The 56,708-nt window shown below is 65.7% G+C and carries 54 protein-coding genes, 1 tRNA gene and 1 pseudogene (1 of these 56 running past the window's edge); 28 read left to right on the top strand and 28 right to left on the bottom strand.

What is annotated here, in order from left to right:
- Positions 1-113, top strand: a pseudogene (locus DPV79_RS43895) (IS30 family transposase); the annotation flags it as partial.
- A 115-nt stretch (positions 114-228) separates the two neighbouring features.
- On the opposite strand, the gene DPV79_RS31315 reads toward DPV79_RS43895, so the two are convergent.
- The gene (locus tag DPV79_RS31315) at positions 229-1,341 is read right to left on the bottom strand and encodes a DUF262 domain-containing protein (RefSeq protein ID WP_060051935.1); all 1,113 of its coding nucleotides are present in this window, start codon (positions 1,339-1,341) and stop codon (positions 229-231) included.
- A 272-nt stretch (positions 1,342-1,613) separates the two neighbouring features.
- Here DPV79_RS31315 and DPV79_RS31320 point away from each other — a divergent pair.
- Positions 1,614-1,688, top strand: a tRNA-Gly gene (locus tag DPV79_RS31320).
- A 133-nt stretch (positions 1,689-1,821) separates the two neighbouring features.
- Entirely contained in the window at positions 1,822-2,589 is a 768-nt protein-coding gene (trmB, locus tag DPV79_RS31325; RefSeq protein WP_113047278.1) for a tRNA (guanosine(46)-N7)-methyltransferase TrmB, read from the top strand.
- Between the two features lie 110 nt (positions 2,590-2,699).
- Here the strand turns inward: trmB and DPV79_RS31330 are convergent, their stop codons facing one another.
- From DPV79_RS31330 to DPV79_RS31340, 3 genes are all read right to left on the bottom strand, one after another.
- Positions 2,700-3,530, bottom strand: a complete 831-nt coding sequence (locus DPV79_RS31330) for an undecaprenyl-diphosphate phosphatase (protein WP_113047279.1) — start codon at positions 3,528-3,530, stop codon at positions 2,700-2,702.
- Between the two features lie 81 nt (positions 3,531-3,611).
- Positions 3,612-4,193, bottom strand: coding sequence for a DUF1439 domain-containing protein (locus DPV79_RS31335; protein WP_021157056.1), 582 nt, complete (start codon positions 4,191-4,193; stop codon positions 3,612-3,614).
- The gene (locus tag DPV79_RS31340) at positions 4,190-4,507 is read right to left on the bottom strand and encodes a YkgJ family cysteine cluster protein (protein ID WP_034195806.1); all 318 of its coding nucleotides are present in this window, start codon (positions 4,505-4,507) and stop codon (positions 4,190-4,192) included. Before DPV79_RS31340 ends, DPV79_RS31335 begins: the two co-directional genes overlap by 4 nt.
- A 171-nt stretch (positions 4,508-4,678) precedes the next feature.
- On the opposite strand from DPV79_RS31340, the gene hemN reads away from it, so the two are divergent.
- The 18 genes from hemN to ureG all read left to right on the top strand — a co-directional run bounded on the left by hemN (position 4,679) and on the right by ureG (position 21,454).
- Positions 4,679-6,070, top strand: coding sequence for an oxygen-independent coproporphyrinogen III oxidase (gene hemN / locus DPV79_RS31345; protein WP_059485279.1), 1,392 nt, complete (start codon positions 4,679-4,681; stop codon positions 6,068-6,070).
- Between the two features lie 81 nt (positions 6,071-6,151).
- A complete protein-coding gene (locus tag DPV79_RS31350) occupies positions 6,152-6,409 on the top strand; it encodes a hypothetical protein (RefSeq protein WP_060174668.1) in 258 nt (85 codons plus the stop codon).
- A 104-nt stretch (positions 6,410-6,513) separates the two neighbouring features.
- A complete protein-coding gene (locus tag DPV79_RS31355; RefSeq protein WP_021157052.1) occupies positions 6,514-7,170 on the top strand; it encodes a protein-L-isoaspartate O-methyltransferase family protein in 657 nt (218 codons plus the stop codon).
- A 14-nt stretch (positions 7,171-7,184) separates the two neighbouring features.
- Positions 7,185-7,508 carry a rhodanese-like domain-containing protein gene (locus DPV79_RS31360; protein WP_011351193.1) on the top strand — a complete coding sequence of 108 codons (324 nt, stop codon included), beginning with the start codon at positions 7,185-7,187 and terminating at the stop codon, positions 7,506-7,508.
- 431 nt (positions 7,509-7,939) lie between these two features.
- Positions 7,940-9,247: an urea ABC transporter substrate-binding protein gene (gene urtA, locus DPV79_RS31365; protein ID WP_113047280.1), complete on the top strand. Its 1,308-nt coding sequence runs from the start codon at positions 7,940-7,942 to the stop codon at positions 9,245-9,247.
- Positions 9,248-9,386: 139 nt separating this feature from the next.
- Positions 9,387-11,006, top strand: a complete 1,620-nt coding sequence (gene urtB / locus DPV79_RS31370) for an urea ABC transporter permease subunit UrtB (protein ID WP_059498389.1) — start codon at positions 9,387-9,389, stop codon at positions 11,004-11,006.
- A 1-nt stretch (position 11,007) separates the two neighbouring features.
- Complete coding sequence (gene urtC, locus DPV79_RS31375) at positions 11,008-12,195, top strand: urea ABC transporter permease subunit UrtC (protein WP_021161913.1); 1,188 nt, start codon at positions 11,008-11,010, stop codon at positions 12,193-12,195.
- The gene (gene urtD / locus DPV79_RS31380; protein ID WP_021161914.1) at positions 12,192-13,049 is read left to right on the top strand and encodes an urea ABC transporter ATP-binding protein UrtD; all 858 of its coding nucleotides are present in this window, start codon (positions 12,192-12,194) and stop codon (positions 13,047-13,049) included. Before urtC ends, urtD begins: the two co-directional genes overlap by 4 nt.
- Before the next feature lie 4 nt (positions 13,050-13,053).
- A complete protein-coding gene (gene urtE / locus DPV79_RS31385; RefSeq protein ID WP_059590314.1) occupies positions 13,054-13,746 on the top strand; it encodes an urea ABC transporter ATP-binding subunit UrtE in 693 nt (230 codons plus the stop codon).
- Between the two features lie 266 nt (positions 13,747-14,012).
- On the top strand, positions 14,013-14,744 hold the full coding sequence (locus DPV79_RS31390; protein ID WP_060058344.1) for a type IV toxin-antitoxin system AbiEi family antitoxin domain-containing protein: 732 nt from the start codon (positions 14,013-14,015) through the stop codon (positions 14,742-14,744).
- On the top strand, positions 14,744-15,736 hold the full coding sequence (locus DPV79_RS31395) for a nucleotidyl transferase AbiEii/AbiGii toxin family protein (protein WP_113047281.1): 993 nt from the start codon (positions 14,744-14,746) through the stop codon (positions 15,734-15,736). The genes DPV79_RS31390 and DPV79_RS31395 overlap by 1 nt, the downstream gene beginning before the upstream one ends.
- A 223-nt stretch (positions 15,737-15,959) precedes the next feature.
- Positions 15,960-16,835 carry an urease accessory protein UreD gene (locus tag DPV79_RS31400; protein WP_113047282.1) on the top strand — a complete coding sequence of 292 codons (876 nt, stop codon included), beginning with the start codon at positions 15,960-15,962 and terminating at the stop codon, positions 16,833-16,835.
- A gap of 236 nt (positions 16,836-17,071) precedes the next feature.
- Complete coding sequence (locus tag DPV79_RS31405; RefSeq protein ID WP_006491064.1) at positions 17,072-17,374, top strand: urease subunit gamma; 303 nt, start codon at positions 17,072-17,074, stop codon at positions 17,372-17,374.
- An 8-nt stretch (positions 17,375-17,382) separates the two neighbouring features.
- Complete coding sequence (locus DPV79_RS31410) at positions 17,383-17,688, top strand: urease subunit beta (RefSeq protein WP_021161917.1); 306 nt, start codon at positions 17,383-17,385, stop codon at positions 17,686-17,688.
- Positions 17,689-17,716: 28 nt separating this feature from the next.
- Positions 17,717-19,423 carry an urease subunit alpha gene (gene ureC / locus DPV79_RS31415; protein ID WP_113047283.1) on the top strand — a complete coding sequence of 569 codons (1,707 nt, stop codon included), beginning with the start codon at positions 17,717-17,719 and terminating at the stop codon, positions 19,421-19,423.
- A 24-nt stretch (positions 19,424-19,447) separates the two neighbouring features.
- On the top strand, positions 19,448-20,125 hold the full coding sequence (ureE, locus tag DPV79_RS31420; RefSeq protein ID WP_113047284.1) for an urease accessory protein UreE: 678 nt from the start codon (positions 19,448-19,450) through the stop codon (positions 20,123-20,125).
- Positions 20,112-20,792 (top strand): urease accessory protein UreF, encoded by a 681-nt coding sequence (locus DPV79_RS31425; protein ID WP_042976674.1) that lies wholly within the window; start codon positions 20,112-20,114, stop codon positions 20,790-20,792. The genes ureE and DPV79_RS31425 overlap by 14 nt, the downstream gene beginning before the upstream one ends.
- A gap of 14 nt (positions 20,793-20,806) precedes the next feature.
- Positions 20,807-21,454: an urease accessory protein UreG gene (gene ureG / locus DPV79_RS31430; RefSeq protein ID WP_059685657.1), complete on the top strand. Its 648-nt coding sequence runs from the start codon at positions 20,807-20,809 to the stop codon at positions 21,452-21,454.
- A gap of 63 nt (positions 21,455-21,517) precedes the next feature.
- Here ureG and waaA read toward each other — a convergent pair whose 3' ends face one another.
- The 4 genes from waaA to DPV79_RS31450 all read right to left on the bottom strand — a co-directional run bounded on the left by waaA (position 21,518) and on the right by DPV79_RS31450 (position 26,441).
- Positions 21,518-22,876 (bottom strand): lipid IV(A) 3-deoxy-D-manno-octulosonic acid transferase, encoded by a 1,359-nt coding sequence (gene waaA, locus DPV79_RS31435; RefSeq protein ID WP_113047285.1) that lies wholly within the window; start codon positions 22,874-22,876, stop codon positions 21,518-21,520.
- Between the two features lie 37 nt (positions 22,877-22,913).
- Positions 22,914-23,798 carry a Kdo hydroxylase KdoO gene (kdoO, locus tag DPV79_RS31440; protein WP_021161704.1) on the bottom strand — a complete coding sequence of 295 codons (885 nt, stop codon included), beginning with the start codon at positions 23,796-23,798 and terminating at the stop codon, positions 22,914-22,916.
- A 77-nt stretch (positions 23,799-23,875) separates the two neighbouring features.
- Positions 23,876-24,871 (bottom strand): lipopolysaccharide heptosyltransferase I, encoded by a 996-nt coding sequence (gene waaC, locus DPV79_RS31445; RefSeq protein WP_113047286.1) that lies wholly within the window; start codon positions 24,869-24,871, stop codon positions 23,876-23,878.
- 175 nt (positions 24,872-25,046) lie between these two features.
- Complete coding sequence (locus DPV79_RS31450) at positions 25,047-26,441, bottom strand: phosphomannomutase/phosphoglucomutase (RefSeq protein WP_021161706.1); 1,395 nt, start codon at positions 26,439-26,441, stop codon at positions 25,047-25,049.
- A 263-nt stretch (positions 26,442-26,704) separates the two neighbouring features.
- Here DPV79_RS31450 and DPV79_RS31460 point away from each other — a divergent pair, with 263 nt between their 5' ends.
- The 5 genes from DPV79_RS31460 to DPV79_RS31480 are packed head-to-tail and all read left to right on the top strand — an operon-like array spanning position 26,705 to position 32,142.
- The gene (locus DPV79_RS31460) at positions 26,705-27,961 is read left to right on the top strand and encodes a lipopolysaccharide biosynthesis protein (protein ID WP_059590324.1); all 1,257 of its coding nucleotides are present in this window, start codon (positions 26,705-26,707) and stop codon (positions 27,959-27,961) included.
- Positions 27,958-28,782 (top strand): glycosyltransferase, encoded by an 825-nt coding sequence (locus DPV79_RS31465; protein WP_021161709.1) that lies wholly within the window; start codon positions 27,958-27,960, stop codon positions 28,780-28,782. Before DPV79_RS31460 ends, DPV79_RS31465 begins: the two co-directional genes overlap by 4 nt.
- 51 nt (positions 28,783-28,833) lie before the next feature.
- Positions 28,834-29,970: a glycosyltransferase family 4 protein gene (locus tag DPV79_RS31470; RefSeq protein WP_060073764.1), complete on the top strand. Its 1,137-nt coding sequence runs from the start codon at positions 28,834-28,836 to the stop codon at positions 29,968-29,970.
- 15 nt (positions 29,971-29,985) lie between these two features.
- On the top strand, positions 29,986-31,008 hold the full coding sequence (galE, locus tag DPV79_RS31475) for a UDP-glucose 4-epimerase GalE (RefSeq protein ID WP_021161711.1): 1,023 nt from the start codon (positions 29,986-29,988) through the stop codon (positions 31,006-31,008).
- 27 nt (positions 31,009-31,035) lie between these two features.
- Positions 31,036-32,142, top strand: a complete 1,107-nt coding sequence (locus tag DPV79_RS31480) for an MraY family glycosyltransferase (RefSeq protein ID WP_021161712.1) — start codon at positions 31,036-31,038, stop codon at positions 32,140-32,142.
- A 95-nt stretch (positions 32,143-32,237) separates the two neighbouring features.
- Here the strand turns inward: DPV79_RS31480 and DPV79_RS31485 are convergent, their stop codons facing one another.
- Genes DPV79_RS31485 through DPV79_RS31500 form a run of 4 tightly spaced genes read right to left on the bottom strand, consistent with a single transcriptional unit; the run spans position 32,238 to position 36,969 of the window.
- Positions 32,238-34,112, bottom strand: a complete 1,875-nt coding sequence (locus DPV79_RS31485) for a polysaccharide biosynthesis protein (protein ID WP_048024247.1) — start codon at positions 34,110-34,112, stop codon at positions 32,238-32,240.
- 12 nt (positions 34,113-34,124) lie between these two features.
- On the bottom strand, positions 34,125-35,141 hold the full coding sequence (locus tag DPV79_RS31490) for an MraY family glycosyltransferase (RefSeq protein WP_048024248.1): 1,017 nt from the start codon (positions 35,139-35,141) through the stop codon (positions 34,125-34,127).
- A gap of 5 nt (positions 35,142-35,146) precedes the next feature.
- Positions 35,147-36,112, bottom strand: a complete 966-nt coding sequence (locus DPV79_RS31495) for a UDP-glucose 4-epimerase family protein (RefSeq protein ID WP_113047287.1) — start codon at positions 36,110-36,112, stop codon at positions 35,147-35,149.
- Positions 36,109-36,969: a glycosyltransferase family 2 protein gene (locus tag DPV79_RS31500; protein WP_113047288.1), complete on the bottom strand. Its 861-nt coding sequence runs from the start codon at positions 36,967-36,969 to the stop codon at positions 36,109-36,111. The genes DPV79_RS31495 and DPV79_RS31500 overlap by 4 nt, the downstream gene beginning before the upstream one ends.
- Positions 36,970-37,225: 256 nt before the next feature.
- Here DPV79_RS31500 and DPV79_RS31505 point away from each other — a divergent pair, with 256 nt between their 5' ends.
- The gene (locus DPV79_RS31505) at positions 37,226-39,589 is read left to right on the top strand and encodes a glycosyltransferase (protein ID WP_165843596.1); all 2,364 of its coding nucleotides are present in this window, start codon (positions 37,226-37,228) and stop codon (positions 39,587-39,589) included.
- Between the two features lie 72 nt (positions 39,590-39,661).
- Here the strand turns inward: DPV79_RS31505 and DPV79_RS31510 are convergent, their stop codons facing one another.
- From DPV79_RS31510 to rfbB, 10 genes are all read right to left on the bottom strand, one after another.
- Positions 39,662-41,632, bottom strand: coding sequence for a glycosyltransferase family 2 protein (locus tag DPV79_RS31510; RefSeq protein WP_113047290.1), 1,971 nt, complete (start codon positions 41,630-41,632; stop codon positions 39,662-39,664).
- Positions 41,622-42,986, bottom strand: a complete 1,365-nt coding sequence (locus DPV79_RS31515) for a glycosyltransferase family 4 protein (protein ID WP_113047291.1) — start codon at positions 42,984-42,986, stop codon at positions 41,622-41,624. The genes DPV79_RS31510 and DPV79_RS31515 overlap by 11 nt, the downstream gene beginning before the upstream one ends.
- Positions 42,987-43,017: 31 nt before the next feature.
- Entirely contained in the window at positions 43,018-44,322 is a 1,305-nt protein-coding gene (locus DPV79_RS31520; protein WP_059685678.1) for a glycosyltransferase family 2 protein, read from the bottom strand.
- Positions 44,309-45,454 carry a DegT/DnrJ/EryC1/StrS family aminotransferase gene (locus DPV79_RS31525; RefSeq protein WP_021161721.1) on the bottom strand — a complete coding sequence of 382 codons (1,146 nt, stop codon included), beginning with the start codon at positions 45,452-45,454 and terminating at the stop codon, positions 44,309-44,311. The genes DPV79_RS31520 and DPV79_RS31525 overlap by 14 nt, the downstream gene beginning before the upstream one ends.
- Positions 45,455-45,531: 77 nt before the next feature.
- Positions 45,532-46,845, bottom strand: coding sequence for an ABC transporter ATP-binding protein (locus tag DPV79_RS31530; RefSeq protein ID WP_021161722.1), 1,314 nt, complete (start codon positions 46,843-46,845; stop codon positions 45,532-45,534).
- Positions 46,835-47,641, bottom strand: coding sequence for an ABC transporter permease (locus tag DPV79_RS31535; RefSeq protein WP_042976531.1), 807 nt, complete (start codon positions 47,639-47,641; stop codon positions 46,835-46,837). The genes DPV79_RS31530 and DPV79_RS31535 overlap by 11 nt, the downstream gene beginning before the upstream one ends.
- Positions 47,642-47,717: 76 nt before the next feature.
- The gene (rfbD, locus tag DPV79_RS31540) at positions 47,718-48,614 is read right to left on the bottom strand and encodes a dTDP-4-dehydrorhamnose reductase (RefSeq protein WP_113047292.1); all 897 of its coding nucleotides are present in this window, start codon (positions 48,612-48,614) and stop codon (positions 47,718-47,720) included.
- The gene (gene rfbC / locus DPV79_RS31545) at positions 48,611-49,159 is read right to left on the bottom strand and encodes a dTDP-4-dehydrorhamnose 3,5-epimerase (RefSeq protein WP_021161725.1); all 549 of its coding nucleotides are present in this window, start codon (positions 49,157-49,159) and stop codon (positions 48,611-48,613) included. The genes rfbD and rfbC overlap by 4 nt, the downstream gene beginning before the upstream one ends.
- The gene (gene rfbA / locus DPV79_RS31550) at positions 49,144-50,037 is read right to left on the bottom strand and encodes a glucose-1-phosphate thymidylyltransferase RfbA (RefSeq protein WP_021161726.1); all 894 of its coding nucleotides are present in this window, start codon (positions 50,035-50,037) and stop codon (positions 49,144-49,146) included. The genes rfbC and rfbA overlap by 16 nt, the downstream gene beginning before the upstream one ends.
- Positions 50,038-50,048: 11 nt before the next feature.
- Positions 50,049-51,110: a dTDP-glucose 4,6-dehydratase gene (rfbB, locus tag DPV79_RS31555; protein WP_113047293.1), complete on the bottom strand. Its 1,062-nt coding sequence runs from the start codon at positions 51,108-51,110 to the stop codon at positions 50,049-50,051.
- Between the two features lie 342 nt (positions 51,111-51,452).
- On the opposite strand from rfbB, the gene DPV79_RS31560 reads away from it, so the two are divergent.
- A complete protein-coding gene (locus DPV79_RS31560; RefSeq protein ID WP_113047294.1) occupies positions 51,453-52,292 on the top strand; it encodes a symmetrical bis(5'-nucleosyl)-tetraphosphatase in 840 nt (279 codons plus the stop codon).
- Between the two features lie 45 nt (positions 52,293-52,337).
- On the opposite strand, the gene DPV79_RS31565 is transcribed toward DPV79_RS31560, so the two are convergent.
- From DPV79_RS31565 to DPV79_RS31590, 6 genes are all read right to left on the bottom strand, one after another.
- A complete protein-coding gene (locus DPV79_RS31565; protein WP_021161729.1) occupies positions 52,338-53,195 on the bottom strand; it encodes a lysophospholipid acyltransferase family protein in 858 nt (285 codons plus the stop codon).
- 19 nt (positions 53,196-53,214) lie between these two features.
- On the bottom strand, positions 53,215-54,504 hold the full coding sequence (locus DPV79_RS31570; protein WP_113047295.1) for a dihydroorotase: 1,290 nt from the start codon (positions 54,502-54,504) through the stop codon (positions 53,215-53,217).
- Positions 54,505-54,565: 61 nt separating this feature from the next.
- Positions 54,566-55,597, bottom strand: coding sequence for an aspartate carbamoyltransferase catalytic subunit (locus tag DPV79_RS31575; RefSeq protein ID WP_006476735.1), 1,032 nt, complete (start codon positions 55,595-55,597; stop codon positions 54,566-54,568).
- A gap of 73 nt (positions 55,598-55,670) precedes the next feature.
- Positions 55,671-56,183, bottom strand: coding sequence for a bifunctional pyr operon transcriptional regulator/uracil phosphoribosyltransferase PyrR (pyrR, locus tag DPV79_RS31580; protein ID WP_048024273.1), 513 nt, complete (start codon positions 56,181-56,183; stop codon positions 55,671-55,673).
- Positions 56,170-56,619, bottom strand: a complete 450-nt coding sequence (gene ruvX / locus DPV79_RS31585; protein WP_059498355.1) for a Holliday junction resolvase RuvX — start codon at positions 56,617-56,619, stop codon at positions 56,170-56,172. Before ruvX ends, pyrR begins: the two co-directional genes overlap by 14 nt.
- Positions 56,616-56,708 carry the 3' portion of a YqgE/AlgH family protein gene (locus tag DPV79_RS31590; RefSeq protein WP_027788202.1) on the bottom strand. It continues 486 nt past the right edge of the window, so 93 of the gene's 579 nt are visible here — the last part of the coding sequence; its start codon lies off the right edge, out of view; the stop codon is at positions 56,616-56,618. Before DPV79_RS31590 ends, ruvX begins: the two co-directional genes overlap by 4 nt.

Consider the following 56,708-nt stretch of genomic DNA (forward strand, 5'->3'; position numbering starts at 1 on the left):
ATATTGCCAAGCTGATGAACGGACGCCCTCGTCAAACCCTCAACTGGAAAACCCCCGAAGAGGCCATGGCGACGGAATTAGCTACCGCCGGGTTGGCTAAACGTTGCACTTGATTCTTGAGACCGCCCTCTTGTACCAAGGCTCTCATATCCGTCAACTCCCTTCGCCGCCATACCAATTCAGCGGCGACCCGATCCACCAAATCGTTAACAGTGCGGATCATAATAATCAGACCGCATTGGAAAAGAGCTTTCGACCAAGAGGAATTAGGCGCGGAAGTCGACGGCTTGCATTAACTCCGGAGGTCGCCCAATCAGTGAAGGCCTTGTTCGACCAGATAGATCTAGCACGCTTGGGAATTTCTTTCTGCTCGCAAAGTGTGCCTTCGGCGATGTTGTATGCCACGCCAAGTGCAACCACCTCGAACATCGACAGAAGGAACCCCCCCTCATGCCTCTTCTTCTTAATACTGTACCGTTTAAACGCCTCGTCTTCGAGAATCTGCGCGAGCACGTCAAATGTATCTTCAAACAATTGCTTTATTTCACCTCGCCTGAATCGTTTATTCTGCGCGACTTCGGAGACACGGTCAGTCAAGAATATACCAACATCACCAATCGACTTGATCTCCACCTCTGGAATACGAGCAAGAATAATAAATCGAAGTGCGAGCTCAACGTCATAAGCTTCTTCAAGGGGGCGATCACTAAGTGCAGTAGTGGCAATAAATGGCTCGTACCTAGGAAGCTCCTTCAACCACTCGAAGAACGATTTGTTAATCATTACCAGGAGACAGTTCCGAACTTCCTGCGGACTGAGTTCGGAACCACCGGTATTAAGACGTTGGAACAGGTCATACTTTGCCGACTCATCACTCTCCTTCAATACGATACTCGCGGCAATCTTCGACCTCTTAATCACCAACTGGAGTTCCTTGGGAAGAGCGTGCCTTGGATTATCTGCACTTTCCCATAAAACACCATTCAATGCTGGAAGATATTTTGTGCCTTCGAGGGCAAGCGGCTCCATCCGTTGACCATCCTCATCTCGAAGGATTCCCATAAATTGAAAAATAGTCGAAAGCCGCTGCAGCCCATCAACGACGTCCCACACTCCGTCTGAGCGCTGACTTACGAATATCTGCGGCAAAGGGATACCAAGAAGAATGGACTCAATCAACCCAGCCTTCTGCGCCGACGTCCATCTGTAAAAGCGTTGGAACTCAGGATGTATATCCAATTCTTCGCGCTCATACATACTTACCCACTCCCCGATCGACATCGGATAGCCGTCGGTCTTAATCTCACGACGCTTTTTATTAATTTGCTCAACCAGTGACATATATAAATCCTTCGCGAAGGTGCTGATACGTGATCATAGCGGATCCGTAACTTTTTCTCATTACGCATGTCCACTCGACCAACTCATAGACATTCCGCCAAGCAGGCGAGCGCTCCGACCGAAATTGGATCGGTAGGCAGTCCGCACGCACGATCACTCATCAAAGCCAGCGACACCACCGCCCCGGCATCGAGCCATGCCAGTTTCGCTGCCACCGCCCCGAACCTCCCGCTTGCCATCCCGACCCGAACCCCTGTAGAATTGCGCGTTCTGCGGGCGTCGTATAATGGCCATTACCTCAGCTTCCCAAGCTGATGACGTGGGTTCGATTCCCATCGCCCGCTCCACTTTCCGGCTGCATCGCAGCCTGCGCAAAAGCCGCCTCGTCGAAGGCGGCTTTTTTGTACCATGTGCCGGTTCACCCTGCGCACTGCTGCGCGCAACGGGCCCTCGCCCGCAACCGAGCCTTTCTCTGTACCGATGATGCACGACGATCCGAACGAAGCCGGCCTGCCGCCGCACGACGACGCCATTCCCGACGAAGCCGCCGAAGGCGCCGACACCGTCAATCCGCTGCACCACCGCCGCATCCGCAGCTTCGTGACGCGCGCCGGCCGCGTGTCGACCGGCCAGCGCCGCGCGCTCGACGAACTCGGCCCGCGCTTCGTGGTGCCGTATGCACCGGACCTGCCCGACTGGAATGCGGTGTTCGGCCGCAGCGCGCCGCGCATCCTCGAGATCGGCTTCGGGATGGGCGCGTCGACCGCGGAAATCGCCGCGAACCGCCCCGGCGACGACTTCCTCGGCGTCGAAGTGCACGAGCCGGGCGTCGGCGCGCTGCTGAAGCTGATCGGCGAGCAGGATCTGCCAAACATCCGCATCATCCAGCACGACGCGGTCGAGGTGCTCGAGCACATGCTTGCGCCGGAAAGTCTCGACGGCGTGCACATCTTCTTCCCCGACCCGTGGCACAAGGCGCGCCACCACAAGCGCCGGCTGATCCAGCCGCCGCTCGTCGCGCATCTCGCGTCGCGCCTGAAGCCCGGCGCATACATTCACTGCGCGACCGACTGGCAGAACTACGCCGAGCAGATGCTGGAAGTGCTCGGCGCGGAACCGACGCTCGAAAACACCGCCGCCGACTACGCCCCGCGCCCCGACTACCGCCCGGTCACGAAGTTCGAACGGCGCGGGCTGCGCCTCGGCCACGGCGTGTGGGACCTGGTGTTCCGCAAGCGCGCAGGCTGAGCCTTCCCGCCGCGGCGGCGCAGGCCGCCCGGATCCGGATAAAAAAAGCCCGATCGGTTATCTGCCGATCGGGCTTTTCTCATTGGAGGCGCGCCCGCCTCCGTGCCGCGTCACGCCCAGTTCAGCCAGCCGCTGTACCCGACCAGCAGCACGAACAGCCCGAACGCGATCCGGTACCACGCGAACACCGTGAAATCGTGCGTCGCGACGTAGCGCAGCAGCCAGCGCACGCACACGAACGCACTGACGAACGCGGCGACGAGGCCAAGCGCGAACAGGCCGAGCGAATCGACGGTGAACGCCTGCCAGTCCTTGACGGTTTCATAGAGTGTCGCGCCGAAGATGATCGGAATCGCGAGGAAGAACGAGAATTCGGTGGCGACGCGCCGGTCGAGACCGAACAGCATCCCGCCGATGATCGTCGAGCCCGAGCGCGACATGCCGGGAATCAGCGCGAAGCACTGCGCGATGCCGACCTTGAGCGCATCGAGCGGGGTCAGCGCGTCGACCGCCACCACACGCGGCGGCTCGCTGCGTTCGCGCTGCCGCGCCTCGGCCCACAGGATGATCGCCCCGCCCACGACGAGCGCGAACGCGACTGGTACCGGCGAGAACAGCACCGCCTTGATCTTCTTCTCGAGCAGGAGGCCGAGTGCGATCGCGGGAATCGTCGCGATCACGACGTTCAGCGTGAAGCGCCGCGCATCGGGCCGGCTGGGCAGCCCGGATACGATGGACGCGATCCGTTGCCGGTATTCCCAGCAGACGGCGAGAATCGCCCCGAACTGGATCACGACGTCGAAAGTCTTCGCGTGCGAATCGTTGAAATTCAGGAAGCTGCCCGCGACGATCAGGTGACCGGTGCTCGACACCGGCAGGAATTCCGTCAGCCCCTCGACGACGCCGAGGATCAAAGCCTTGCAGATCAGGATCCAGTCCATTCGTGGCCCAACTCCGAAATGGTCGAATGAATGGGCCACTCTTCCACGCGCGGCCCCCCTCCGGCCGGGCGCGGTTCGTCGTCACTTTTCGACGATCGCCACGCGTATGCCGTTTGTAAGAATCGTAATTGTACCGGGTTCGTAGTTCACCCCGGCAAATTGCAGCTGTTCGGGCTTGAACGTGTAGATCGGATAGTTGGTCAGCAACTGCGTCGCGAGCAGGCCGGCGGCCGCGCCGACCTGTTGCGCGTACATCTGCGCGTCGCCGTCGAGCGCGAGGCTGTCGACGGCCGGCGACTTCAGCACCACCGAACGGCTCGGTGCGTCGTAAGCAAGCTGGCCCGACACGGTGAACTTGCCGCTGACGGGCGCGCGCAGGAACGGGCTCGCGAAATGCGCATCGAGCTGCACGGCGACGCGGTTCTGGTCGGGCAGCAGGTTGACGGCCGGGTTCGCGAGCGACACGTCGACGACCTGCGCGACCGTCTTCTGGTACGGGAACTTGCGCGCGACGGCCTTCTGCACGTCGCCGCGCGAGAACGTGTAGTGATCGGGGATGAACGGGAAGGTCGACGCGCAAGCGGCGAGCGACAGCGTCACGCCGATGGCGCCGACGGTTGCGGCGAGGAAACGGCGCCGGCCGGGCGCGCAAGGTGCGGTCATGCTGAACACTCTCCTGGTTGCGACGGCCGCGTCGCGGCCTCGAGACGCGTGAGCCACGCGAGCGCGTCGTCGCGCGACGCGCCGCACATGTCCGCGGCAGGCTGCAGCCCGGAACAGCACGCGGGCCGCTCGGGGCGGCCGAAGATCCGGCAGCGCAGGTCGTCGCCGAGCTGCACGCAGCGCACACCGGCCGGCTTGCCGTCGGGCATGCCCGGAATCGGGCTGGAAATCGACGGCGCGATGCAGCACGCGCCGCAGCCCTCGCGGCACGCATGCGGCGGCGGGACATCGGCAGGCGCCGGGCGGACAGGCATTTCGACGGACACTCGGCTCTCTCGAACGAACAACAAAAAACGGTGCGGCAACCGGACGCGGTGCCGGCAGCCCACCCCGCATTGTGCCATCGCCGGCTGCGACGTTATTACACAATGCAGCTCAATCGCGCGTTTATATACTCGAAAGCATCTAAAAAGCGCGAGACCATCATGCGTTCCGGTTCTGCCGACTCAATGTTCCGTCCCGATTTGCTCGCGAAATACGGCGCGAACGGGCCGCGCTATACGTCGTACCCCACCGCGCTGCAGTTCCGCGACGATTTCGACCCGGCCGACTACCAGCGCGCGGCGAGCGACCCCGGCGCCTCGTCGAGCGAGCTGTCGCTGTACTTCCACATCCCGTTCTGCAACACCGCGTGCTTCTACTGCGGCTGCAACAAGATCGCGACCAACAACCGCCGCCGCGCACGCCCGTATCTCGAGCAGCTCAAGCGCGAGATGGCGCTGCAGGCCGCGCTGTTCGATCCCGCACGCCCGGTCACGCAGCTGCACTGGGGCGGCGGCACGCCCACCTTCCTGTCCGACGACGAAACGGCCGAGCTGATGGCGGCCACGCGCGAGCACTTCGCGCTCGCGCCGGATGCCGACGCCGAATTCTCGATCGAGATCGATCCGCGCACGGTCACGCCCGCCACGCTCGTCCACCTGCGCAATATCGGCTTCAACCGGCTGAGCCTCGGCGTGCAGGATTTCGACCCGGCCGTGCAACAGGCGATCAACCGTGTCCAGCCGCGCGCGATGACGGCCGACCTGCTCTCCGCCGCGCGCACGACGGGGTTTCATTCGGTGAGCGTCGACCTGATCTACGGGCTGCCGCACCAGACCGTTGCCGTCTTCGCGCGCACGCTGGAAACGATCATCGAACTCGCGCCCGACCGGCTGTCGGTGTTCGGCTACGCGCACATGCCGCACCTGTTCAAGATGCAGCGGCAGATCGACGATGCGACGCTGCCGCCGCCGGAAACGCGCATCGCGCTGCTCGGCCTCGCGATCGACATGCTGACGTCGGCCGGCTACGTGTACATCGGGATGGATCACTTCGCGCGGCCGTCCGACGAACTCGTGCGCGCGCAGCGCAACGGCACGCTGCAACGCAATTTCCAGGGCTACAGCACGCGCGCGGATACCGACCTCGTCGGTTTCGGCGTGTCGTCGATCGGCAAGGTCGGCGACGTCTACGCGCAGAACGCGAAGGACCTGCCCGCCTACGGCGCCGCGCTCGACGCGGGCCGGCTGCCGATCGCGCGCGGCGTGCGGCTCACGCCCGACGACCGGCTGCGCCGCGACGTGATCACGCAGCTGATGTGCAACCTCGAACTGCCGTTCTCGCATGTCGAGGCCGCACACGGCATCCGCTTCGCCGATCATTTCGCGCGCGAACTCGACGCGCTGCGCCCGTTCGAGCGCGACGGGCTGCTGACGATCGCGGGCGACCGCCTGACGATCCATCCGGCCGGCCGGATGGTCGTGCGCAACATCGCGATGGCGTTCGACGCGTACCTCGGGCAAACGCAGCAGCAGCGGTATTCACGCACGGTCTAGGGGCGGCCGGGCGCCGGCCGGGCGCATGCGGGCGGCCGGTTTGATACAGTGTGGGGCTTACGCCCCGCCAGAATCCGCACGATGCGCACCACCAAAGCGACCCACGCGGTCGAACGCCTGAAGACCCGCTCCGGCAACCCGCATTTCGCGGCCGTCGCAATGGCGGGCGGCCTGTTCTATCTCGTCGACCGCTCGGGCGGCACCGCCGAGAAGCGCTGCGAGCCGCTGCCGCTCGACGCGTTCGTCAAGTTCGTCGACGAATTCGGCCCCAAAAAGCCGCGCAAGGCGAGCAAGCTCGACCTCGCCTTCGAGGCGCAGATCAGGAAGAGCAAGGGGTAAAGGTCTGTTGCAGGCCGCCTGAAGGCTTCGCGGCCGCCCCGTTTGGTACAATCACGAAGTTTCTCTATCCCCGCTGATGGCCGACCAGGCTGCGTGACCACACCATGAATATCGAAAACGCGCGTTTCAACATGATCGAACAACAGATCCGGCCGTGGGACGTGCTGGATCTCGACGTCCTGGGCCTGCTGTCGATCGTCAAGCGTGAAAACTACGTTCCGGCCGAATACCGCGATCTCGCGTTCGCCGACCTCGAACTGCCGCTGCCGGGCGGCACCAGCAAGATGCTGTTTCCGCGCGTCGAAGCGCGCGTGCTGCAGGAGCTGGCCGTCAAGAAGCACGAGAACGTGCTCGTGATCGGCGCCGGTTCGGGCTACCTGGCCGCGCTGTTCGCGCATCGCGCCCGGCACGTGACGGCCGTCGAGATCGATCCGGCCATCGCGAAGTTCGCGGAAGACAACCTGCGCAACGACGGCGTGACCAACGCGGAAGTCGTCCTCGGCGACGGTTCGCGCGGCTGGGCCGGCAAGGCGCCGTACGACGTGATCTGCGTCGCGGGCGGCCTGCCCGTCGTGCCGCAGGAAATGCTCGAGCAACTGAAGGTCGGCGGCCGCCTGTCGGCATTCGTCGGCGGCCGTCCGGTGATGAAGGCGCAGATCATCACGCGCATCGACGACAAGCAGTACCGCGTGGCCGACGTGTTCGAAACCTACATCGACCACCTCGTCAACGCGATCGAGCCGTCGCGCTTCAAGTTCTGAGCAGCGGAGCCTCCATGCAGATCCTGACCGCCGCGATGCTCGCGGAATGGCTCGGCGACAAGGCGCGCCCCGCGCCGGTCGTGCTCGACGTGCGCGAACCGTGGGAAATCGCGACCGCGCACATCGCCGGCAGCGTGTCGATCCCGATGCAGCAGATTCCCGCGCGCAGCGAAGAACTCGACGACGAAGCGGAAATCGTCTGCGTGTGCCATCACGGGATGCGCAGCGCGCAGGTCGCGATGTTCCTCGAGTCGCGCGGCTTCACGAAGCTGTACAACCTGCAAGGCGGGATCGACGCGTGGTCGCGCGACGTCGATCCGTCCGTCCCGCGCTACTGATCCCGCCGGTGGCGCATCGCGCGCCGCCGCACCGGCCGGCACATCGCCGCCGGTCATACCGACCCGCCGAACGGGCGCGCATGGCGCGCCCGTTTTTCTTTCCCGCTCCGGTTCGTCTCGGCGTCGTCTGACCTGCGACGGTACCGCGCCGCCCCACCCCGCTTGGCGTGAAGTCATGGTGCACGACCGTTCCCGCACCGCACGCAGGCACCGGAACGGGGAACCCCAACCGTGCACCATTTCCGCCCGCGACCCTGCACCGCGACGGACCGCGCATGCTGCACGACGCGTCATGTGCCCCGTCCCGACGCCCCGCCCTGCCCCGCGCAGGCACGCCGGGCGTGCATCCGCACGACTGGCACATGCCTTGCGTTATCCGTTGGCCGACGCCGTCAAGGCGCACGCATATCCAACACGTCAAGGGGAACCCGATGAAACGTCGCAGTCTGTTGAAGTTCGGTTCGATGGCCGGCGCGCTTGCGCTCGCGGGCAAGAGCCCGTTCGCGCACGCGGCCGATGCGGGCACCGGCCCGATCAAGGTCGGCATCCTGCACTCGCTGTCGGGCACGATGGCGATCTCGGAGACGTCGCTGAAGGACACCGCGCTGATGACGATCGCCGACATCAACAAGAGCGGCGGCGTGATGGGCCGCAAGCTCGAGCCCGTGGTGGTCGATCCCGCGTCGAACTGGCCGCTGTTCGCCGAGAAGGCGCGCCAGCTGCTCACGCAGGACAAGGTCGCGTGCGTGTTCGGCTGCTGGACGTCGGTGTCGCGCAAGTCGGTGCTGCCGGTGTTCGAGGAGCTGAACGGGCTGCTCTACTACCCGGTGCAGTACGAAGGCGAGGAAATGTCGCGCAACGTGTTCTATACGGGCGCGGCGCCGAACCAGCAGGCGATCCCGGCCGTCGAGTACCTGATGAGCGCGGAAGGCGGCAGCGCGAAGCGCTTCTTCCTGCTCGGCACCGACTACGTGTATCCGCGCACGACCAACAAGATCCTGCGCGCGTTCCTGAAATCGAAGGGCGTGAAGGACGCCGACATTCAGGAGGTCTATACGCCGTTCGGCCACAGCGATTACCAGACCATCGTCGCGAACATCAAGAACTTCTCGCAGGGCGGCAAGACGACCGTGATCTCGACGATCAACGGCGACTCGAACGTGCCGTTCTACAAGGAGCTCGGCAACCAGGGGATCAAGGCGACCGACGTGCCGGTCGTCGCGTTCTCGGTCGGCGAGGAGGAACTGCGCGGGATCGACACGAAGCCGCTCGTCGGCCACCTCGCTGCGTGGAATTACTTCATGTCGGTGAAGAACCCGACCAACACGAAGTTCAAGGACCAGTTCGCCGCCTGGGTGAAGGCGAACAACCTGCCGGGCGGCGCGAAGCGCGTGACCAACGACCCGATGGAGGCGACCTATGTGGGCATCCACATGTGGAAGCAGGCCGTCGAGAAGGCGAAGAGCACCGACGTCGACAAGGTGCGTGTCGCGATGATCGGCCAGACGGTTGCCGCGCCGTCGGGCTTCACGCTCGCGATGGACGGCAACCATCACCTGCACAAGCCGGTGATGATCGGCGAGATCCGCGGCGACGGGCAGTTCAACGTCGTGTGGAAGACGAAGACGGCCGTGCGCGCGCAGCCGTGGAGCCCGTACATCGCGGGTAACCAGGGCAAGCCGGACATCGTCACGTCGATCCCGGCGTTCCTGCGCCGGCAGCGCACGACGCTCGCCTGACGCGACGCGGGGCGTCGCGCACCGGCGCGATGCTCCGCCCGCTTGCAGGCGCCGATGCCCCGGGCGCGCTTGCCGACGCACCGCAAGCGCCCGCGCATCGCCGCCTGCATCCGCCTTCCACGCCCGACAGGATTTCCCGATGCCTACACGCTTTCGCCGAGCCGCCGTCGCGATCGTCGCGTGCGCCGCCCTCGCGGGCGGGCTGCCGCGCGCCGCGTTCGCGCTGACGGCCGCCGATACCGCCGCGCTCGCCGGCGACGACTTCGACGCGAAGACGGCCGCGATCGAACGGCTCGCCGCCGATCCCGATCCGCGCGCCGTCGCGTTGCTCAACGCGCTGTCGAGCGGCGACGCGCTCGCGACCGGCGACGGCCGCCTGCTGATCCAGTCCGGCGACACCGCACACGACGCGCTCTCGCAGGCCGCGACGCCGGCCGGCGACGCGCAGCCCGTGATGCTGAACAACCTGCTGCGCACGAAAATCGCGGGCGCGCTGTCGGGGCTCGCGCTCGCGTCGCCCGACGTCGCCGCGCGCCGCGACGCGATCGATGCGCTGCTGAAGTCGCCCGACCCGGCACTCAAGCCGATGATCGACCGCGCCCGTGCGAAGGAAACCGATCCCGCGCTGAAGCGCCGCCTCGATGCATTGTGGGCGATCGCCGCGCTGCACGACGCCGATCCGGCGAAGCGCCTCGAAGCCGTGCAGGTGGTGGCCGCGCGCAGCGATCTCGACATGATCGAGCAGTTGCGCCCGCTCGTCGCGAAAAACGCCGACGGCAGCTACGCGGAGCCCGACGCGCGTGTGCGCGACGCCGCCCAGCAAGGGCTCGACGCATTGCACTCGCTGCAGCGCCGCGGCGAGATCGCGGGCACGCTGTTCGCGGGGCTGTCGCTCGGCAGCGTGCTGCTGCTCGCCGCACTCGGCCTCGCGATCACGTACGGGCTGATCGGCGTGATCAACATGGCGCACGGCGAATTCCTGATGATCGGTGCGTACGCAACCTATGTCGTGCAGACGCTGATCCAGCGCTACGCACCCGGCGCGTTCGACTGGTATCCGCTCGTCGCCGTGCCGGTGTCGTTCGTGACGGCCGCGCTCGTCGGCATCGTGCTCGAACGGCTCGTGCTGCGGCACCTGTACGGCCGCCCGCTCGAGACCCTGCTCGCCACCTTCGGCGTGAGCCTGATCCTGATCCAGGCGACGCGGATGCTGTTCGGCGCGCAGAACGTGCAGGTCGTGAACCCGTCGTGGATGAGCGGCGGCGTGACGGTGATGCAGAACCTGATCCTGCCGTACAACCGCCTCGTGATCCTCGCGTTTGCGCTCGCGGTGGTATTCGTCGCGTGGGCCGTGCTGACGAAGACGCGCCTTGGCCTGTTCGTGCGCGCGGTCACGCAGAACCGCCGGATGGCCGCGTGCGTCGGCGTGAAGACCGCACGCGTCGACGCGTACGCATTCGCGTTCGGCGCCGGCATCGCGGGCCTCGGCGGCTGCGCGCTGTCGCAGATCGGCAATGTCGGCCCGGATCTCGGCCAGAACTACATCATCGATTCGTTCATGGCCGTCGTGCTCGGCGGTGTCGGGCAGATCGCCGGCACCGTGCTCGGCGGCTTCGGGCTCGGCCTCGTCAGCAAGGCGATCGAGCCGTTCTGGGGCGCCGTGCTCGCGAAGATCGCGGTGCTCGTGATGATCGTGCTGTTCATCCAGAAGCGTCCGCAGGGCATGTTCGCCCCGAAGGGCCGCAGCGCGGAGGCGTGACATGACTTCAATCACCGATTCGTTGTCGAAGCCGCTCGCCGACGCGCCGAAGCCCGCTGCCGCCGCGCGTGCGGAGAACGGTTTCGCGCTCGGCCTGCCGCCCCGCCCCGCGCTGCTGTCGCGCCGCGCGTGGCTCGCGCTGATCGCGCTGTGCATCGCGATCGGCATCGGCGTGCCGCTCGCCGCGCTGGTCGCGCCCGAGTCGAGCGCGTTCCATCTGTCCGCGTATGCGATGACGCTCGCCGGCAAGCTGATGTGCTACGCGATCGCCGCGCTCGCGCTCGATCTCGTGTGGGGCTACTGCGGCATCCTGAGCCTCGGCCACGGCCTCTTCTTCGCGCTCGGCGGTTATGCGATCGGCATGTACCTGATGCGCGAGATCGGCCGCGACGGCAAGTACGGCAGCGACCTGCCCGACTTCATGGTGTTTCTCGACTGGCACCAGCTACCGTGGTACTGGAGCGGCACGCAGCATCTCGCGTGGGCGCTCGCGCTCGTCGTGCTCGTGCCGGCCGTGCTCGCCTGGGTGTTCGGCTTCTTCACGTTCCGCTCGCGCGTGAAAGGCGTGTACCTGTCGATCATCACGCAGGCGCTGACGTTCGCCGCGATGTTGCTGTTCTTTCGCAACGAGACGGGCTTCGGCGGCAACAACGGTTTCACCGACTTCAAGCGCATCGCGGGCTTCGCGATCACGTCGCCCGGCACGCGCACGGTGCTGTTGCTGCTGACGTTCGCGACGCTCGTGCTCGCGTTCATCGCCGCGCGCGCGATCGTCACCAGCAAGCTCGGGCGTGTGGTCACCGCGGTGCGCGACGGCGAAACGCGGCTGATGTTCCTCGGCTACAGCCCGCTCGCGTACAAGCTGTTCGTGTGGACCGTATCGGCCGTGCTGTGCGGCATCGCGGGCGCGTTGTACGTGCCGCAGGTCGGCATCATCAATCCCGGCGAGATGTCGCCCGGCAACTCGATCGAGATGGCGATCTGGGTCGCGGTGGGCGGCCGCGGCACGCTGATCGGGCCGATCGTCGGCGCGTTCGCGGTGAACGGCGCGAAAAGCCTGTTTACCGCCTACTTCGCCGAATACTGGCTGTTCTTCCTCGGCCTGATCTTCGTGCTCGTGCCGCTGCTGCTGCCGCGCGGGATCATGGGCCTCGTCGAAACCGTGCTCGCGAAGGGGAAACGTGCATGAACGGAACGGCCCTCTACCAGTTCACGCCGCCGCCCGAGGACGAGCTGCTCGCCGTCAGCGGCACCGCATCGATGGGGCGCGTGGTGCCGCCGGGCATCGACACGTCGCACGGCACGATCCTCTACCTCGAGGATATCGAGGTGAGCTTCGACGGCTTCCGCGCGCTGAAGAAGCTGTCGCTCGCGATCGACGCGGGCGAGCTGCGCTGCGTGATCGGCCCGAACGGTGCGGGCAAGACGACGATGATGGACGTGATCACCGGCAAGACGCGCCCCGATGCGGGCAAGGTGTTTCTCGGCCAGACCATCGACCTCGCGCGAATGAACGAGCCGGAGATCGCGCGCGCGGGCATCGGCCGCAAGTTCCAGAAGCCGACCGTGTTCGAGCAGCATCCGGTGTGGGAAAACCTCGAACTCGCGATGCAGACCGACAAGGGCTGGCTCGCGTCGCTGCGCGCGCGGCTCGACCGCACCGCGCAGGCGAAGATCGAGGAGACGCTCGCGCTGATCGGGCTCGAAAGCGACGCGTATCGCGCGGCGGGCGAGCTGTCGCACGGGCAGAAGCAGCGGCTCGAGATCGGCATGCTGCTGATGCAGCGCCCTGCGCTGTTGCTGCTCGACGAACCCGCGGCCGGGATGACCGACCACGAGACGATGGAGCTCGCCGAGCTGCTGAACACGCTGCGCGGCACCTGCTCGATGATGGTCGTCGAGCACGACATGGAATTCGTCGCGGCGCTCGCGGGCGAATCGGGCCGCGTGACGGTGATGGCCGAAGGCGCGGTCCTCGCGCAAGGCACCCTCGACCAGGTCAAGCGCGACGACGCGGTGATCGAGTCTTATCTCGGACGTTGATGCGATGCTGAAGATCGAAGCACTGAACCAGTACTACGGCGGCAGCCATATCCTGCGCAACGTGAGCCTCGCCGCCGACGACGGCAAGCTCACCGTGCTGCTCGGCCGCAACGGCGTCGGCAAGAGCACGCTGCTGCGCTGCCTGATGGGCGTCGTTGCCGCGAAAAGCGGCAGCGTGTCGTGGCGCGGCACCGCGCTCGGCGCGATGCCGCCGTATGCGCGCGTCGCGGCCGGGCTCGCGTACGTGCCGCAGGGCCGCGACATCTTTCCGCGGCTCACCGTCGAGGAGAACCTGCTCGTCGGCGCGGCGAGCCGCAAGGCGCCGTCGAAAGTACCCGACCGCATCTACGACCTGTTCCCGGTGCTGAAGGACATGCGCGCGCGGCGCGGCGGCGACCTGTCGGGCGGCCAGCAGCAGCAGCTCGCGATCGGCCGCGCGCTGATGAGCGACCCGCAGTTGCTGATCCTCGACGAGCCGACCGAAGGCATCCAGCCGTCGATCATCCAGGATATCGGGCGCACGCTGCGCCAGCTCGTCGACGAATCGAAGATGACCGTGCTGCTCGTCGAACAGTATTACGATTTCGCGCGCTCGATCGCGGATCGCTACTGGGTGATGAGCCGCGGCGAGATCGTCGCGGGGGGTGATGCGCGGGACATGGAGACGAACGGCGTGCGCGAGTTGATCGCGGTGTGATGGACACCGGCTGGCCATCCTGCTGCCGGCAATCAGGTCTTTTTATTCAGACCCTTATTATTCGAGCGTTGAATATTTTCGGATTATCAAACAAGCGGTGCATTTCTCGCATGCAGTCAACGTGTCGGCCGGATCATGTCCTTCCCGAGGCGTGGCTTGAGGCGTGACTGGATCCGGTGAATCTGGCGCGATAGCGTTATAAAATTGCAGATAATCAAACATACTCTATATATACTGCAATCAGACAACGCTCTGATCACGTCACGATGAGCAATAAAACAGTCCAGCGGTTGATGCAGGAGACCCTGCGCGGTTACCCCATCGATTCTGCAATGCTTCGAAACATGGGCGTGAGCGCGGCTTTGGCGTCACATATGGTCAAGTCCGGCTGGCTGCAACGCCTTTCGAAAGGTACCTACCTGCTGACCGGCGACACGCCCTCTCGGGACGGCATCATCGCGCATCTTGGCCGACGCGTCCCCGGCATCCACGTCGGCGGCAAAACAGCCCTCGCCTGGCAAGGCGTTCGCCACAACATCGCATTCAAAGAGAAAGTCATTCTCTGGGGCCCGAGACCCTATCGCATCCCCTCATGGGTCGCGGAGCACATGCACTACACGTACCAGACCACTGCGTTGTTCGACGAATCGTTGCCCTATTCGTTCGGACTGACGCAGCTTCCCGCCGGGGAACCCGACGTGCTTGTTTCCGTGCCGGAGCGAGCCATACTGGAGCTTGCAAGCGACATCGGAAAGGGACAGTCATTAGAGGAAGCATCCAACCTGGTGATCGGATTGCGCAACCTGCGCGTCAAAACGCTGGACGTACTTCTACATCACTGTACGAGCGTGAAGGTAGTACGACTGGTGCGGGACCTTGGACAAGGTGCGGATTTTCCGTGGGCACGAGAACTCCAGAAGCACGTCAACCGCCTCGGCGAAGGCACGCGATGGTCGAACAAGATGAAAAACGGCAAGCGACTCACACTCAAACCGTGATGAACCAGACCTACGTAGACACCGTCCGGCTGATGCTCTCGATTGCACCGATCGTCTTCGACACGCCGCGCTTCGCGATGAAGGGCGGTACCGCACTCAACCTCTTTCTCCATGACATGCCACGTCTGTCGGTCGATATCGATGTCGTGTTCACCGATCGAGGCCCGAACCGCGAAGAAGCGCTCGATGCGATCGACCAGGAGCTGGATCGAACCCGGAAGCAAATCGAGGCCGAGGGACATGCGACGGAGTTCTCGGCCGCCTCGTCGTCCGGGAAAGCGAAGGGCGACGACGTGAAGCTCGTCGTCATTTCCGGCGCGACCGCCGTCAAGGTCGAGGTCAACTACATATTCCGGGGCACATTACTCGACCCCGTCCGGCGCCTCCTCACGAAGCAAGCCGAGGACACCTTCAGCACCAGCGTCGAAGTCCCGACGCTTCACGACGCGGAGCTCTATGGCAGCAAGCTGGTGGCCGCATTGGACCGCCAGCATCCGCGCGATCTTTTCGACGTGATGCATATGTATGCGCACCACGGGTTGCGCCCGGATATCGTGGATGCGTTCGTGGGCTATCTGTCCGGGCATAACAGGCCGATTCACGAAGTGTTGTTTGGACCGAAGCACTCGATGGCAGAGGCCTACGACTCCGATTTCGTCGGCATGACGGTCGAACCCGTCGACCTGGCGGTGCTCGAAACAACTCAAGAACGGCTCCATCGGGAACTACCCGCATCGCTCACGGAGAATCATCGTCGATTCCTGATATCGCTGGTCCGGGCCGAGCCGGACTGGTCCTTGATGCCATACGCGCATCTGCGCGAGTTGCCGGCCCTGAGATGGAAGCTCATCAACCTCGAGAATCTCAAAAAGAAAAAACCGGAGGTGTTCGCACAGCAGGAGTCGGCGCTCCGCGAGAAATTCGCCGCGCTGGACAGCGAACACGCGTCAGCCGACACGGAGACCGACACCATGCCACCGAGCCAGGCGTAAACGCGCCAGCAGCGTGCCACCATTCTCGCGTCGCTCGGGCCCGTCGCACTGCTCTGACGCTCCACGGCATGGCGCGCCATCGGACATGTACGGCCATGCTTGTCACACAGAAGATTGGGGATTCGACCCAACCCGGCGCTTTCAATGAACGCCGCATCTGCATTATTGTTCCGGTAGCATCCACGTTCTTCGCACCCGCTTCCTCGTTTCCCGTTCGCCGCCGATGTCCGCCCCCGATTCGCATGCCTCGCTGTCCCGCCCCGCCGTCGCCAAGTCGTGGCGCGGCCGCCTCGAACTCGGCTTCGAGCGGCACGGCGCACGCACGACGCTCGCCCACCGGCTGCACGACGGCCCGTTGCGCGTGCAGCGGCCGCTGTATCCGGAAGGCGATGCGATCTGCCACGCGGTGATCGTGCACCCACCGGGCGGCGTCGCGGGCGGCGACCGGCTCGACATCGACATCGCGCTCGGCGACGGCACGCACGCGGTCCTGACAACGCCCGGCGCGACCAAGTGGTACAAGTCGAACGGTCTCGATGCGACGCAGCGCATCGGCATCACGGTCGGCGACCACGCGAAACTCGACTGGCTGCCGCAGAACAACCTGTTCTTCGACGCGGCGCATGCGTCGCTCGCTTTCACGGTGACGCTCGGCACGGGCGCAAGCGCGATCGGCTGGGACGCGACGCAGCTCGGCCGGCAAGCAGCCGGCGAAACCTGGTCGGCCGGCCGCATCGTGTCGAGCGCGGCGCTCGTCGATGCCGACGGTCGGCCGCTGTGGACCGAACGCGCACTGCTCGACGCGCACGATCCGCTGCGCGGTGCGCTGCAGGGCCTCGCCGGCTTTCCCGCCTACGGCACGTTGTGGGCCGCCGGCGCCGCATGCGACGCCGCGCTCGCCGAATCGCTCGCCGCGCGGATGCCGTTCGATGCCATGCTGCGCGCGAGCGCGACCTGCGTGACGCCCGGCGTCGTGCTGGTGCGCGCGCTGTCGACGTCGATGGAAGCGCTGCAACGCCACTTCACCGACTGCTGGCTGCATCTGCGGCCGATCGTGCACGGCGTCGACGCCCGGCCGCTGCGCCTCTGGCAAACCTGAGCCCGGTCGCGCCACGCACCGTTTCGATGCAGCGCCGCGGCCGGCGCTGCACGTTGCCCATGCATCGCGCACCAGGAACGCGCATCGCGCCGCGTTCCATGCACATGGCACGCGCCTTGCTGCTTACATAACCGATACACGGCGCACGCAAAACGGCGCGGTGCTACGATGACCCGCGCGTTCGCCCCGTTGCCCACGCACCGATAAAAATTACGTTTTACTGAACGTTTGCCTTCATGAAACTGACTCCCCGAGAGAAGGACAAGCTGCTGATCTTCACGGCGGCGCTGCTGGCCGAGCGCCGACGCGCACGCGGCCTGAAGCTCAACTATCCGGAGGCAGTCGCCTTCATCACCGCCGCGCTGATGGAAGCCGCGCGCGACGGCAGGACGGTCGCCGAGGTGATGCACTACGGCACGACGCTGCTCACGCGCGACGACGTGATGGACGGCGTGCCGGAGATGATTCCCGACATCCAGGTCGAGGCGACCTTCCCCGACGGCACGAAGCTCGTGACCGTCCATCACCCGATTCCGTGAGGCCCCGCATGATCCCCGGCGAAATCCTCACCGACGACGGCGAACACGAACTGAACGCGGGCCGCGCGACGCTCGCGCTCGTCGTCGCGAACACCGGCGACCGCCCGGTGCAGGTCGGCTCGCACTACCACTTCTTCGAAGTCAACGACGCGCTGTCGTTCGATCGCGCGGCCGCGCGCGGCTTCCGCCTGAACATCGCGGCCGGCACCGCCGTGCGCTTCGAGCCGGGCCAGACGCGCACCGTCGAGCTGGTCGCACTCGCGGGCGATCGTGCCGTCTACGGTTTTCAGGGCAAGGTGATGGGGCCGCTGTAAACCGCGCCCCGCTCTTCAGGAACAGCACATGACATTACGCTTGAGCCGCCGCGCGTACGCGGAAATGTTCGGGCCGACGACGGGCGACCGCGTCCGGCTCGCCGATACCGAACTGCTGATCGAGATCGAACGCGATTACACGACCTACGGCGAGGAAGTGAAATTCGGCGGCGGGAAGGTGATCCGCGACGGCATGGGCCAGTCGCAGCGCGTGGCCGCCGACGTGCCCGACACGATCATCACGAACGCGGTGATCCTCGATCACTGGGGCATCGTGAAGGCCGACATCGCGATCAAGCACGGCCGCATCGCCGCGATCGGCAAGGCCGGCAATCCCGACATCCAGCCGGGCGTGACGATCGCGATCGGCGCGGCCACCGAAGTGATCGCCGGCGAAGGGCTGATCGTGACGGCGGGCGGCATCGACACGCACATCCACTTCATCAGCCCGCAGCAGATCGACGAGGCGCTCGCGTCGGGCGTCACGACGATGCTCGGCGGCGGCACCGGCCCCGCCACCGGCACCAACGCGACGACCTGCACGCCAGGGCCGTGGCACATGGAGCGGATGCTGCAGGCCGCCGACGGCTGGCCGATCAACCTCGGCTTCCTCGGCAAGGGCAACGCGAGCCTGCCCGAGCCGCTCGTCGAGCAGATCGCGGCCGGCGCGATCGGGCTGAAGCTGCACGAGGACTGGGGCACGACGCCCGCCGCGATCGACAACTGCCTGTCGGTCGCCGACGACACCGACACGCAGGTCGCGATCCACACCGACACGCTGAACGAAGGCGGCTTCGTCGAATCGACGGTCGCCGCGTTCAAGGGCCGCACGATCCACACGTATCACACCGAAGGCGCGGGCGGCGGCCACGCGCCCGACATCCTGAAGGTGTGCGGCGAGTCGAACGTGCTGCCGTCGTCGACCAACCCGACGCGCCCGTACACGATCAACACGCTCGACGAGCATCTCGACATGCTGATGGTGTGCCATCACCTCGATCCGTCGATCGCCGAGGATCTCGCGTTCGCCGAATCGCGGATCCGCCGCGAGACGATCGCGGCCGAGGACATCCTGCACGATCTCGGCGCGCTGTCGATGCTGTCGTCGGATTCGCAGGCGATGGGCCGCGTCGGCGAAGTGATCATCCGCACCTGGCAGACCGCGCACAAGATGAAGGTGCAGCGCGGCGCGCTGCCGGAAGACGGCACACGCAACGACAACTTCCGCGCGAAGCGTTACGTCGCGAAGTACACGATCAACCCGGCGCTCACGCACGGCATCGCGCACGAAGTCGGTTCGATCGAACCCGGCAAGTGGGCCGACCTCGTGCTGTGGGAGCCGGCGTTCTTCGGGATCAAGCCGTCGATGATCCTGAAGGGCGGGATGATCGCCATGGCGCAGATGGGCGACCCGAACGCGTCGATCCCGACGCCGCAGCCGGTTCACTATCGCGAGATGTTCGCGACGCGCGGCGGGGCGCTCGCGCGCACGTCACTGACGTTCGTGTCGCAGATGGCGGCCGATGCGGGCATCGCGGAGCGCTACGGCCTCGCGAAGCGGATCGTGCCGGTGCGCAACTGCCGCAACGTGACGAAGGCCGACATGATCCACAACGCATGGCGCCCGTCGATCAGCGTCGATCCCGAAACCTACGACGTGATCGCCGACGGCCAGTTGCTCACCTGCGAGCCGGCCACGGTGCTGCCGATGGCGCAGCGTTATTTCCTGTTCTGATGGCCGGTTTCCGGTTCCTGTTTCATGCGCACTCTCGACAAACGTATCGCCCCGAACGTGAAACTCGCCGCGTCGCTCGTCGCACGCGCGCCGACGCTCACGCTCGCCTATGACGCCCGCTGCAAGAGCCGCCTCGCGGTGACGCTCGACACCGGCGAAGACGTCGCAGTGCTGCTGCCGCGCGGCACGATCCTGCGCGACGGCGACGTGCTCGTCGCCGACGACGGCGCGCTCGTGCGCATCGCCGCGGCCGCCGAAACCGTGCTGCGCGTGCGCGCGGCCGATCCGCTCACGCTGATGCGTGCCGCGTATCACCTCGGCAACCGTCATACGCCGGTCGAGATCGGCGACGGCTACCTGAAGCTCGAGGCCGACCCGGTGCTCGCGGACATGCTGCGCCGGCTCGGCACGCAGGTCGAGGAAACGCAGGCGCCGTTCCAGCCGGAAGCCGGCGCGTACGGCGGCGGACACAAGCACGGGCACGATGCGACGTTCGCCGAGGATTACGCGCTTGCGCAGCAGGTGTTCGGCGAGCATCACGGCCATTCGCACTCGCACTCGCACTCGCACTCGCACTCGCACTCGCACGATCACGATCACGATCACGATCACGATCACGATCACGATCACGATCACGATCACGATCACGATCATCAGCATGGTCCCGGATGCACGCGCGGCCACGGCCATGACCACCACTGAACTCGTCGCGCTGCTGCATCTCGCGTCGCCGGCGCTGCCGATCGGCGCGTACAGCTATTCGCAGGGCCTCGAAGCCGCGCTCGACGCGAACCTGATCCACGACGCCGATTCCGCGCGCGACTGGATCGCCAGCGGCCTGACCGACGTGCTCGCGCACGGCGAGCTGCCGTTCCTCGCGCACCAGCTCGCGCGCTGGCACGCGCACGACACGCACGCGCTCGTCGCGGAAAATGCATGGTTCGTCGCGAGCCGCGAATCGGCGGAACTGCGCCGCGAGACCGAACAGATGGGCTGGTCGCTCGCGCAACTGTGCGCGTCGCTCGAATGGGGCGATGCCGCGCGCCGCGCGACGCTCGCGGCGATGTCGCCGATCGCGCTGCCGACCGCATTCGCCTACGCGGCCGCCGCGCACGACGCGAGCGCCGACGCCGTGCTCGCCGCGTACGCATTCGGCTGGGTCGAGAACCAGACGTCCGCCGCGCTGAAGGCCGTGCCGCTCGGCCAGCTCGCCGGGCAACGCATCATCGTCGCGCTGCGCGGCGCGATCGACGCGGCCGTACGCCGCGCGCTCGCGACGCCGCCCGACGCCGTCAACACGTTCGCGCCGCAGCTCGGCATCCTGTCCGCACGGCACGAAACCCAGTATTCGCGGTTGTTCCGCTCCTGAACACGACACACGCCATGAACGCACCCGCACCCTCCCCCGCCCGCCGCACGAAGAAACTGCCGCCGCTGCGCGTCGGCATCGGCGGCCCCGTCGGCTCCGGCAAGACCACACTGCTCGAAATGCTGTGCAAGGCGATGCGCGAGCGCTACGACCTCGTCGCGATCACCAACGACATCTATACGAAGGAAGACCAGCGGCTGCTGACGGTTGCCGGCGCGCTGCCCGAGGAGCGCATCATGGGCGTCGAGACGGGCGGCTGCCCGCACACGGCGATCCGCGAGGATGCGTCGATCAACCTCGAGGCCGTCGACCGGATGCTGTCGCGCTTTCCCGACGCCGACATCGTGTTCATCGAATCGGGCGGCGACAATCTCGCGGCAACCTTCAGCCCCGAGCTGTCGGACCTGACGATCTACGTGATCGACGTCGCGGGCGGCGAGAAGATTCCGCGCAAGGGCGGCCCCGGCATCACGAAGTCCGACCTGCTCGTGATCAACAAGACCGACCTCGCGCCGCTGGTCGGCGCGAACCTCGACGTGATGGCGTCCGACACGAGGAAGATGCGCGGCGAGCGGCCCTACGTGATGACGAACCTGAAGGCGCTCGAAGGCGTCGCGGACGTGATCGCGTTCATCGAGAAGAAGGGTTTGCTGACGGTGTGAGCAGCGTAGCGGCGCGCTGCGACGCCGCCACGTGTGCCGGGGCGGCATCGCGCCGCCCGCCGTCTATGCGTCGTCGGCGGCGTCCTGCACGCCCGGCAGCGCATGCGCGCCGGCTTCGGCGGGCGGCAGCAGCGCGGCAAGCACGTCGACCGTGCGCGCGGTCGCGCCGCGGTGACGCGAAGCGAACGCCGCGCCGGCTGCGCCCATCGCGATGCGCCGCGCGTTGTCGGCAAACAGCGCGTCGAGCACGTGCGCGAGATCGAGCGGATCCTCGACCTGCAGTGCCGCGCCGGCCGCGACCGCGTCGGCGGTCGCCTGCGTGAAGTTGAACACGTGCTTCCCGATCAGTACCGGCACGCCGACCGCGCACGCTTCGATCAGGTTCTGTCCGCCGAGCGGCAGCAGGCTGCCGCCGATGAACGCGATGTCGGCGGCCGCGTAATACGCGCCGAGCTCGCCCATCGAATCGCCGAGCAGCACCGTCACGTCGTCCGGCAGCGGCTCGGCGGCCGGACGGCCGGCCGCGAGTGCCGCCGCGTCGGCCGCCCATGCGGAGCGTCGCACGCACTTGAGCTCGTTGCGCCCGACGAGCGCCTCGACCTCGGCGAAACGCTGCGGATGGCGCGGCACGAGCACCAGCAGCGCGCCGGGCGTACGCATCGCGGCGAACGCCTGCAGCACCAGCGCCTCCTCGTTCTCTCGCGTGCTCGCGGCGACCCACACGGGCCGCGCGCCGATCGCATCGCGCCACGCATGGCCGCGCGCCGCCAGTTCCGGCGGCGTCGTCATGTCGAACTTCAGGTTGCCGAGCACGGTGACGTTGCGCGCGCCGAGCGACGTCAGACGCTCCGCATCGGCCGGGCTCTGCGCGAGCACGCGCGAGAAGCCGCCGAACACGTCGCGCGTCGCCGCGCCGAACTTCGCCGCGCGCCGGAACGAACGCGCGGACATCCGCGCATTGGTCAGCACCAGCGGCACGTCCGCGCGGCGGCACTCGTCGATCAGCGTGGGCCACACCTCGGTTTCCATCACGAGGCCGAGCGTCGGCCGCCACGCATGCAGGAAGCGCCGCACCGCGCCGGGCATGTCGTACGGCAGGTAACAGCGCAGCACACGATCGCCGAAGATCTGTTCGCCGGTCGCGCGACCGCTCGGCGTCATGTGCGTGAGCAGGATGCGCGCATCGGGACGCGCGCGCATCAGCGCGTCGATCAGCGGCTGCGCGGCGCGCGTCTCGCCGACCGATACCGCATGCACCCAGATCAGCGGCGCGCGGTCGTCGCGCGAGCGGCCCGCCACGTGGCCGAAACGTTCGGCGATGTGCTCGCGATAGCCGCGCTCCTTGCGCGAGCGCACGTAGAGCCGGATGACGGCGATCGGTGCGACGAGCCACCACAGCGCGCGATAGATCACCCGCAGCATGCGGCGGCCCTCGTGTTGCGTCGAAGCAGGTGCGCGCTCAAACCAGCGCCCTGCCCTTCAGGCGTTCGAGAATGCCGAGCGGCGCGCATTCGCGGCGAACCATCGCGTCGACCGGCAGGAAGAACGTCTGTTCGAGCATGAACTGGCCGGACATCACAGCGTGCGAAGTCTGATCCGAGAAACATATCCACACGCAGCCCGGCGGAAACGGCATCGTCTCCTGCGGGCTGGTCTTCTGGTAGTCGAGATCGGCCTTCATGCTGTCGTGCAGGTTCAGCATCAGGTGGTCGTACGCGCTGCGCGGCGACTTCGTCACGTGCAGCAGGTTCAGCAGCCACGCGGCACCCGGCAGCTGCGGCTTGATGCGCGGCAGGAAGCGCTTCGCGACATCCTCGAACGGCTCGCCGACGCGCCACACGCGCGGCACGCCGGCCGGGTTCACGTTCGTGAACACGCGCAGGATGCGCTCGCCGTAGTTAGGCCGCGACGGGAACGCGTCGACGTGCAGCCGGCTGTCGTCCTTGCGCCAGGATGTCTGGCGCGTCTCGACCTGCATCAGCCGCAGGCTCGTCGGCGCGACGCGCAGCTTGCCGCGGTATTCGGGAAACAGGCCGTCGACGAGCGTGCCGGCCTGCTGCTGGAAACGCGCGACGAGCGCGCGTACCGCCGACTGCGTGACGCTGTCGCCGAGCACGCCGGCGAGCGCGCCGCCGTTCGGCGCGAGGCTGATGTTCTTGCGTTTCGGGTCGGCGAGCGCCGGATCGAGCAGCGCTTCCTCGCCGCCTTCGATCGCGAAGCGCAGGTGCGGGAAATACAGCACCTTGCCTTCCTCGACGGCGGCCAGCAGCTGCTCGCGCGGCGCCGACAGGTTGTGTCCGCTCCAGTCGGCGGACGGGACTTCGATGATCTGGGATTCGCTCATGATCGGTTCGCTTGGGTTCGCGCGGATTCGTGCCGGTGCGTGCGGGTGCGCGTGCCGGTTCGTGCCTATGGCGGGCGTTACAGGAGACCGAAGCCCGCGAGCGCCGACTTCACCTGCGCGATCGACGGGGGTTGCCGCGCCGTACCGAGATTGACGACGTTCGGCGACCAGTAGCCGCCGGTCCGCCAGGCCGTCGCGAAATTGTACAGTTCGACCGTCGGACGCTTCAGCGCCGCCGCGATGTGAACCAGACCTGTGTCAACCCCGACGGTGGCGGCCGCGCCGTCGATCAGGCCGACCACGGCCGGCAGCGACAGCTTCGGCGGCACGATCGCCGCCGCGCCGAATTCCTTCGCGAGCCGCTCGCTGGTCGCGCGCTCCGCGTCGTTGCCCCACGGCAGCACGAGCGATGCGCCGCGCCGCACGAGCGCCTGACCGAGCTCGATCCACGCGGCGTCCGGCCACTGCTTGTCGGCACGCGACGTCGCGTGGACGAACACCACGTACGGCACCGGCAGGTTCAGGCCGAGCGCGGCCACCGCGAGCGCCGCCGCGCGCGTATCGAGGCCGAAGTCGACCGGGTCGGCCGGCGTCGGCGCCGGGTCGCCCAGCGCGGCCGCGACGAGTTGCCGCGAGCGCTCGACGACGTGCGTGCGCGGCGCGATCGGCACCCGCTTGCGATAGAAGAAACGCACGGGCCACTCGTAGCCGGCGCCGTCGGTGCGGTTGCCGAGCCCGACGAGCGGGCCGCGCGCCCAGCTCGCGACCCAGGCCGTCTTGATGAGACCCTGGCAATCGATCACGAGGTCGTACTGCTCGGCCGCGAGGCGCTGGCGGAACGCGCGGATTTCGCGCCACGTGGCGCCCGAGAACGGCTTCTTGCGCCAGCGCCGCAACGAAAACGGCAGCACGTTGCGCACGCCGTCGACGAGCTTCACGAGGTCGACGAAGCTTTCCTCGACGAGCCAGTCGATCTGCGCATCGGGGTGGCGGCGCCGGATATCGGCGATCACCGGCATGTTGTGCACGACGTCGCCCAGCGACGACACGCGCACGATCAGGATCTTTTGCACGCTGAAAAAACGCCGGCTGGCAGCCGGCGACAGGCATAAAGACGCGATTTTATCGCGCCCGGGGGGGCGGACAGACAAAAAGCGGCCGCACGCCTTGGGCATGCGCCGCTTTTCGGGGCCGGCGCGACGATTGGACCCACCCTCGCGCCGTGGGCGCCCCGCCGACCGCCGATGCTCAGAACGGCAGCTTGACGTCCGGCTTCGCGGCCGTCAGCACGCGGCGGAAGTCTTCCTGGATGCGCTCGAGCCCTTCCTGCGTCTCGGCCTCGAAACGCATCACGACGACCGGCGTCGTATTCGACGAACGCGCGAGGCCGAAGCCATCCGGGTACTCGACACGCAGGCCGTCGATCGTCACGACTTCCTCGGCGCCGTCGAACTTCGCCTCCTTCTGCAGCTTGTCGATCAGGCGGAAGTTCTCGCCTTCGTCGAGCCAGAGCTGCAGTTCGGGCGTGCTCATCGCGTCCGGCAGGCTGTTGAGCAGCGCGCTCGGGTCGGCCGTCTTCGCGAGGATCTCGAGCAGGCGTGCGCCCGTGTAGAGGCCGTCGTCGAAGCCGTACCAGCGATCCTTGAAGAACACGTGGCCGCTCATTTCACCGGCGAGCGGCGCACCCGTCTCGCGCAGCTTCGCCTTCACGAGCGAGTGGCCCGTCTTCCACATCAGCGGCTCGCCGCCCTTCGCTTTCACCCATTGCGCGAGGTGGCGCGTGCACTTCACGTCATAGATGATCTGCGCGCCCGGGTTGCGCGACAGCACTTCTTCCGCGAACAGCATCAGCTGGCGGTCCGGATAGATGATCTGGCCGTCCTTCGTGACGACGCCCAGGCGGTCGCCGTCGCCGTCGAACGCGAAGCCGATCTCGGCGTCGGTGTCCTTGAGCGCCTGAATCACGTCCTGCAGGTTTTCCGGGTGGGCGGGATCGGGGTGGTGGTTCGGGAACGTGCCGTCGATGTCGGTGAAGCGCTCGACGAGTTCGCAGCCGAGCGCCTTGAACAGGCGCGTCGCGAGCGGGCCGGCCACGCCGTTGCCGGCGTCGACGACGAGCTTCATCGGACGGGCCGGCTTGATGTCGCCGACGATGCGCGCAATGTACTGGTCGGCCACGTCGAACTGTTCGTACGAGCCGCTGCCCGTTTCGAAGCGCTCGTCGACGATGCGGCGGTACAGCGCCTGGATCTGCTCGCCGTAGATCGCGGCGCCGCGCAGCACCATCTTGAAACCGTTGTAGTCGGGCGGGTTGTGGCTGCCCGTGACGACGATGCACGAATCGACGCGGCGCTCGCCGTCCTTCAGCGCGAGCGGCACGTTCGCCGCGAAATAGCCGACCGGCGTGGGCACCATGCCGACATCGACGACGTCGACGCCCGCCGCACGCAGGCCGTCGGCAAGCGCGCCGACGAGCTCCGGCCCGGACAGGCGGCCGTCGCGCGCGACGACGACCGCATCGCCGCCCTGCGCGCGCACTTCGCTGCCGAATGCCCGGCCGATCCCGCGCGCCGTGTCGGTGTCGAGCGTCTTGCCGACCACGCCACGAATGTCATATGCCTTGAAGATGGATTGGGAGATCATCGATTCACTTCTCTCAGTTGCGTGCATGGAAAATTGTCTGGCTTGCCTGGCCGCCGCTCGCCGGTGCCGCGCATGATACATGCCCGTCCGGCAAGGAGCGCGCCCGCTGGCGCAGAACGGCGGAAGCCACCCCGATCCCACTTATAATCGCGGGTTTTGATGACGCGCATGCCGCCCATTTTAATGCCTAGCCGTCCCGTCGCCGCCGACCTGCAGCCCCCGGGCGCCCTGCCGGCCCCCTTGCGCGCACGCCGCCACAGCGCATGCTGAAGCGCTTCGGCAACCCGGACGTCGCGAAGGCCGTCGCGAATCTCGTCTGGCTGGGGCTCGAACGGCTCACGCAGATCGGCGTCGCGATCGCGATCAGCGGCCTGCTGGCCCGTTATTTCGGGCCGGATGTGTTCGGCAAATGGCAGTATGCGAATACGCTCCTCCTGGTACTGGCGCCGCTCACCTGGGTGTGCGGCGCGGAAATCCTCGTCCCGACCATCGTCCAGCGCCCGCCCGCCCAGCTCGGCGCGGTACTCGGCAGCGCATTCGCGCTGCGCATCGCCGTCTCCGCCGCCGCGCTCGTCGCGACCTGGATCGCGATCGCCGCGGGTGCCTTCGATCCGCTGGTCGGCGCGATGCTCGCCGGCCTGGCGGTCACGATGGTGTTCCGCGAACCGTTCGTCGGCGTCATCAACGCGTGGCTGCAGAGCATGACCTACAGCAAGCCGCAGCTCGTCACCAGCATGGTCACCGCGCTGGCGAAGGCGCTGCTCGTCTGGCTGCTCGTCCGTGCGGCCGCGGGCCCCGCCCGCTTCGCGTGGCTGTGGGCGCTCGAGGCCGCCGCCATCGGTTTCGCGCTGATGCTGTACTACCGGCATCGTAACGGCGGCTCGCTCGGCTGGACGTTCGACAAGCCGCTGTTCAGGCACTTTGCGACGGCCGGCACCGTGTTCTGGCTCGGCCTCATCTGCATGTACCTGTTCCTGAAGCTCGACCGCCTGATGCTCGAGCGTCACGTGTCGTTCGCCGATCTCGGCCGCTACTCGGCCGCGCAGCAGCTCAACGAGAACTGGATCACGCTCGCGCTGATGCTCGCGCAGACGATCGCGCCCGCCTTCGTCTACCGCGTGCAGGACGTCGCGCGGCTGCGCCGCAACATCGTCCGGCTGATCGCGATGACGGCCTGCCTGATGACGGCCGGCGCGCTCGTGCTCGACGCCGCCGCCCCGCTGATCGTCGGCAAGGTGTTCGGCCACGGCTACGAGGCGTCGGTCGACATCTTCCGCTGGGCGGTCTGGCTGTCGGTGCCGGCCGGCATCGAGGCGATAGGCAATCTTATCGTTCTCAAATATCAAGCAAAATTCGTGTTGCTGTCGAAATGGCTGCTCGCGCTCGCGATCGCCGCGCTCGTCAACCTGTTTGCGATCCCGCGGCTCGGCCTGTACGGCGCGCTCGTCGGGCTGGCGGCCGGCTATCTGGCCGCCGCCGCCGTCAACTTTTATTACATCCGTTTCAAGCTGCGACCATGACGTCCCCTGATTGCCCGACCCCGCTCGACGACGTGGCCGTGCTGATGCCGGCCTACAACGGGCACGACGACGTCGTTCGGACCCTCGCATCGTTTCGCGAGGACACGCCCGTGCACGTGCTGATCGTCGATGACGGCAGCACGCCGCCGATCGTCGCGCCCGACCTGCCCGGCCTCACGATCGACGTGCTGCGCATGCCGGAGAACGGCGGCATCGAGCGCGCGCTCGCGGCCGGCATCGACGCGCTCGCCGCGCGCGGCTTTCGCTTCGCGGCCCGCATCGACGCGGGCGATCTCGCTGCGCCACAGCGCCTCGCAAAGGAACGCGCGTATCTCGGCGCCCACCCGCGCGTGGCCTGCGTCGGCATGTGGACGCAGGTCGTGTCGCGCGCCGGCGAACCGCGCTTCATGCTGACGCCGCCCGCCGATCCGCGCACGCTGCGCCGCACGCGCTTTCTGCGCTCGCCGCTCGTGCATCCGTCGGTCATGCTGCGCATCGACGCCGTGCGCGAAGTGGGGAACTATCGTGCGAAATACCGTGCGGCCGAGGATCTCGATCTTTTCTTGCGGTTAATGCAACGCTACGATTGCGCGAACCTGCCGGAACTCGGCCTCTATTACGAACTGAACGAGGGCGGGATCAGTGCGACCAAGCGCCGGCGCCAGCTGGTGTCGACGCTCACGCTGCTGTTGAGCCACTTCAACGCGCTGAACCCGTACGACTGGGCCGGCCTCGCCAAGAACCTGCTGCATTTCGTGACGCCGTACCGTACGTTGCAGCGGATCAAGCAGACGCTGTTCGCCGCCCGGCCGTCCGCCTGACGCGTAGCCGGCGTTTTCGGCCATTTCGACGCTTTATTTTTTCTTTTTTTCATGTCCGCCACCTCCCCGCTGCGCATCGCGCTCGTCTGCAACACGGCCTGGGCGATCTACACGTATCGCCACGGGCTGATCCGCACGCTCGTCGCGCGCGGCGCCGACGTCATCGTGATCGCACCGCACGACCGCACGGTGCCCCTGCTCGAGCAGATGGGCTGCCGCTACGTGGCACTCGCGGTCGCGTCGAAAGGCACGAGCCCGCGCGAGGATCTCGGCACGCTTGCCGCCCTGTTCCGTCATTACCGCGCGCTGCAGCCCGATCTCGTGTTTCACTACACGATCAAGCCGAACATCTACGGCTCGGTCGCCGCGTGGCTCGCGCGCGTGCCGTCGATCGCGGTGACGACGGGGCTTGGTTACGTCTTCATCCAGAAGAGCCGCGCGGCGAGCGTCGCGAAGCGCCTGTACCGGTTCGCGTTCCGCTTCCCGCGCGAAGTGTGGTTCCTGAACCGCGACGATCTCGCCACCTTCACCGACGAGCAGTTGCTCGCGCATCCCGATCGCGCGCGGCTGCTGCACGGCGAAGGCGTCGATCTCGAACAGTTCGCGCCGGTGCCGCTGCCGGCCGGCAGCGCCCCCGTCTTCATCCTGATCGGCCGCCTGCTGTGGGACAAGGGCGTGCGCGAATACGTGGAGGCTGCGCGCGTCGTGCGCGAGCGCTTCCCGAACGCGCGCTTCCAGCTGCTCGGGCCGCTCGGCGTCGACAATCCGAGCGCGATCGGCCGCGCGGATGTCGATGCGTGGGTCGGCGAAGGCGTCGTCGAGTATCTCGGCGAAGCGCACGACGTGCGCCCCCATATCGCGGCGGCCGACTGCGTCGTGCTGCCGTCGTACCGCGAAGGCGTGCCGCGCACGCTGATGGAGGCATCGGCGATGGGGCGCCCGATCGTCGCGACCGACGTGCCGGGCTGCCGCGACGTCGTCGCCGACGGCGACACGGGCTTCCTGTGCCGTGTGCGCGACAGCGCGAGCCTCGCGGAGCAACTGCTCCGCATGATCGAACTCGGAACGGCCGGACGCGACGCGATGGGCGCGCGCGGCCGTCAGAAGGTCGCGGCGGAATTCGACGAACAGCAGGTCGTCGAACGCTACCGGCGTACCATCCATTCGTTAACCGGCATCACCCTCTGAAGGAGCGCATCTGCAATGACCGCTAAAGGCACCATCCTCGTTACCGGCGGTGCGGGCTACATCGGCTCGCACACGGCCGTCGAGTTGCTCGACAACGGCTTCGATGTCGTGATCGTCGACAACCTCGTCAACAGCAAGGCCGAATCCGTGCGCCGCATCGAGCGGATCACCGGCAAGACGCCCGCGTTCCATCAGGTCGACGTGTGCGACGAAGCCGCGCTCGCCAAGGTGTTCGACGCGCATCCGATCACCGGCACGATCCATTTCGCGGCGCTCAAGGCCGTCGGCGAATCGGTCGAGAAGCCGCTCGAGTACTACCAGAACAACCTCGGCGGCCTGCTCGCGGTGCTCAAGGTCATGCGCGAGCGCAACGTAAAGCAGTTCGTGTTCAGCTCCTCCGCGACCGTGTACGGCGTGCCCGAGCGCTCGCCGATCGACGAGTCGTTCCCGCTGTCCGCGACGAACCCTTACGGCCAGTCGAAGCTGATCGCCGAGCAGATCCTGCGCGATCTCGAGGTGTCGGACCCGACGTGGCGCATCGCGACGCTGCGCTACTTCAACCCGGTCGGCGCGCATGCGAGCGGGCTGATCGGCGAGGATCCGGCCGGCATCCCGAACAACCTGATGCCGTATGTCGCGCAGGTTGCCGTCGGCAAGCTGGAAAAACTGCGCGTGTTCGGCTCCGACTACCCGACGCCGGACGGCACGGGCGTGCGCGACTACATCCACGTCGTCGATCTCGCGAAGGGGCACATCGCCGCGCTCGACGCGCTCGCGAAACGCGACGCTAGCTTCGTCGTGAACCTCGGCACGGGCCAGGGTTACAGCGTGCTGGAAGTCGTGCGCGCGTTCGAGAAGGCTTCGGGCCGCCCGGTGCCGTACGAACTCGTCGCGCGCCGCCCGGGCGATATCGCCGAGTGCTACGCGAACCCGCAGGCAGCGGCCGACATCATCGGCTGGCGCGCGACGCTCGGCATCGAGGAAATGTGTGTCGACCACTGGCGATGGCAGGAGGGGAACCCGCGCGGTTTTGTATAATCCGCTGTCCATTTTTCGAGCGATCCCATGCTCAGCTTCGCGTCCGGCTTCATCGTCTCCCTGCTCGTCACGCTGTTCATCGTGCGCTACGCGCACCTTCACGAGAAATTCTCGGTCGACAGCGACCTGGCCGGCGTGCAGAAATTCCACGTGCGGCCCGTGCCGCGCGTGGGGGGCATCGGGATCCTCGCCGGGGTCGTCGTGGCCGCGCTGATCCTGTCCCGGCACTATCCGACGATCGCGGGCAGTATTCTCGGCATCGCGGCCTGCGGGCTGCCGGCGTTTCTGTCCGGCCTCGTCGAGGACCTGACCAAACGCGTGTCGCCGCGCGCGCGGCTGCTCTGTACGATGGGCGCGGCCGCGCTCGCGTTCTGGCTGATGGGTATCGCGGTCACGCGCATCAGCGTGCCGCCGCTCGATTTCCTGCTCCGCTACGCGGCCATTTCGGCGTTCATCACCGTGCTCGCGGTCGCGGCGCTCGCGAACGCGGTCAACATCATCGACGGCTTCAACGGGCTCGCGTCGATGGTCAGCTTCATGATGTTCGCATCGCTCGCTTACGTGGCGTTCCAGGTCCGCGACCCGGTCGTCATGTCCGCGTCGATCATCATGATGGGCGCCGTGCTCGGCTTCTTCCTGTGGAATTTCCCGGCCGGGCTGATCTTCCTCGGCGACGGTGGCGCCTATTTCATCGGCTTCATGCTCGCGGAACTCGCGATCATGCTCGTGATGCGCAACCGCGAGGTATCCGCGTGGTACCCGGTACTGCTGTTCATGTACCCGATCTTCGAGACCTGCTTCTCGATCTACCGGAAGAAATTCATTCGCGGGATGTCGCCCGGCATTCCGGACGGCGTGCACCTGCACATGCTCGTGTACAAGCGGCTGATGCGCTGGGCGGTCGGCACGAAGCATGCGCACGACCTCACGCGCCGCAATTCGCTGACATCGCCGTACCTGTGGCTGCTGTGCCTCGTCGCGGTGATACCCGCAACGCTGTTCTGGCGGCACACGGTGCACCTGTTCGTGTTCGTCGTGCTGTTCGCGCTGACCTACGTGTGGCTGTATCTCAGCATCGTGCGGTTCCGCGTGCCGCGATGGATGGTAGTGAGGAAGGAGCGGCGCAGCCACTGAACCGCTCATGGCCCGGCATGAAGCATGAAAAAAGCGCCCCGCGGGGCGCTTTTCTTTTGCTCGGAGCGACTGCCGCGCCGCCGCGGCAAAGGCCGTCAACGGTTCGACGCGACCCGTACGCTCTTCAGGGCCGGCACGGCGGCAGTCTGATACTCGGGCACCCAGCGGCGCAGATCCCGCCGCACTTCGTCGTCGGGCAGCACGCGATGCTGCATCAGCCACGGCAGGAGTTCGTCGAGGAAATTGTCCGGCACCTCGCGGGCACGTGCGATCCGCAGTTTCGGATGCGGCGTGCGCGTCGTCGCCTCGTCGTCCGCGAGCAGTTCCTCATAGAGCTTCTCGCCCGGCCGCAACCCGGTGAACTCGATCCGGATCTGCTCTTCCGAGAAACCGTACAGGCGGATCAGGTCGCACGCGAGATCGACGATCTTCACCGGCTCGCCCATGTCGAGAATGAAGATTTCGCCGCCATGCCCCATGCTCGATGCCTGCAGCACGAGCTGCGACGCTTCCGGGATCGTCATGAAGAAGCGCGTGATCTCCGGGTGCGTGACCGTCACCGGGCCGCCCTTCGCGATCTGCTGCTGGAACTTCGGAATCACACTGCCTGCGCTGCCGAGCACGTTGCCGAAGCGCACGGTCTCGAACTGCGTGCGCCCGCTCGTCTGCTGCAATGCCTGGCAGGCCATTTCGGCCAGGCGCTTGCTCGCGCCCATCACGTTGGTCGGATTGACGGCCTTGTCGGTCGAGATCAGCACGAAGTGGCGCACGTCGTGACGGATCGCCGCACGGGCCACGCGATACGTGCCGAGCACGTTGTTGCGCAGCGCCTGCCATGCGTTGTGCTCCTCCATCAGCGGCACGTGCTTGTAGGCGGCCGCATGGAACACGATGTGCGGCGCATGGCGCGACATCACCTGATCGAGCAGCAGCGAATCCTTCGCATCGCCGATGATCGGCAGGACAGGCAGGTCGGGGAAGCGCTCGCGCAACTCCTCGATCAGCCGGTACATCGCGTATTCGGACAGATCGAATGCGACGAGCTGCGCAGGCGCGAAGCGCAGGATCTGCCGGCACAGCTCGGAGCCGATCGACCCGCCCGCACCCGTGACCATCACGACGCGGCCGCGCAGCAGCGCCTCGACGTGCGGCGTATCGATCGTCACGGCGTCGCGGCCGAGAAGATCCTCGAGATCGATGTTCCGCACCTGCGACAGGAAGCCCTGGCCCGGCATCAATGCGGTCAGCGACGGCAACACCATCGCCTTCACGCCGGCACGCACGCACAGGGTCGCGACGCGACGCTGGGTTTCGACCGATGCCGACGGAATCGCGATGATCGCGTACTCGACCTTCATCGCGTCGGTCCAGTGCTTGAGGTCGTTGAACGAGCCGAGCACCTTGTAGCCGTAGATTTCGCGGCCCTGCTTCGTGACGTCGTCGTCGAGCAGGCCGACGAGGCGCCATTCGCCGGAGCGCGACAGTTCGCGCGCGAGGCTTGCGCCGGCCGTGCCGGCGCCGAGCACCAGCACCGGCTTGCCTTTCCCGACCAGGCCGCCGTACAGGTAATACTCCTTCGTCGCGCGATACAGCGCGCGCGCGCCGCCCATTGCCAGGAACAGCATAAGCGGCGACACGAGCAGCACCGAGCGAGGAATGATCGGCACAGGCTGGAACATCACGGCGCCGATCATCACGATCACGCCGCCGCCGACCACCGCCTTCGCGATACGCATCAGGTCGGGCAAGCTCGCGAATACCCACAGCCCGCGATACAGGCCGAATATGTGAAACATCAGCGCGTATACGGGCAAAACCCACGTCAGCGCCATGAGCGCCCCGCCGAGGAAATCGGGTGGAACGCTACCGTTGAAGCGGACGAGATAAGCAAACAACCATGCGGCAAGAACCGCCAGCAGGTCGAACAGGAAAGCACTCAGTGACAGCCAAGATGCTTTGGATCGCAACATCGGCGGGAGACCTCAAGATTTGTTTTCGGCGGCCGTACCGACCCGTCGCCAGCGCGCGTCGATCGCGCAACCGATACACGCCAGCACGCCATACCAGGCGACAAACAGCCCCCACTGCTGCAATGTCGGCCGGCCCAATGCCCACAGGCCTGTGATTATGCCCGCGAGCATCACGAGGTACCAGTAAATGGCGGTACGCCGATGACCAGTGCCGGAGCGCACCATGCGCTGATAGTAATGCTCCCGGTGCGCCTGCCAGAACTTTTCCCCGCGTAACAAACGTCTCGCAAGTGTTACAGATGCATCAGCAATAAAGGGGGAGAACACCATCGCCGGAAACCAGATCGGCCATACCCCGCCTCGCCAGCCCCAGTAGCCGAGCGCGCCCGCCATGAAGCCGAGCGGAATCGAGCCCGCGTCGCCCAGAAACAGCTTCGCCGGATGGAAATTCAGCAGCAGGAAGCCGAATGCGGCGCCCGCAATCGCCGCGCCGCCCACGGCGAGATCCGGCGCCGGCTGCACGCCGGCCAGCGCGGCCGCAGCGTAGGCGCCGAATCCGAACAGCGCCATGCCGCCGGCGAGACCGTCCGCGCCATCCATGAAGTTGTACAGATTGGTCAGCCAGACCATCCCGAAACCGACGCCGGCAAGGAGCCACCATGGTGCGGCGGCCGGATAGACGACGATCAGCGCGACGACCGCGACAAGGTGCGCGGTGAACCGGACCCGCGCCGGCAACCCACGCCGATCGTCGAGCTGCGACAGCGCGGCCAGCCCCGTGGCGGCCACGGCAACCAGCCACATCGACGGCGCGAGCCACAGCATCGCGATCACGCACACAGGCACGATGCCCCAGCCGCCAACACGCGGCGTCGGCAGCGTGTGCAGCGAACGATCGTTCGGAATGTCGGTTGCGAGTCGCCAGGCCAGCCCGGTGGCGAGCAGCGTCCGCAGGACGAGCGTTGTGGCGACGGCGGCGGCCAGAGCCACTCCGGTCGCCATGAGCCACGTGATAATCGCGGGATGCATATTGTCTATTTCTGTTTGTCGCGCGAACGATACCACGCGGCGGTCGCTTCGAGGCCCTGCCGCGTCGTATGCGGTGGTTGCCAGTCAAGCACGCGCTTCATGCGGCCGGCATCGAGCTGCAGGCTGCCTGTCAGGCGATCAACGGCGGCGCTGCGGCCGGTCAGCCTGCCGAGCGCGAGCAGCACCGTGACGGGTACCGGGAACAGCCGCGCCGGCCGGCCGAGCGCGTCGCCGACCATCCGCAGCAATCCGGCGACCGACGGCGCATCGTCGTCGGCGATATGAAAGCATTCGCCCGCGGCCCTCGGGTCGATTGCGCAACGCAGCAGCGCGTCCGCGAGATTGTCGACGTAAACGAGGCTGCGACGGGCGGCGATCGCGCCCAGCGGAAGCGGCAGTCCGCGCGACACGACGTCCATCATCTTCAGGAAGTTCGCTCGCACGCCGGGGCCGTAGACGAGCGGTGGACGGACGATGACCACATCGACACCCGCGTGCAACCCGAATTGCGCGAGTGCCTGTTCCGCGCGCAATTTCGAACGTCCGTATGGATCCTCGGGCGCAGGCGTGACGTCTTCCGCGAGCGGTACACCGCGATCGCCCTCGGCGACCGCCTTGATGCTGCTGGCGAACACGAAACGGCGGGCGCCGTGCGCGTGCGCGGCCTCGGCCACGCGCAGCGTCCCCGCAACGTTGGTCGCCTCGAACGCGGCATCCGGATCGGGCGACTCGTCGCGCATCACGTGGACGCGCGCAGCCAGATGGATCACGCAATCTGCTTCGAGATCGGCCGGCCACGCGTCCACGAGCCCGGCGAAATCCGGTGCGTCATGTACCCATTCGCGCACCCCGGCGACACACCCGCCGGGACGGCGCACCAGCGCCGTGACCGTATGTCCTGCCGCGAGCGCCAGCCGGCAGACCGCGCGGCCGACGAAGCCGTTGGCGCCCGTCACGACGATGCGGGTCACCAGAGCCTCCAGCCGAAGCGATTGTAGAACTTGAACGCCGACGCCGCGAACATGCGGATGTGTGCGAAGCCCTTGCGTGACGCGCCGCCGCCGTGGTGGATCACGCGCGCCAGCGGCACATAGACGGTGCGCGCGCACTGGCCGGTCCGCAAGCTGAGATCGTAATCCTCAAAGTACAGGAAATAGCGCGGATCGAAGCCCTGCAGACGTGCGAGCACGTCGGTACGGAACAGCATGAAGCAGCCGCTGACGATCGGCGGATCCCACACGACGTCCGTTTCGTTGATGCTGTCGCGCATCTCGTAGCTGGCCAGCCGCCGCTCGAACGGCTGGCGCAGAGGCGACGGCAGGAAGCCCCTGACCAGGAGATCCACCAACGCCGGATAGCGGCGGCACAGATACTGGATCCGGCCCGAATCGTCGCCGATGCGCGGCGTCAGCAAGCCTGCTTCGGGATGCGTATCGAGAAAGTCGAGCGCCTGCACGAGCGCATCCGGCTCGAGGTCGATGTCGGGGTTCAGGATCAGGTGATAGCGACTACGCGCCGCTTCGATCGCGAGGTTGTGCCCGCGCCCGTAGCCGACGTTGCCGTGACCGGACAGCACGCCGTACCCGATGCCGGCCTGCTCGAACGCGGCACGATCCGCCGCGAGGTCCGGCAAGCCGCCGTTATCGACCACGCACACGCTGATCGCGCTGGCACCGCGCACGGTCCGGAGACGCGCACATGCCGCGCGGAGACTGGAGAACGTACGCGCGAGGAGCGCCTCGTCCGGGTTGTACGTCACGATGGAAATCGACAGGATTTCGTCGACGGGATGCGGAGCGTGATTGACTGCTTGCGGATGAGATGTCACGTGCTGACTATCGTTAACATTTGGCGCGAGGGGAATCCGTCAGTGTGCGCAGCGATGCCTGCGCACACAAACTGGATTGCCATTTGTAGCAATTATGCCGTGGCGGCGGGCGCCACGGGCGCCCTGGCCGGAAAAAGGGCCGCAATACAGGCGTGTGCGGCCCCGCCCCGGCCGGCTCCGAAACGCCAAATGCTTCTGTATATAATGCGTCACCTCGATACGCATCCGCCAGTTGCACCCTATGTTTGATATTTCGGTGATTCTCAACGCTCACAATGAGGGCGGCATCATCAACCGGACGCTCCGGTCCCTGGCTGAAGCGGCAGACTTCGCAAGAGCCCGCGGTATCACCCTGGAAATTGTCGTCGTCCTTGACAACCCGAACGAAGCGACCCGCTCTGTCATCGCGTCGGCCGACCTCTCCAGTTTCGACGGAGTCCAGACGATCGAGGTGTCGAACCGCTCGCTGGGTCTTAGCAGAAACTCCGGTTGCGAGATCGCGCAAGGCGAATATTTCGCCACGGCCGATGCCGACGATCTCGTATCGTTCAACTTCTTCGTCGAAGCGCTGGCCGCGGCGAAGCAGTACGGCAACGATGCGCTACTGTTCCCGCAGTACCTGATCGCATTCGGTTCGATGTACTTCATTACCGAATATGGCGAAGCGGACCTGATGCCGTTCCTGCTCGCGGACATCCATCCGTACGTGTCGCGCGTGTTCTTCCATCGCTCGACGTTCGATCGCCTCAAGTATGTGCACTGCGATACGCAGCGCGGCCACGCATTCGAGGACTGGCACTTCAATTCGTGCGCGATCGCGCTCGGGATGAAGGCACACTACATCCCCGACACTGTTCTTTACTATCGCCAGCGCCAGCAGAGCATCATGGCTGCCGCGCGCAGCCTGAACGTCGAGCTCGAAACGCCGGATACCGACCTGTTCGACCCGGCCGTTTACCTGCGCGTGTTCGCGGACGACTACCGTGCGTACCGCGCCGGCGAACGCATGTTGCCACCGTGGTACGACGTCAAGCAGAAATTCCTCGGCAGCCGGCTGCTGTCGGACATGACGGAGGCTGCCAACCGGATCGACCCGGCTGTCGACACGCTGGCGCTGCGGCACGGCAGCCAGACGAGCGCGATGTGGTCGACACCCGAACCGTCGGCGGTCTACTACGAGATGTGCGAGGCCATTCGCGACGCCGGCCCGATCACGGACGTATTCCTGATCCCGTTCCTGCCCGCGGGCGGCGCGGAGCGCTACATCCTCGACGTGATGAACGGCCTGCTGGCATGCGGCGCGTCGAAGCGTATCCTCGTGGTTTCCGGCGAGCCGATGGAAAAGCACGCGTGGTTGTCGCGGCTGCCCGACGCGGCGATCTTCGTCGACGTCGCAGTGCTCGGCAAGAAGCTCGAGGACCGCCAGCGCGATCGCATCACCGCACGCCTGATTCGCGCCGCGGCGCCCGACGCCCGTCTGCACATTCGCGCATGCGTGTTTTCCCATCGCATGCTGAGCCGCCATTTCGCGCAGTTCAGCGGGCGCGACGTCACGTACTACCGGTTCTGCGACACGCGTGTCTACGAAGACAACGTATCAATCATCTCCGGCGGCGCGGTTGAGTTCCTGACGAACAACATCCAGCACATCACGCGGATCGTCACCGACAACGAACAAACGGTCGTCGACGACGAATTCATCTTCGGCGCCAACGCGTCCCGCTGGAACAACCTCCCCGCGCTGCTGCACGGCGTCAAGGAACCGACGCTCCACGCGACGCCGCGTCGTCGCCTGCTGTGGGCGTCGCGGCTGGATGGCCAGAAGCGGCCGCAACTGGCCGTCGCACTGTCGAAGTACTTCGCGCGGAGCGGTTCCGGCATCACACTCGACCTGTACGGCGGCATCACGCCGGGGTTCGACGTCGACCTGGCCGACGCAAACTATAAGGGGCCGTTTTCGGCGTTTGCGGATCTTCCGTTACACGAATACGATGCTCTCGTCTATACGTCATGGTTCGATGGACTGCCGAACGTCATTCTCGAAGCGATGGGGTCGGGGCTCCCGGTCATCGCACCGAACATCGGCGGTATCGGCGAAGCCGTGCTCGACGGCGAGACCGGCATCCTCATCGAGGCATCGAACGACCTCGACGAAGCTGTCGACGCGTATCGCGATGCCATCGAGCGCCTTTACGCCCAACCCGATTTGCTCGGAGCGCTGTCGAAGCGCGCGTCCGACTACGTTCACGACAAGCATGGCGACGCGCAGTACGTCGCGAACATTCAGCGAATATTCGGTATGAATGCCTCCCATCACGAATCCCACGAGCCCGCACCGGCATCCGCCGGCCAGACCGCCGCATCCGCGGAAAACCAGGAAGAACTGCGTCGCTTGAGGCGGGAACTCGCGGACGCACGCGCGAAGCTGCTCGTCCACGCACGTGAAGCCGACGTCCTCAGGAGCGAGTCGGTCGAACTGCGGCAATACGCGAACCAGTGGGTCGCGTTTCAGCGCGCCCGCATCTTCATCATCTATCGCGCGTATCTTCGCCTGCACCGGATTCCAGTGCTGGGCCCGCTGCTGCGGGCGATCATGCGGCCGTTTACCGGGAGGAAGTAACTGCGGCACGGCACCGGCCGACAGTCAAACCGTCAGGCCGGGCGCGCGTGCAACGTGCGCCCCACGCTCCGGTCAGTCGTGCTGCGCCCGCCCGTACGCCACCATCACGCCGGGCTCTACATACCCGAGCAGACCCGCATAGGTTTCGGCGCTCGTCCACACGATGCGATCGAAGTACGAATTGAATTCCCGCAGAAAATTGAGCACCGGTGGCGGCGCGTCCGCCGCGACGACCATCTCGCATCGCCGCCCCTGCCGCCACACTTCCTTCAGTTGTTCGATCGACGGTATCGACTTCGCGTCGCTCGAAAAACGCGTGACCGGCCCGGTTCGGTCGCGTCCGTCGCAAAGCCACCTGCCGGCAAACTGCCGCCGGACGATATTGGTCCGCCTGAACTGGCCGACGCTGTCCGACGAGGTAACGGAGCGCGTATGAATCCGGTGCCGATAGAGTGGTTCATGCAGATACCGGAAATTGCCGAACTCCGCGATCTTCAGCGCCAGCTCCCAGTCCTGGATGCCTGAATAGGCATCGACCGATCCGCCCGACTGCAGATACGCGCTGCGCCGAATCACCTTCAGGTGCGACGCTACCATGCCGTCGAGCAGGTCGCCCTTGATGCTCGCGTCGTTCCGGAACGCGATGCCGGGATAACCGCCATAGTCCGCACGCCGGATTTCGTCACCACTTTCGTCGATGTCGAACCGGTCGGTGAACAGGTAATCGCACGGCTGCCCCTGCGCCAGTACCTGCGCGACGCGGGACAGCGCGCCGGGCGCCAGCGCGTCGTCGCAATCGACGAATGCAACATATTCTCCAGCCGCCTGTTCGACTGCTTCGTTCTGCGTGCGCGAAATACCCCTGTTTTCGCCGTTGAGGACGATTCGCACGTTCGGATGACTGCCCTGCAACGCATGCAGCAGTGAGGTCGTGCGTGCATCGGGAGAACAGTCGTCGACACAGATGATCTCGAATGCGACGTCCTGCTGCTCGATCACGGACAGTAGGCAGCCGTCGATGTAGTCGAAGTGGTTGTATGCCGGGATCACGACGCTGATCAGCGGTGTCGCCGACACTGGCATTTTCGCAATGGCGGCCTGCAGGCGCGCCAGCTTCCGCGCAAGCAGATCCGCGGGAGCGGCCGGCGACGTGGCAGCCCCCGATCCGGTTTCATGCGCATGGCCGCGCAACTGTGCGATTTCCTCGACGTACGCCGGGTGCTTTCGATAGAAATTCTCGAACCAGTCGACCGCAGACTCAAAAAAAGCCGGTTCGCGGGCGGACACCATCGCGTCGATCTTGGCCGCAGCATGCAGCCAGCTCTTGCCCATCTTCACGTACGACCGGCGCATGCTTTGCGCATGCTGCCGGTAAATCGCATTGTGCGCGTTGAGGTACGCCATGCGCGCGCCGCGCGCGCTCAGGCCGCACCAGAACAGCCAATCTTCCTTCGCGCGCGCGGACGTGTCGAACGGCGCGTCCATCAGCACCGTTCGGCGAAACAGCGCACAGTGGATCGGAATCGCGAAGCCGCGCTCCCATTTGTACAGAAAATCGGACAAGCTGAGCGACGAGTGCGCGATCGCTTCGTCGTTTTTCGAGAAGACCGAGCGTGTATCGTCGCACAACAGAAAGTTGGACACCGATACGTCAAGTGCATTCGCGACCTGGAAATGCGCAACCTGCAGGTCGAGCTTCGGCGGAACGACGATGTCGTCTGCATCCAGCAACTGCACGAATTCGCCCGTCGCGGCAGCGATACCCGTGTTGCGCGCGCCCGAAAGGCCCGCGTTCTGCTGCGAAATCACCCGCACCATGGGCGACAGCGCTTCGGCTGCACGCAGATGGCTATCGGTCCTGGGTGCCGTGCTACCGTCATCGACAACGATGATCTCCAGCGGCCCGCGATACGCATCGAGCACCGACGAGATCGATTCATTCAGATACTGCGCCTGATTGAAACAGGGGATTACCACCGATACGAGCGGCAACGACGAATCTCGCGAGTCGTCAGCGCCCGATTCTTTCCGGTCAGCTCCCATAACCTTCCAACTCCTTGACATGCTCGACGAACCGCTGCCACGTATGGCGCCCGTCGATCAGCTCGACGAGCGCGCGGGCGCGCGCTTCGGCTTCCTGCGAATTCGAAATGACCAACTCCATCGCCGCGCGATAATCCGCGACCTCCGGCTTCTCCGACAGCGGATATCCGGTCGAATCGGATATCAGTTCGCCAACACCACCCACCGACGGCGCGATGATCGGCATGCCCAGCGCCCCGATCTCGAGCAGGATGTTCGGCATGCCTTCCCACTTCGACGTGAAGATGAAGCCCGTGTACGCTCGTTCGCGCACGAGTTCCTCCGGGGACGTGAACGGCCCCATCAGATGCAGATTCGCGAGATCGGGGAGTTGCTCGCTGACGTTCACAACCGCTTGGCCATAGACGTAGAAATCAATATGCGGGCATGCCCGCACGAGCGCCAACAGCAGGTCGACACGTTTCTCCTTGTCGAGCCGCCCGGCCCACAGAAATGCCGGGCGCTGCCCCGCCAGATCCTGCCCGCGGCTCGCGATGCGCGCTAACGCGCGCGTCTTCCAGCCGTCGGTCGCCATGCGGCTGGGGTTGTACACGACACGCAGCTTGTCACCCTGCTGCCCGAGGTTGTATTCGGCGCGCGCATCGGTCACGAAGCGCTGGTTGTCGGACAGCAGCGCGGTCAGCGCCGGCAGCCCCGGCTGAAGGAAATAAGCGGCGTAGCCGATCTTGCTCTTGCCGTCCTCGGCGAACTGGAACGCAAAAATGCTGGCGAACAGACGCGTGATTTCCTGGAGCCGGCTTCCCTGCGAGATGACCGCGTTCCACGCGACTTCGCTATTGATGTTGTGGAACACGGCGGGCCGGATTGCCAGCAGCATGTCATACAGGAGCGCCTGCTTCAGCGCGTACGAATCGTCTTCGGTGAAATCGCGCAGAACGACTACATGCACGCCATCGATCCGCGCGACGCGCTCGTCGACCAGGTCGCGATCGGCGACGACGATCAGGACCTGACGATCGGGACGGATCTCGCGCAGCGCTCTCGAGAAATTGAGCGCGACATTCTCTGCGCCCCCCGTTCCGAGGAACGGCACCGCAATGACGTGGCTGACGTTTCGCACGCCCCGCTGCGCGAGGTCGAGCAGCAGGTGCTGCAGGCGCGATTCGCGAGCGTGATCGAGCAACTTTTCGCGCCGGACCGCCGAGCGCAATGCCTGACGAATCGACTTGCCTTGACGCAAGGACGTGATAACCGGCGAAATGGCCTTGCGAACGCGCCACTTCGCCTCCTGGCTCACCGGCAGGCGATGGTAGACGCGTTGGGCAAAGTACAGAAGATGCTGGTATCGCGGCATGGTTAGATATCTTGAATCATTCGCTGATAGGCTATCGGCTCAGGCGCCGGTACAGATTATCCGCCTTGCCCCAGATGGTTCCCCTGACACGATCGAGTTCCGTCTGCGCGTCGGCCAGGCTGGCGGTGAGCCGCTCTTCCCGCTCGGCCGCGGCGCGCAGCGCCGCTTTCGCGTGTTCGAGTTCCGTGGCAATGTGCTCGCGCTCGATACGCGCCTGATCCAGTTCGGCAAGCGCGCGGTCACGTTCGCCGCGAATCATCAGTTGAAACGTCGCGGCGTCTTCGGGCGCATGCGCGCCCGCCGCCTGCGCTGAACCAGCGTACTCGCCCTCTAGCCGCGACAGGCGCTCTCGAACGGCGGCAAAAGCTTGCGGCGACCAGCCAGATGCGAGTCTCGTCACGAACGCGGTCAGTTCGCTGTTGAAGAACAGATGCGGCGGAATCCTGAACGTATCCTCGTGACGGTCGTACACGCGCAGCATCTCGATCAGTTCCAGAAACCGCCGCCAGTCGCCGTCGATTTCGAAGAAGCGCCCGACGAACGACTCCATGCTCTTGCGCAGCAAGTCGAAGCGCTCGATCCGCGCGAGGTAAGGATGCACGACACCGCCGGAGATGTCTGCATACTCCCACATCAGCGCATCGCGATTGCGGTGCGTGATGTTGCCGCCGTGCGCACGGTAAAGCAGGAGTGCGTCCTTCATCACATGAAATCGTGCACCGCCGGCGAGCGAACGCAACCAGAAATCCCAGTCCGGCGAGTAAGTCAGATCCTCCCGAAAAAAACCGATTCGATCGTGCATGGACTTCCTGACCAGCACGGTCGAATGGCACAGGTGGTTTTCCCACACCCAGCTGTCGGGCGCATTGAGGTCGAGATCCTGATTGAACCACGGCGCATAAAAGCATTTGTCGACGTCGACCGGCTGGCTCGACGCATCGATTTCCGCCATGAAGCTGCCGCAGATGTCGACATCCGGATGGGTGTCCATGAACGCGACCTGCGCCGCCAGCTTCTCGGGCACGAACACGTCGTCGGAATCCAGGCTCGCGATGAATTCACCGGATGCGAGACGCAGCGCCGTGTTGTACGCCGCGCACGCGCCCTGATTCCGCTCCTGACGCACCGCGCGAATCCGCGGGTCGTCGAACTGCTGGATGACCTCCCAGGAATCGTCGGTCGAGCAGTCGTCGACTATGATCAGCTCCCATGACGCGTACGTCTGGGACAGTACCGACCGAATCGTCTCCCCGATGAATCTGCCGTAGTTGTAAGACGTCGTGAGAACGCTGACACGCGGCCGCGATTCCCCGGTCGAATAATTATTGTTTGCCATTGCAGATGTATTGAATGATGTCGACGATGCGATTCGCGCCGTCCTCTCCGAGTTCGCCGTACAGCGGCAGCGCCAGCACTTCGCGGGACACGCGCGTCGCAACCGGCAGGCGGCCGGGATCAGCGCTCGGCAGGGCGCGATAGCAATTGTGCTCGCTGCAAAGCGGGTAGAAATAGCGCCGCGAAATCACGTTGAACTGCTTCAGCGTGTCGTACAGTTGGTCGCGCGACACGCCGCATGCCTGCGGATTCACGCGCACGATGAAGTACTGCATGCTATGGCCGACGTTCGGCGGCAGCCGGAAGCACGTGATGCCGGGAATCTCGTCCAGGCGGCTCAGATAGACCTGTGCCACGCGCTGCCGCGCGGCGTGCTCTGCATCGTAATGGGCGAGATTGACGAGCCCCAGTGCCGCCTGCACTTCGTTCATCTTGCCGTTGGTACCCGGCATGATGACTTCGGTTTCGTTCAAGATTCCAAAATTTTTCAGCAAATCGACGCGCCGCTTCGTCGCTTCGTCCGCCATCGCCAGCCCACCGCCCTCGGCCGAGTGAAACAGCTTCGTCGCATGGAAGCTGTACATCGTCGCGTCGCCGAACTCGGCGACCGGCTTGCCGTCGATTTCCGTACCGAACGCGTGCGCGCCGTCGTAGAGCACCTTGACGCCGTACTGCTCGCGGATCCGCTCGAACGCCTTCACGTCGCACGGCATCCCGTACACGTGCACGCCGAGCACGCCCGTCGTGCGCGGTGTGATCAGCGCTTCGGCCACGGCCGGATCGATGGTCAGCGTATCCTCGTCGATATCGCAGAACACCGGCGTCACGTTGTTCCAGTGCAGCACATGCGGCGTTGCGGGAAACGTGAACGGGGTCGTGATGACCTCACCGGCGAGCCGCAGCGCCTGGCAGGCGACGAGCAGCGCACTCGTCCCATTGTTGAACAGCGAGAAGTGGCGAGCGCCGAGCCGCTTCGCGAGCGCTGCCTCCAGCGCGACGTGCTTCGCACCGCCGTTGGTCAGCCACGCGCTGTCCCAGATGTCTTCCAGTTGCGATGTAAATTCGCCGAGCGGCGGCAACATCGGTCTCGTCACATAGATCGGATTGGCGAAACCATCCGGCTTCTGTCTCATAGGGCGCTCCTGATTGATTCCTCGTGCGAATCCGCACGCCGGCCCCGGCGCCGGATCCACTGCCGGCCAACGCTGCGTCAGGCCACCGTCTTCGACAACAGACGCGTCTGAACCTTGTTGTCGAAATGCACGGCGCCATACAGCGGCAGGTAGGTGCCGCGCGAGACATTGAACTGCACGGCGATCGGCACATGATCGCACGTGTCGACCTGGCCGATGCTCAGGTCAGTCGGCACCGAAGTCGCCGCACTGATACTGTAGTCACCTCCGCGCAGCGATACCTTGAACGTCCAGTCGACCACGTGGACTTCACCCGCGTGCAGGTCGTACAAATGCGCATGTTCGAGACCGGTGTCCGAGTACGCGATATCGAACCCGTTCTTGTCGCGCAGGTGATAGCCGAAAGCGAGCAGCGGCAGATCCTCCTCGATGCTCACGACCATTCTCAGCGTCACGGTGTCGCCGTACGTGACCTGGCGTGTCGCGCGGCCCTGTTCGTTCAGCAATTGCACGTTGACGAAGCTCGCGCGTCCATTACGGATCCGCTGGAACGCCGCCTGTTTCTGGAACTCGTCCGCACCATCGTTGAGGTCGGCATCGAGCTCGGCGATCTGCGCCGCGGGTGCATCGGCGTCCTCGATCACGTGCTGCTTCTTGCGGACGTAGGACGAGTAATACGACTCGATCACGTGGTCCGTCGAACCGACGGCCAGCATGTTGCCGTGATCGAGCAGGATCGCCCGGTCGCACAGCGCCTTCACCGAGCCCGGATCGTGGCTGACGAACAGCAGCGTCGTGCCGCGATCCATCAGCTTCTTCATCACTGCCATGCACTTCGCCTGAAACAGCGCGTCGCCGACCGACAGCGCTTCATCGACGATCAGGATGTCCGGGTTGACGTGGATCGCGACCGAGAACGCCAGACGCACGTACATACCCGACGAATAGGTTTTCAACGGCTGGTTGACGAAATCACCGATCTCGGAGAAATCGACGATCGCCGGATATTTCTCTTCCAGTTCCTCCTCGCTCATCCCGAGAATCTGGCCGTACAGCATCACGTTCTCGCGGCCGGTGAATTCGGGGTTGAAGCCCGACCCGAGTTCGAGCAGCGCGGCGACCTTGCCGTTCGTTTCGACGTTGCCGGCGCTCGGCGCGAGCGTCCCCGAGATCACCTGGAGCAGCGTGGACTTTCCGGAGCCGTTGTGACCGACGATCCCGACCGTTTCGCCCCGTGCGATGTCGAACGAAATGTCACGTAGCGCCCAGAACTCGCGGTAATACTGCTTGCGGGAGCCGAACAGCATCTGCAACAGGCGGGCGCGCGGGCTATCGTAAATATGAAAGACCTTGCTCAGATCCTTCACGCTGACTGCGAGATCAGAGGACATCTGCGAATCCTTTCCTCGTGCGATTAAACCATTGGTAGCCCAGCGCCGCGACACCGATACTGACGACCATCATCAACAACACACCGGTCCAGCTTGGCACGGTTCCAAAGATCACGACGTTTCGGCTTTGCTCGATGACGAACGCGAGCGGATTCATGCCGACGATACGCTGGTAATGGGCCGGCAGCGAGCTCACCGGATAGAACACCGGCGTGAGGAACATCAGCACCGTCGTGACGAGCCCGATCGACTGGCCGATGTCCTGGATGAATACGCCCAGCGAAGCGAGGAACCAGCAGACGCCGAGGGTAAACAGGATGAACGGCAGCACGATCAGCGGGAAATACAGGATCGTCGCATGCACGGGAAAACCCAGCACGACCATCGCGAGCACCAGCACGCAAAAGCTGATCCCGGCATGGAACAACGCGACGAGCAGCGCGACGACAGGCAGCACCTCGAGCGGGAACACGACCTTCTTCACGTAGTTCGCGTTACTGATGATGAGCGACGGCGCACGGTTCACCGCTTCCGAAAACACCTGAAACATGATCATCCCGACGAACAACACGACGGCGAATTCGGTCTTCGAATCGGAGCCGGTGTTCCAGCGCGCCTTGAAGATCACGCTGAACACGAACGTGTAGACGGTCAGCAGCAGCAGCGGGTTGAAGAACGACCAGAGCAGGCCGAGCACCGAGCCGCGATACCGGCCGACCACCTCGCGGCGCGCCATTTGGAGGATCAGGCGGCGATGCCGCCAGATAGGAAGTGATGGTTGGATGAGTTCCCGCATGACAATCTCTAGCTAAGCCATACCGCATACACGACGCGGCATGAATTGTGATGTGCGCCGCCCGAACCGGGCGGCATCAAGCATCGAACAGTTCCGCGAGGACGAGCGCAAGCCCGTCCAACCACTGCGGTCGATGCAATCCGAAACGCTCGTCGAACCGCGTGTTGTCGAGCACCGAAAAGGTCGGACGCGCGGTCTTCGCCGGATACTCGGTCGCGGGAATCGGCTTCACCTCCCGGATCGCCAGATCGATCTGTGGGGACAGTCTTCTGGCGCCGGCAAAAATGGCTTCGGCGAACGCGTGCCAGGTCGTCTCGCCCTGCGCCGTCATGTGGTACACGCCGCTCGTGAACGATCCCGCCCGACGCTCGGCAAGCGCTTTTGCCGCAGCGTGCGCGGTCAGATCGGCGATCATGCGCGCGCTCGTCGGCGCGCCGAACTGATCGCTGACGACGGACAGCGCCTCGCGATTCGCGCCCAGCCGGAGCATCGTGCGCAGGAAATTCTGCCCGCGCGAGGCGTACACCCATGACGTACGGAACACGAGCCAGTCTCCGCCGGCATCGGCGATGGCCTGTTCGCCTGCCAACTTGCTCGCGCCGTAGACGTTCAGCGGGCACACCGCGTCGCTTTCGACATACGGTGTCCGCTTGCTTCCGTCGAACACATAGTCAGTCGAGAAATGGATCAGCAATGCACCGCGCTCGCGTGCCGCCTGCGCGAGCGCGCCCACCGCATCGCGATTGACCGCGAACGCGGCTTCGGGCTCGTCCTCGGCACGATCCACAGCCGTATAGGCGGCCGCATTGACCACGAGATCGGGCGCGAGCGTGTCGACGTATGCGTCGACGGCAGCCGCGTCGCCAAGATCGACGACGTGGCGAGTCGCTGCGACCACCTCACCCAGCGGCTGCAGCGCGCGGACGAGCTCCCACCCGACCTGCCCGTTCGCCCCGGTCACGAGAATCCTCATGCGTAGGTCTCCAGATCCGCCAAAACGGTACCGGCGAGATCTTTCGGCGCGACCACCGGATCCCGGTCGAGCGGCCAGTCGATGGCGACCTGCGCATCATTCCACAGCAGCACGCGTTCGAATTCGGGGTACCAGAAATCGGTCGTCTTGTACTGAAACGTCGCTGTCTCGGACATCACCAGGAAGCCGTGCGCGAATCCGGCTGGCACCCACATCTGAAGGTGGTTTTCCGCGGACAGTACGCTGCCGACCCATTTTCCGAACGTCGGCGACGAACGGCGCAGGTCGACGGCAACGTCGAAAACTTCGCCTTCGACGACGCGGACCAGCTTGCCCTGCGCATGGCTGATCTGATAGTGCATCCCGCGAAGCACCGATTTACCGGAGCGCGACTCGTTGTCCTGAACAAACTCGACATCCGCAACCTGCTCTCGGAATTCCCGCTGATTGAAGCTCTCGAAGAAGTACCCGCGAGCATCGCCGAAGACCTTCGGCTCGATCAGCTTGACGTCTGGAATTGCCGTGGAAGTTACCGTGATTGCCATAGGATCTTGTCCGTCAGTAGGTTCTTCAGATATTGCCCGTACCCGTTCTTGGCGAGCGGCGCGGCGAGTTCCAAGAGGCGCTCGGCGTCGATCCAGCCCAGTCGGTATGCAATTTCCTCCGGACACGCGACCACGAGGCCCTGGCGCTTCTGCAAGGTCGCAATGAATGCCGCAGCCTCCATCAGCGAATCGTGCGTGCCCGTATCGAGCCACGCATAACCGCGCCCCATGATCTCCACCTGCAGCTTGCCCGCCGCGAGATAACGGGAATTGACGTCGGTGATTTCGAGTTCGCCGCGCGCCGACGGCTTGATGTCGGCCGCAATGTCGCACACATCGTTGTCGTAGAAATACAGACCGGTCACGGCGTAGCGCGAGCGCGGCTGAAGCGGCTTTTCCTCGATCGACAACGCGCGCATCTGGTCGTCGAATTCGACGATGCCGTAACGCTCCGGGTCCTGCACATGATAGGCAAACACGGTGGCGCTTTCGGCGCGCGCGTTGGCCGCGAGCAACTGCTTGGCGAGATCGTTGCCGTGGAATATGTTGTCGCCGAGCACGAGCGCGCTCGGATCGTTGCCGATGAAGTCCCGCCCAATGATGAACGCCTGCGCGAGCCCGTCCGGCGACGGCTGGACCGCGTACTGCAGGTTCATACCCCACTTCGAGCCATCGCCCAGCAACGCCTGGAAGCGCGGCGTGTCCGCTGGCGTCGAAATGACCAGCACGTCGCGAATGCCCGCGAGCATCAGCGTCGAAAGCGGGTAGTAAATCATCGGCTTGTCGTACACCGGGAGCAACTGCTTCGACACCGAGTAGGTAATCGGATACAGTCGCGTGCCCGAGCCGCCGGCGAGGATTATGCCTTTGCGTGCCATCGATCAAGCCCTCACGTGCGTTGCGCGTAATTGGTTTCGACCCACCTGCGGTAATCGCCCGACGCGACTTCGTCCACCCATGGCTGGTTCTCGAGGTACCAGCGTACGGTCTTCGCGAGCCCCGTCTCGAACGTCTCCGCGGGCTTCCAGCCGAGCTCGCGCTCGAGCTTGCGCGCATCGATCGCGTAACGGCGGTCGTGGCCCGGGCGGTCCTTCACATAGGTGATCTGCTCGCGATACGAACCCGCCGCCTTCGGCCGCGCCGCGTCGAGCAGATCGCACAGCGTATGCACGACATCGAGATTCTTCTTCTCGTTCCAGCCGCCGATGTTGTACGTCTCGCCCGGCACGCCGCGCGCAAGCACTTCGCGGATCGCGCTGCAGTGGTCGCCGACGTACAGCCAGTCGCGCACGTTCTGGCCATCGCCGTAGACCGGCAACGGCTTGCCCGCGAGTGCATTCGCGATCATCAGCGGAATCAGCTTCTCCGGAAACTGATACGGGCCGTAATTGTTCGAGCAATTCGTCGTGAGTGTCGGCAGGCCATACGTATGGTGATACGCACGCACCAGATGATCGGAACCAGCCTTCGTCGCCGAATAGGGGCTGTTCGGTGCGTACGGAGTCGTCTCCGAGAATTGCGGATCGGTCGCTGACAGCGATCCGAACACCTCGTCGGTCGACACGTGCAAGAAGCGGAATTCCACCTTCTCCACGTCGCTCAACCCGTTCCAGTGCGTGCGTGCCGCCTCGAGCAGCGTGAACGTGCCGACGACGTTGGTCTGCACGAAATCGGCCGGCCCGTGGATCGAGCGGTCGACGTGGCTTTCAGCGGCAAAGTGGATCACGGCCCGCGGCTTGTACTCGGCGAACAGCGCATCAAGTGCTGCGCGATCGCAAATGTCGACCCGGGCGAACACATGATCCGGGCTTCCGTCCAGTGGTGCCAGCGTCCGCAGGTTGCCTGCATAGGTCAGCTTGTCGACATTGAGCACGGCCTCAACAGAAGCAGCCATCCAATCGAGTACGAAATTGGCACCGATAAAACCCGCGCCGCCGGTAACCAGGATCATGAAGCTTCCTCTAGTAATAGTGTGCGGCGCGCCTGGCAGGCGCTCGTCGCACTTCTTGTCATGTCACAGTGGCCAAGTCTCGGCCGATCAGGCCCGGCATTTTAACCGGTCGCCATGACCGGCAAAGTCACGAGATGTTAATTTCGGAGCGAAAATGTCAATTATAGGAATCCAGTCGACGTCAATTCCACGCTGCTAACAACTTGATACAGCGCCCCGGCCCTTTGCGTCACGAAAAATCGCATGCCTCACTGACGGCCCGATGCGGAACGACCTTTGCATTACGCCTGTGTTTATGCGACTTTTTTCTCAGTTCACCCGATTCCTCACGATCCGACCCTCATGCATTCGACCCCCATCGCCATCGGCGACATCCAGGGCTGTCATTCCGCTCTCCAGTCGCTGCTCGACAAGCTGTCCCCACCTGCCGACACTCCGCTCTGGATCGCCGGCGACGTCGTCAACCGCGGGCCCGGCTCCCTTGCCGCCCTGCGCGCCGTTGTCGACCTCGACCCGCGCGCGACCGTCGTGCTCGGCAATCACGACCTCCACCTGCTTGCGGTCTCCGCCGGCCTGCGCACCGAGCGCCCGGGCGACACCATCGGCGAAATCCTCGACGCCCCCGACGCCGACGCGCTGCTCGATTGGGTCCGCCACCGCCCGTTCGTGCATGCGGAAAACGGAATGCTGCTCGTGCATGCGGGCGTGCTGCCGCAGTGGGACACCACGCTAGTGCTCGAACTCGCCGACGAACTCGAGCGCGCGCTGCGCGCGCCCGACTGGCGCGACACGCTGCAGCAGCTGTACGGCAACGAGCCGAATCAATGGAGTCCCAACCTGAAGAAACGCGACCGGATGCGCGTCGCGTTCAACGCATTCACGCGCGTGCGCTTCTGCACGCCCGACGGCGCGATGGAATTCAAGGCGAACGGCGGCCTCGACAGCGCGCCGCCCGGCTACCTGCCGTGGTTCGACGTCCCGGGGCGCCGCACGGAGGACGTGACGGTCGTGTTCGGGCACTGGGCCGCGCTCGGCCTGATGCTGCGCGAGAACGTCGTCGCGCTCGATTCGGGGTGTGTGTGGGGTAACCAGCTGTCGGCCGTACAGCTGACGGCCGATCCGGCGCAGCGCACGGTCACGCAGGTGCAGTGCGAAGCGTGCCGCTCACCGGGCGGAGAGTGACGAGAAACTGATTCGCGGGGCCGGAGGTGGATCGGCCCCAACGCGTCAGCCCTCTCGCCCCGGCACGGGCGCGTCGGCCGCCTCGTTGCGCGCCGCACCGGTGCCGACCTCGGTCGCCGGATACGCATGCTTCGCCAGTTCCGCGAGCGACTCGGCCGACGGCTTGCCGACCCTCTCCTGCAGCGTCGCGAGCGCGGCCGCGATCGCATCGCGCGCCGCGGCGGACGTCGCCCGCCGGTCGCCGCCCGGCGCGATCGGCTCGCACACGTAAAGATGCGCGACGATCGGGCCGCCGCGCAACACCATGTCGAGCGACTTGCCGAGCGCCAGCTCGCCCGTGTAGGCCGGCGCGACCGACTGCCGCCGCTGCGCGTCCTCGTACATCAGGCAGATCGGCTGCACCGCGCAGCCTGCCGATACCGCGGCCTGGAACAGGTTCGCATGGAACGGCAGCAGTTCCTGCCCGTCCGTCGTCGTGCCTTCCGGAAACACGCACATCAGCCCGCCGTTGCGCAGGCGCTCGGCCATTTCGTGCATGACCCGCATCGCCTCGGTGCGCTTCTCGCGCTGCAGAAACACGGTGTCGAGCTTCTCGGCGAGCCAGCCGACGACCGGCCATTGCCGCACTTCGGCCTTCGACACGAACGGCGTCGGCCGCCACGCGTTGATCGTGTAGATGTCGAGCCAGGACACGTGGTTGCCGACCACGAGCGCGCTCGCATCGAGCCGCGCGCCGTCGTTATGGACGACGAGGCGCATCCCGCAGATCCGCAGCAGCTTGAGCGACCAGCGCCGCGTCATCTCGGCACGCCGCGCGGGCGTGACGTGCGAAAAACGCAGCGCGACGATCGCCATGCCGCGCAACAGGTGAAAGACGAGACGCAGCTTGCGAAGGGCAATCATGGCGAAGGTCCGGCGTGGTTCAGGGGCGCTCGAACGCGATCTGTCCGGCGACGAGCGTCGCGCGCACGCAGGCGGGCAGTTCGTAGCCGAGGAACGGCGAGTTGTGGCCCTGGCTCTTCAGCGCACGCGGCTCGACACGCCAGTGTGCGCGCGGGTCGAACACGCACAGGTCGGCCGCGCCGCCTTCGGCGAGTCGGCCGGCCGGCAGCTGCAGCACGTCGGCCGGCGCCGACGTGATGCGGCGCAGCGCCTGCGCGAGCGGCGTACGCGTCTCGTCCGCCCACTTCAGCGTCAGCGACAGCAGCAGCTCGAGCCCCGTCGCGCCCGGCGTCGCTTCGCCGAACGGCAGCAGCTTCTCGTCGTCGTCGACCGGCGTGTGGTCGGAGCAGATCGCGTCGATCGTCCCGTCGGCGAGCGCCACGCGAATCGCTTCGCGATCGCGCTCGCTGCGCAGCGGCGGGTCGAGCCGGAACTGCGAATCGAAGTAGCCGATGTCGACATCGATCAGGTGCACGTGATTCACGCCGACGTCGCACGTCACGGGCAGCCCCTCGGCCTTCGCCGCGCGCACGAGTGCAAGGCCGGCCGCCGACGACAGCCGCGCGAGGTGCACGCGTGCGCCCGTCACGCGCATCAATTCGAAGATGGTGTGCAGCGCGATCGTCTCGGCCGCGACCGGCACGCCGGACAGCCCGAGCCGCGACGCAAGCGCGCCGCTCGCGGCAACGCCGCCACGGCCGATGAATGCGTCCTGCGGGCGCAGCCACGTGGTGTAGCCGTAGGTGCTCGCGTACTGCAGCGCACGCAGCAGCACCTGCGTGTCGCGCACCGGCACGTTGGCATGCGTGAAGCCGACGCAGCCGGACTCGGTCAGCGCGACCATCTCGGTGATCACTTCACCCTTGAGGCCGACCGTCAGCGCGCCGAGCGGATGCACGTTCGCCTGGTGGAGGTTGCGTGCGCGGAACTTGAGCATCTCGACGAGGCCCGGCTCGTCGAGCACGGGGTCGGTATCCGGCGGGCAAACGAGGGTCGTGACGCCGCCCGCGACGGCCGCGGCCATCTCGGACGCGAGCGTCGCCTTGTGCTCGTAGCCCGGCTCGCGCAGCCGCGCGCACAGGTCGACGAGGCCGGGCGCGACGATCAGGCCCGATGCGTCGATGGTCTTCTCGGCGTTGAAACCGGCCGGCGCGGCGGTGCCGGTGTCGGCAATCGCGGCGACCTTGCCGTCCGCGACGAAAACGTCGGCCTGCCGTTCGGTGCCGGCGACCGGGTCGATCAGCGTGCCGCCTTTGATATGAATCTTCATGCGCTGTCTGTGAATGCGTTGAATGCGTTGAGTGCCTGGATCAGGATGCGCGAAAGCGGGCTCAGTCGCTGTTGCCGGCGACGATGCCCATCACCGCCATCCGCACGGCGATGCCGAACGTGACCTGGTTGAGGATCACCGACTGCGGGCCGTCGGCGACCTGCGAATCGATCTCGACGCCGCGGTTCATCGGGCCGGGGTGCATCACGATCGCGTCGGGCGCGGCGAGCGCGAGGCGCTCGGGCGTCAGGCCCCAGGTCTTGAAGTACTCCTGCGCCGACGGCAGCAGCGCGCCGCTCATCCGCTCGTTCTGCAGGCGCAGCATGATGATCACGTCGACGCCCTTCAGCCCTTCGTCGAGGTTGTGGAACACCTTCACGCCCATCTGCTCGAGGCCGCCCGGCAGCAGCGTGCGCGGGCCGATCGCGCGCACTTCCGGCACGCCGAGCGTGGTGAGTGCGTGGATGTCGGAGCGCGCGACCCGCGAATGCAGGATGTCGCCGACGATCGCCACGCGCAGCTTCGTGAAGTCGCGCTTGTAGTGACGGATCGTGTACATGTCGAGCAGGCCCTGCGTCGGGTGCGCATGACGGCCGTCGCCTGCGTTGATCACGTGCACGTGCGGTGCGCAGTGTTCGGCGATCAGGTACGGCGCGCCGCTCGACGCATGACGCACGACGAACAGGTCGGCATGCATCGCCGACAGGTTGTTGATCGTGTCGAGCAGCGATTCGCCCTTGCTCGTCGACGACGCATTGATGTTCAGGTTCAGCACGTCGGCCGACAGGCGCGTCGCGGCGATCTCGAAGGTCGTGCGGGTACGCGTCGAGTTCTCGAAGAACAGGTTGAACACGGACTTGCCGCGCAGCAGCGGCACCTTCTTCACTTCACGGTCCGTCACGCTGACGAACTGCTCGGCCGTATCGAGGATGTGATTGACGATCGAGCGCGGCAGGCCCTCGATCGACAGCAGGTGCTTCAGCTCGCCGTTTTTCGTGAGCTGCGGATTGCCCTTCAGGAAGCCGTAGCGGAACCGGTCGGGGCTCGCGGCCGCGGCGGGATTGCCGGTGCGGCCAGTGGTGTCGGTGGTCATGGTGTGCGTGATTCCAACTATGCAAACGGGCCGCGGTGCAAACCAGCGGCCCGGGATACGGTTCGCGTGCCGCTCAGGCGCCGTGCGCCTCGACGCGCAGCGTGAACTGCGCGTCGTCGCGCGCGAGCACGAGCGTCGCGCCGGCCGGCACGTCCAGCGTGCCGCCCGCGAAGCGCGCGGCGACCGGCAGCTCGCGGCCGCCGCGATCGGCGAGCACCGCGAGCTCGACCGCGGCCGGACGGCCGTAATCGAACAGCTCGTTGAGCGCCGCGCGTACGGTGCGCCCGGTATACAACACGTCGTCGACGAGCACGATGCGCGCGCCGTCGACTTCGAACGGCAGCGACGTCGGGCTGGCCTGGCTGTGCAGCCCCTTTTTCGCGTAATCGTCGCGGTGCAGCGCGACGTTCACGACGCCGAACGCCGGCGCGCCGAGATCGCGCGCGAGGCGCTCGGCGAGCCATGCGCCGCCGCTGTGAATGCCGGCGAGCCGCGGGCCGCCCGGTTCGGCGAACGCCGTGCCGTACGCGGCGCGGATCTGGTCGAGCAGGACGCGGTAAAGCGCCTCGGCGTCAATGGTGCTCATGGTCGGACAATTGATCGAGATACTGTTGAAGGATGACGCGCGCGGCCTCGGCATCGAGCATTTCGGCCCGGGCACGGCCGCGCACGTTGCGCTCGCGCAGCCCGGCCTCGGCCTCGACCGACGAATAACGCTCGTCGACCCAGGTGACGGGCAGCCCGAAGCGGCCGTTCAGCTGGTTGCCGAAGCGCTTCGCCTGCTGCGTCATGTCGTGCGGCGTGCCGTCCGGATGCATCGGCAGGCCGACGACGAGCGCGTCCGGCCGCCATTCGGCCAGCAGTTCGCCGACCGCCTTGAAGCGGTGTTCGCGGTTCAGGTTCTGGATCACGACGAGCGCACGGGCCGAGCGCGTCAGCGCATTGCCGATCGCGACCCCGATACGTTTTTCGCCGTAGTCGAACGCGAGCAGCGTCGCATCGCGCGCGCTCGCGCCACTCATGCGTGCCCTGCTTCGCCGGAGAGCATCGACGAACTGACGCCGAGCAGGCCGAGCGCGGCTTCGAAGCGCTCTTCGGCCGGCGTGTCGAA

It is taken from the genome of Burkholderia reimsis, from assembly GCF_003294055.1.
Lineage (GTDB): Bacteria > Pseudomonadota > Gammaproteobacteria > Burkholderiales > Burkholderiaceae > Burkholderia > Burkholderia cepacia.

Bases quoted from the DNA above. Each gene is read 5' to 3' on its own strand.
- waaA (WP_113047285.1), bottom strand. From the start codon at position 22,876: ATGCTGCGGGTGATCTATCGCGCGCTGTGGTGGCTCGTCGCACCGATC.
- DPV79_RS31340 (WP_034195806.1), bottom strand. From the start codon at position 4,507: ATGCCTGTCCGCCCGGCGCCTGCCGATGTCCCGCCGCCGCATGCGTGC.
- DPV79_RS31405 (WP_006491064.1), top strand. From the start codon at position 17,072: ATGAAACTGACTCCCCGAGAGAAGGACAAGCTGCTGATCTTCACGGCG.
- hemN (WP_059485279.1), top strand. From the start codon at position 4,679: ATGCGTTCCGGTTCTGCCGACTCAATGTTCCGTCCCGATTTGCTCGCG.
- ureG (WP_059685657.1), top strand. From the start codon at position 20,807: ATGAACGCACCCGCACCCTCCCCCGCCCGCCGCACGAAGAAACTGCCG.
- DPV79_RS31525 (WP_021161721.1), bottom strand. From the start codon at position 45,454: ATGAGACAGAAGCCGGATGGTTTCGCCAATCCGATCTATGTGACGAGA.
- DPV79_RS31490 (WP_048024248.1), bottom strand. From the start codon at position 35,141: ATGCATCCCGCGATTATCACGTGGCTCATGGCGACCGGAGTGGCTCTG.
- DPV79_RS31400 (WP_113047282.1), top strand. From the start codon at position 15,960: ATGTCCGCCCCCGATTCGCATGCCTCGCTGTCCCGCCCCGCCGTCGCC.
- DPV79_RS31360 (WP_011351193.1), top strand. From the start codon at position 7,185: ATGCAGATCCTGACCGCCGCGATGCTCGCGGAATGGCTCGGCGACAAG.
- DPV79_RS31570 (WP_113047295.1), bottom strand. From the start codon at position 54,504: ATGAAGATTCATATCAAAGGCGGCACGCTGATCGACCCGGTCGCCGGC.
- urtD (WP_021161914.1), top strand. From the start codon at position 12,192: ATGAACGGAACGGCCCTCTACCAGTTCACGCCGCCGCCCGAGGACGAG.
- galE (WP_021161711.1), top strand. From the start codon at position 29,986: ATGACCGCTAAAGGCACCATCCTCGTTACCGGCGGTGCGGGCTACATC.
- pyrR (WP_048024273.1), bottom strand. From the start codon at position 56,183: ATGAGCACCATTGACGCCGAGGCGCTTTACCGCGTCCTGCTCGACCAG.
- rfbB (WP_113047293.1), bottom strand. From the start codon at position 51,110: ATGATCCTGGTTACCGGCGGCGCGGGTTTTATCGGTGCCAATTTCGTA.
- rfbD (WP_113047292.1), bottom strand. From the start codon at position 48,614: ATGAGGATTCTCGTGACCGGGGCGAACGGGCAGGTCGGGTGGGAGCTC.
- urtE (WP_059590314.1), top strand. From the start codon at position 13,054: ATGCTGAAGATCGAAGCACTGAACCAGTACTACGGCGGCAGCCATATC.
- DPV79_RS31565 (WP_021161729.1), bottom strand. From the start codon at position 53,195: ATGATTGCCCTTCGCAAGCTGCGTCTCGTCTTTCACCTGTTGCGCGGC.
- DPV79_RS31395 (WP_113047281.1), top strand. From the start codon at position 14,744: ATGAACCAGACCTACGTAGACACCGTCCGGCTGATGCTCTCGATTGCA.
- DPV79_RS31450 (WP_021161706.1), bottom strand. From the start codon at position 26,441: ATGATCTCCCAATCCATCTTCAAGGCATATGACATTCGTGGCGTGGTC.
- DPV79_RS31460 (WP_059590324.1), top strand. From the start codon at position 26,705: ATGCTGAAGCGCTTCGGCAACCCGGACGTCGCGAAGGCCGTCGCGAAT.
- ureC (WP_113047283.1), top strand. From the start codon at position 17,717: ATGACATTACGCTTGAGCCGCCGCGCGTACGCGGAAATGTTCGGGCCG.
- kdoO (WP_021161704.1), bottom strand. From the start codon at position 23,798: ATGAGCGAATCCCAGATCATCGAAGTCCCGTCCGCCGACTGGAGCGGA.
- DPV79_RS31510 (WP_113047290.1), bottom strand. From the start codon at position 41,632: ATGGGAGCTGACCGGAAAGAATCGGGCGCTGACGACTCGCGAGATTCG.
- DPV79_RS31315 (WP_060051935.1), bottom strand. From the start codon at position 1,341: ATGTCACTGGTTGAGCAAATTAATAAAAAGCGTCGTGAGATTAAGACC.
- DPV79_RS31465 (WP_021161709.1), top strand. From the start codon at position 27,958: ATGACGTCCCCTGATTGCCCGACCCCGCTCGACGACGTGGCCGTGCTG.
- DPV79_RS31355 (WP_021157052.1), top strand. From the start codon at position 6,514: ATGAATATCGAAAACGCGCGTTTCAACATGATCGAACAACAGATCCGG.
- DPV79_RS31330 (WP_113047279.1), bottom strand. From the start codon at position 3,530: ATGGACTGGATCCTGATCTGCAAGGCTTTGATCCTCGGCGTCGTCGAG.
- DPV79_RS31515 (WP_113047291.1), bottom strand. From the start codon at position 42,986: ATGCCGCGATACCAGCATCTTCTGTACTTTGCCCAACGCGTCTACCAT.
- rfbC (WP_021161725.1), bottom strand. From the start codon at position 49,159: ATGGCAATCACGGTAACTTCCACGGCAATTCCAGACGTCAAGCTGATC.
- DPV79_RS31410 (WP_021161917.1), top strand. From the start codon at position 17,383: ATGATCCCCGGCGAAATCCTCACCGACGACGGCGAACACGAACTGAAC.
- DPV79_RS31335 (WP_021157056.1), bottom strand. From the start codon at position 4,193: ATGACCGCACCTTGCGCGCCCGGCCGGCGCCGTTTCCTCGCCGCAACC.
- DPV79_RS31470 (WP_060073764.1), top strand. From the start codon at position 28,834: ATGTCCGCCACCTCCCCGCTGCGCATCGCGCTCGTCTGCAACACGGCC.
- DPV79_RS31535 (WP_042976531.1), bottom strand. From the start codon at position 47,641: ATGCGGGAACTCATCCAACCATCACTTCCTATCTGGCGGCATCGCCGC.
- DPV79_RS31390 (WP_060058344.1), top strand. From the start codon at position 14,013: ATGAGCAATAAAACAGTCCAGCGGTTGATGCAGGAGACCCTGCGCGGT.
- DPV79_RS31480 (WP_021161712.1), top strand. From the start codon at position 31,036: ATGCTCAGCTTCGCGTCCGGCTTCATCGTCTCCCTGCTCGTCACGCTG.
- DPV79_RS31560 (WP_113047294.1), top strand. From the start codon at position 51,453: ATGCATTCGACCCCCATCGCCATCGGCGACATCCAGGGCTGTCATTCC.
- DPV79_RS31485 (WP_048024247.1), bottom strand. From the start codon at position 34,112: ATGTTGCGATCCAAAGCATCTTGGCTGTCACTGAGTGCTTTCCTGTTC.
- DPV79_RS31530 (WP_021161722.1), bottom strand. From the start codon at position 46,845: ATGTCCTCTGATCTCGCAGTCAGCGTGAAGGATCTGAGCAAGGTCTTT.
- DPV79_RS31575 (WP_006476735.1), bottom strand. From the start codon at position 55,597: ATGACCACCGACACCACTGGCCGCACCGGCAATCCCGCCGCGGCCGCG.
- urtC (WP_021161913.1), top strand. From the start codon at position 11,008: ATGACTTCAATCACCGATTCGTTGTCGAAGCCGCTCGCCGACGCGCCG.
- DPV79_RS31425 (WP_042976674.1), top strand. From the start codon at position 20,112: ATGACCACCACTGAACTCGTCGCGCTGCTGCATCTCGCGTCGCCGGCG.
- rfbA (WP_021161726.1), bottom strand. From the start codon at position 50,037: ATGGCACGCAAAGGCATAATCCTCGCCGGCGGCTCGGGCACGCGACTG.
- DPV79_RS31350 (WP_060174668.1), top strand. From the start codon at position 6,152: ATGCGCACCACCAAAGCGACCCACGCGGTCGAACGCCTGAAGACCCGC.
- DPV79_RS31520 (WP_059685678.1), bottom strand. From the start codon at position 44,322: ATGGCAAACAATAATTATTCGACCGGGGAATCGCGGCCGCGTGTCAGC.
- trmB (WP_113047278.1), top strand. From the start codon at position 1,822: ATGATGCACGACGATCCGAACGAAGCCGGCCTGCCGCCGCACGACGAC.
- ureE (WP_113047284.1), top strand. From the start codon at position 19,448: ATGCGCACTCTCGACAAACGTATCGCCCCGAACGTGAAACTCGCCGCG.
- urtA (WP_113047280.1), top strand. From the start codon at position 7,940: ATGAAACGTCGCAGTCTGTTGAAGTTCGGTTCGATGGCCGGCGCGCTT.
- urtB (WP_059498389.1), top strand. From the start codon at position 9,387: ATGCCTACACGCTTTCGCCGAGCCGCCGTCGCGATCGTCGCGTGCGCC.
- ruvX (WP_059498355.1), bottom strand. From the start codon at position 56,619: ATGAGTGGCGCGAGCGCGCGCGATGCGACGCTGCTCGCGTTCGACTAC.